The organism is Pantoea sp. GM01 (genome assembly GCF_000282675.1).
GTDB classification, from domain to species: domain Bacteria; phylum Pseudomonadota; class Gammaproteobacteria; order Enterobacterales; family Enterobacteriaceae; genus Pantoea; species Pantoea nemavictus.
Genome location: NZ_AKIU01000005.1, coordinates 115,344 through 155,717, shown reverse-complemented (window position 1 = coordinate 155,717; position 40,374 = coordinate 115,344). Strand labels below are relative to the sequence as shown.

At 50.7% G+C, this 40,374-nt stretch carries 49 protein-coding genes (1 of these 49 cut by a window edge); 35 read left to right on the top strand and 14 right to left on the bottom strand.

Annotation, left to right across the window (positions count from 1 at the left end; translation table 11 throughout):
• Positions 1 to 232: 232 nt before the first annotated feature.
• Positions 233 to 1,096: an SDR family oxidoreductase gene (locus tag PMI17_RS02410; RefSeq protein WP_007885699.1), complete on the bottom strand. Its 864-nt coding sequence runs from the start codon at positions 1,094 to 1,096 to the stop codon at positions 233 to 235.
• Positions 1,097 to 1,203: 107 nt separating this feature from the next.
• Here PMI17_RS02410 and PMI17_RS02405 point away from each other — a divergent pair, with 107 nt between their 5' ends.
• Complete coding sequence (locus PMI17_RS02405) at positions 1,204 to 2,079, top strand: LysR family transcriptional regulator (protein ID WP_036619979.1); 876 nt, start codon at positions 1,204 to 1,206, stop codon at positions 2,077 to 2,079.
• A 353-nt stretch (positions 2,080 to 2,432) separates the two neighbouring features.
• On the opposite strand, the gene PMI17_RS02400 is transcribed toward PMI17_RS02405, so the two are convergent.
• Positions 2,433 to 2,819 carry a nuclear transport factor 2 family protein gene (locus PMI17_RS02400; RefSeq protein WP_036620018.1) on the bottom strand — a complete coding sequence of 129 codons (387 nt, stop codon included), beginning with the start codon at positions 2,817 to 2,819 and terminating at the stop codon, positions 2,433 to 2,435.
• A gap of 27 nt (positions 2,820 to 2,846) precedes the next feature.
• Here PMI17_RS02400 and PMI17_RS25835 point away from each other — a divergent pair, with 27 nt between their 5' ends.
• Positions 2,847 to 3,689: a helix-turn-helix domain-containing protein gene (locus PMI17_RS25835; RefSeq protein ID WP_007885696.1), complete on the top strand. Its 843-nt coding sequence runs from the start codon at positions 2,847 to 2,849 to the stop codon at positions 3,687 to 3,689.
• 115 nt (positions 3,690 to 3,804) lie between these two features.
• Here PMI17_RS25835 and PMI17_RS02390 read toward each other — a convergent pair whose 3' ends face one another.
• Positions 3,805 to 4,152 (bottom strand): gamma-glutamylcyclotransferase family protein, encoded by a 348-nt coding sequence (locus tag PMI17_RS02390; protein WP_007885695.1) that lies wholly within the window; start codon positions 4,150 to 4,152, stop codon positions 3,805 to 3,807.
• A gap of 233 nt (positions 4,153 to 4,385) precedes the next feature.
• Between PMI17_RS02390 and PMI17_RS02385 the strand changes: the two genes are divergently transcribed.
• Entirely contained in the window at positions 4,386 to 4,667 is a 282-nt protein-coding gene (locus tag PMI17_RS02385; protein ID WP_157178858.1) for a hypothetical protein, read from the top strand.
• A 361-nt stretch (positions 4,668 to 5,028) separates the two neighbouring features.
• Here the strand turns inward: PMI17_RS02385 and PMI17_RS02380 are convergent, their stop codons facing one another.
• Positions 5,029 to 6,036, bottom strand: coding sequence for a Swt1 family HEPN domain-containing protein (locus tag PMI17_RS02380; RefSeq protein WP_007885692.1), 1,008 nt, complete (start codon positions 6,034 to 6,036; stop codon positions 5,029 to 5,031).
• Positions 6,037 to 6,378: 342 nt separating this feature from the next.
• Between PMI17_RS02380 and PMI17_RS02375 the strand changes: the two genes are divergently transcribed.
• Positions 6,379 to 6,798: a VOC family protein gene (locus PMI17_RS02375; protein ID WP_007885691.1), complete on the top strand. Its 420-nt coding sequence runs from the start codon at positions 6,379 to 6,381 to the stop codon at positions 6,796 to 6,798.
• A 59-nt stretch (positions 6,799 to 6,857) separates the two neighbouring features.
• On the opposite strand, the gene PMI17_RS02370 is transcribed toward PMI17_RS02375, so the two are convergent.
• Positions 6,858 to 7,217, bottom strand: a complete 360-nt coding sequence (locus tag PMI17_RS02370; protein ID WP_007885689.1) for a hypothetical protein — start codon at positions 7,215 to 7,217, stop codon at positions 6,858 to 6,860.
• 89 nt (positions 7,218 to 7,306) lie between these two features.
• On the opposite strand from PMI17_RS02370, the gene PMI17_RS25775 reads away from it, so the two are divergent.
• Entirely contained in the window at positions 7,307 to 7,633 is a 327-nt protein-coding gene (locus PMI17_RS25775) for a TonB family protein (protein ID WP_007885688.1), read from the top strand.
• Positions 7,634 to 7,875: 242 nt separating this feature from the next.
• Positions 7,876 to 8,610, top strand: coding sequence for a metallophosphoesterase (locus PMI17_RS02360; RefSeq protein WP_007885687.1), 735 nt, complete (start codon positions 7,876 to 7,878; stop codon positions 8,608 to 8,610).
• Positions 8,611 to 8,720: 110 nt separating this feature from the next.
• Here PMI17_RS02360 and PMI17_RS02355 read toward each other — a convergent pair whose 3' ends face one another.
• Both PMI17_RS02355 and PMI17_RS02350 read right to left on the bottom strand, forming a co-directional pair.
• A complete protein-coding gene (locus PMI17_RS02355) occupies positions 8,721 to 9,251 on the bottom strand; it encodes a GNAT family N-acetyltransferase (protein ID WP_007885686.1) in 531 nt (176 codons plus the stop codon).
• A gap of 210 nt (positions 9,252 to 9,461) precedes the next feature.
• The gene (locus PMI17_RS02350; RefSeq protein WP_007885685.1) at positions 9,462 to 10,139 is read right to left on the bottom strand and encodes an NADPH-dependent FMN reductase; all 678 of its coding nucleotides are present in this window, start codon (positions 10,137 to 10,139) and stop codon (positions 9,462 to 9,464) included.
• A gap of 603 nt (positions 10,140 to 10,742) precedes the next feature.
• Here PMI17_RS02350 and PMI17_RS02345 point away from each other — a divergent pair.
• The 4 genes from PMI17_RS02345 to PMI17_RS24640 all read left to right on the top strand — a co-directional run bounded on the left by PMI17_RS02345 (position 10,743) and on the right by PMI17_RS24640 (position 13,707).
• The gene (locus tag PMI17_RS02345; RefSeq protein WP_007885684.1) at positions 10,743 to 11,099 is read left to right on the top strand and encodes a hypothetical protein; all 357 of its coding nucleotides are present in this window, start codon (positions 10,743 to 10,745) and stop codon (positions 11,097 to 11,099) included.
• A 473-nt stretch (positions 11,100 to 11,572) separates the two neighbouring features.
• Positions 11,573 to 11,929 carry a DUF6404 family protein gene (locus PMI17_RS02340; RefSeq protein WP_007885683.1) on the top strand — a complete coding sequence of 119 codons (357 nt, stop codon included), beginning with the start codon at positions 11,573 to 11,575 and terminating at the stop codon, positions 11,927 to 11,929.
• Positions 11,930 to 12,239: 310 nt separating this feature from the next.
• Positions 12,240 to 12,917, top strand: coding sequence for an HAD family hydrolase (locus PMI17_RS02335; RefSeq protein ID WP_007885670.1), 678 nt, complete (start codon positions 12,240 to 12,242; stop codon positions 12,915 to 12,917).
• A gap of 619 nt (positions 12,918 to 13,536) precedes the next feature.
• Entirely contained in the window at positions 13,537 to 13,707 is a 171-nt protein-coding gene (locus PMI17_RS24640) for a general stress protein (protein WP_007885668.1), read from the top strand.
• A 297-nt stretch (positions 13,708 to 14,004) separates the two neighbouring features.
• Here the strand turns inward: PMI17_RS24640 and PMI17_RS02330 are convergent, their stop codons facing one another.
• Positions 14,005 to 14,304, bottom strand: a complete 300-nt coding sequence (locus tag PMI17_RS02330; protein ID WP_157178857.1) for a hypothetical protein — start codon at positions 14,302 to 14,304, stop codon at positions 14,005 to 14,007.
• Positions 14,305 to 14,994: 690 nt separating this feature from the next.
• On the opposite strand from PMI17_RS02330, the gene PMI17_RS02325 reads away from it, so the two are divergent.
• Together PMI17_RS02325 and PMI17_RS02320 are read left to right on the top strand one after the other, a co-directional pair.
• Positions 14,995 to 15,399 (top strand): hypothetical protein, encoded by a 405-nt coding sequence (locus tag PMI17_RS02325; RefSeq protein WP_007885657.1) that lies wholly within the window; start codon positions 14,995 to 14,997, stop codon positions 15,397 to 15,399.
• Between the two features lie 45 nt (positions 15,400 to 15,444).
• The gene (locus tag PMI17_RS02320) at positions 15,445 to 15,909 is read left to right on the top strand and encodes a GNAT family N-acetyltransferase (protein ID WP_007885652.1); all 465 of its coding nucleotides are present in this window, start codon (positions 15,445 to 15,447) and stop codon (positions 15,907 to 15,909) included.
• Positions 15,910 to 16,020: 111 nt separating this feature from the next.
• On the opposite strand, the gene PMI17_RS02315 is transcribed toward PMI17_RS02320, so the two are convergent.
• Positions 16,021 to 16,686: an SOS response-associated peptidase family protein gene (locus PMI17_RS02315; protein ID WP_007885651.1), complete on the bottom strand. Its 666-nt coding sequence runs from the start codon at positions 16,684 to 16,686 to the stop codon at positions 16,021 to 16,023.
• Positions 16,687 to 17,066: 380 nt separating this feature from the next.
• Here PMI17_RS02315 and PMI17_RS02310 point away from each other — a divergent pair, with 380 nt between their 5' ends.
• The 10 genes from PMI17_RS02310 to PMI17_RS02265 are packed head-to-tail and all read left to right on the top strand — an operon-like array spanning position 17,067 to position 25,235.
• Positions 17,067 to 17,402, top strand: a complete 336-nt coding sequence (locus PMI17_RS02310; RefSeq protein WP_007885649.1) for an RAQPRD family integrative conjugative element protein — start codon at positions 17,067 to 17,069, stop codon at positions 17,400 to 17,402.
• Positions 17,402 to 17,644: a TIGR03758 family integrating conjugative element protein gene (locus tag PMI17_RS02305; RefSeq protein WP_007885647.1), complete on the top strand. Its 243-nt coding sequence runs from the start codon at positions 17,402 to 17,404 to the stop codon at positions 17,642 to 17,644. The genes PMI17_RS02310 and PMI17_RS02305 overlap by 1 nt, the downstream gene beginning before the upstream one ends.
• A gap of 31 nt (positions 17,645 to 17,675) precedes the next feature.
• Positions 17,676 to 18,077 carry a TIGR03745 family integrating conjugative element membrane protein gene (locus PMI17_RS02300; RefSeq protein WP_007885645.1) on the top strand — a complete coding sequence of 134 codons (402 nt, stop codon included), beginning with the start codon at positions 17,676 to 17,678 and terminating at the stop codon, positions 18,075 to 18,077.
• Between the two features lie 13 nt (positions 18,078 to 18,090).
• The gene (locus PMI17_RS02295; RefSeq protein WP_007885643.1) at positions 18,091 to 18,456 is read left to right on the top strand and encodes a TIGR03750 family conjugal transfer protein; all 366 of its coding nucleotides are present in this window, start codon (positions 18,091 to 18,093) and stop codon (positions 18,454 to 18,456) included.
• Positions 18,453 to 19,109: a PFL_4703 family integrating conjugative element protein gene (locus PMI17_RS02290; RefSeq protein ID WP_007885641.1), complete on the top strand. Its 657-nt coding sequence runs from the start codon at positions 18,453 to 18,455 to the stop codon at positions 19,107 to 19,109. The genes PMI17_RS02295 and PMI17_RS02290 overlap by 4 nt, the downstream gene beginning before the upstream one ends.
• The gene (locus PMI17_RS02285; protein WP_036619972.1) at positions 19,109 to 20,029 is read left to right on the top strand and encodes a TIGR03749 family integrating conjugative element protein; all 921 of its coding nucleotides are present in this window, start codon (positions 19,109 to 19,111) and stop codon (positions 20,027 to 20,029) included. Before PMI17_RS02290 ends, PMI17_RS02285 begins: the two co-directional genes overlap by 1 nt.
• Positions 20,019 to 21,554, top strand: coding sequence for a TIGR03752 family integrating conjugative element protein (locus PMI17_RS02280; protein ID WP_007885637.1), 1,536 nt, complete (start codon positions 20,019 to 20,021; stop codon positions 21,552 to 21,554). The genes PMI17_RS02285 and PMI17_RS02280 overlap by 11 nt, the downstream gene beginning before the upstream one ends.
• A gap of 11 nt (positions 21,555 to 21,565) precedes the next feature.
• A complete protein-coding gene (locus tag PMI17_RS02275; RefSeq protein ID WP_007885635.1) occupies positions 21,566 to 21,982 on the top strand; it encodes a TIGR03751 family conjugal transfer lipoprotein in 417 nt (138 codons plus the stop codon).
• A complete protein-coding gene (locus tag PMI17_RS02270; protein ID WP_007885633.1) occupies positions 21,982 to 24,843 on the top strand; it encodes a conjugative transfer ATPase in 2,862 nt (953 codons plus the stop codon). Before PMI17_RS02275 ends, PMI17_RS02270 begins: the two co-directional genes overlap by 1 nt.
• Positions 24,840 to 25,235: a hypothetical protein gene (locus tag PMI17_RS02265; RefSeq protein ID WP_007885632.1), complete on the top strand. Its 396-nt coding sequence runs from the start codon at positions 24,840 to 24,842 to the stop codon at positions 25,233 to 25,235. Before PMI17_RS02270 ends, PMI17_RS02265 begins: the two co-directional genes overlap by 4 nt.
• 154 nt (positions 25,236 to 25,389) lie before the next feature.
• Here PMI17_RS02265 and PMI17_RS02260 read toward each other — a convergent pair whose 3' ends face one another.
• Positions 25,390 to 26,277 carry a LysR family transcriptional regulator gene (locus tag PMI17_RS02260; RefSeq protein WP_007885630.1) on the bottom strand — a complete coding sequence of 296 codons (888 nt, stop codon included), beginning with the start codon at positions 26,275 to 26,277 and terminating at the stop codon, positions 25,390 to 25,392.
• 103 nt (positions 26,278 to 26,380) lie between these two features.
• Here PMI17_RS02260 and PMI17_RS02255 point away from each other — a divergent pair, with 103 nt between their 5' ends.
• Complete coding sequence (locus tag PMI17_RS02255) at positions 26,381 to 26,764, top strand: DoxX family protein (protein WP_007885628.1); 384 nt, start codon at positions 26,381 to 26,383, stop codon at positions 26,762 to 26,764.
• The gene (locus PMI17_RS02250; protein WP_202948687.1) at positions 26,761 to 27,795 is read left to right on the top strand and encodes an LLM class flavin-dependent oxidoreductase; all 1,035 of its coding nucleotides are present in this window, start codon (positions 26,761 to 26,763) and stop codon (positions 27,793 to 27,795) included. The genes PMI17_RS02255 and PMI17_RS02250 overlap by 4 nt, the downstream gene beginning before the upstream one ends.
• Before the next feature lie 248 nt (positions 27,796 to 28,043).
• On the opposite strand, the gene PMI17_RS02245 is transcribed toward PMI17_RS02250, so the two are convergent.
• On the bottom strand, positions 28,044 to 28,790 hold the full coding sequence (locus PMI17_RS02245) for an SDR family oxidoreductase (RefSeq protein WP_007885624.1): 747 nt from the start codon (positions 28,788 to 28,790) through the stop codon (positions 28,044 to 28,046).
• 103 nt (positions 28,791 to 28,893) lie between these two features.
• Here PMI17_RS02245 and PMI17_RS02240 point away from each other — a divergent pair, with 103 nt between their 5' ends.
• From PMI17_RS02240 to PMI17_RS02215, 6 genes are all read left to right on the top strand, one after another.
• A complete protein-coding gene (locus PMI17_RS02240; protein WP_036619968.1) occupies positions 28,894 to 29,292 on the top strand; it encodes a helix-turn-helix domain-containing protein in 399 nt (132 codons plus the stop codon).
• Between the two features lie 264 nt (positions 29,293 to 29,556).
• Positions 29,557 to 29,952: a TIGR03757 family integrating conjugative element protein gene (locus PMI17_RS02235; protein ID WP_007885615.1), complete on the top strand. Its 396-nt coding sequence runs from the start codon at positions 29,557 to 29,559 to the stop codon at positions 29,950 to 29,952.
• On the top strand, positions 29,949 to 30,926 hold the full coding sequence (locus tag PMI17_RS02230; protein ID WP_007885614.1) for a TIGR03756 family integrating conjugative element protein: 978 nt from the start codon (positions 29,949 to 29,951) through the stop codon (positions 30,924 to 30,926). Before PMI17_RS02235 ends, PMI17_RS02230 begins: the two co-directional genes overlap by 4 nt.
• Positions 30,927 to 30,934: 8 nt before the next feature.
• Entirely contained in the window at positions 30,935 to 32,389 is a 1,455-nt protein-coding gene (locus PMI17_RS02225) for an integrating conjugative element protein (protein ID WP_007885613.1), read from the top strand.
• Complete coding sequence (locus tag PMI17_RS02220; protein WP_007885612.1) at positions 32,389 to 32,769, top strand: hypothetical protein; 381 nt, start codon at positions 32,389 to 32,391, stop codon at positions 32,767 to 32,769. The genes PMI17_RS02225 and PMI17_RS02220 overlap by 1 nt, the downstream gene beginning before the upstream one ends.
• Positions 32,769 to 34,277, top strand: coding sequence for a conjugal transfer protein TraG N-terminal domain-containing protein (locus PMI17_RS02215; protein ID WP_007885611.1), 1,509 nt, complete (start codon positions 32,769 to 32,771; stop codon positions 34,275 to 34,277). The genes PMI17_RS02220 and PMI17_RS02215 overlap by 1 nt, the downstream gene beginning before the upstream one ends.
• Before the next feature lie 27 nt (positions 34,278 to 34,304).
• Here PMI17_RS02215 and PMI17_RS02210 read toward each other — a convergent pair whose 3' ends face one another.
• Together PMI17_RS02210 and PMI17_RS02200 are read right to left on the bottom strand one after the other, a co-directional pair.
• Entirely contained in the window at positions 34,305 to 34,712 is a 408-nt protein-coding gene (locus PMI17_RS02210; RefSeq protein ID WP_036619964.1) for a hypothetical protein, read from the bottom strand.
• A gap of 796 nt (positions 34,713 to 35,508) precedes the next feature.
• Positions 35,509 to 35,808, bottom strand: a complete 300-nt coding sequence (locus PMI17_RS02200) for a hypothetical protein (protein ID WP_007885607.1) — start codon at positions 35,806 to 35,808, stop codon at positions 35,509 to 35,511.
• 343 nt (positions 35,809 to 36,151) lie between these two features.
• Between PMI17_RS02200 and PMI17_RS02195 the strand changes: the two genes are divergently transcribed.
• Positions 36,152 to 36,799, top strand: a complete 648-nt coding sequence (locus PMI17_RS02195) for an RES family NAD+ phosphorylase (RefSeq protein WP_007885605.1) — start codon at positions 36,152 to 36,154, stop codon at positions 36,797 to 36,799.
• A gap of 33 nt (positions 36,800 to 36,832) precedes the next feature.
• On the opposite strand, the gene PMI17_RS02190 is transcribed toward PMI17_RS02195, so the two are convergent.
• Complete coding sequence (locus PMI17_RS02190) at positions 36,833 to 37,501, bottom strand: hypothetical protein (protein WP_007885602.1); 669 nt, start codon at positions 37,499 to 37,501, stop codon at positions 36,833 to 36,835.
• A gap of 372 nt (positions 37,502 to 37,873) precedes the next feature.
• On the opposite strand from PMI17_RS02190, the gene PMI17_RS02185 reads away from it, so the two are divergent.
• The 4 genes from PMI17_RS02185 to PMI17_RS02170 form a co-directional block, all read left to right on the top strand.
• Entirely contained in the window at positions 37,874 to 38,131 is a 258-nt protein-coding gene (locus PMI17_RS02185; RefSeq protein WP_007885601.1) for a hypothetical protein, read from the top strand.
• Between the two features lie 96 nt (positions 38,132 to 38,227).
• On the top strand, positions 38,228 to 39,208 hold the full coding sequence (locus PMI17_RS02180; RefSeq protein ID WP_007885599.1) for a LacI family DNA-binding transcriptional regulator: 981 nt from the start codon (positions 38,228 to 38,230) through the stop codon (positions 39,206 to 39,208).
• 126 nt (positions 39,209 to 39,334) lie between these two features.
• Positions 39,335 to 40,144 carry an inositol monophosphatase family protein gene (locus PMI17_RS02175; RefSeq protein ID WP_007885598.1) on the top strand — a complete coding sequence of 270 codons (810 nt, stop codon included), beginning with the start codon at positions 39,335 to 39,337 and terminating at the stop codon, positions 40,142 to 40,144.
• 105 nt (positions 40,145 to 40,249) lie between these two features.
• Positions 40,250 to 40,374 carry the beginning of an MFS transporter gene (locus PMI17_RS02170; protein ID WP_036620010.1) on the top strand. Its footprint extends 1,234 nt past the window's final position, so only the first 125 of its 1,359 coding nucleotides appear in the window; its start codon is at positions 40,250 to 40,252; the stop codon falls past the right edge of the window.

The following is a 40,374-nucleotide window of genomic DNA, read 5'->3' as shown; positions in this document are numbered from 1 at the left end:
ATGGAAACTAGATAATCAGTACGTTATGTCCGCTTATGGCACAGAGCGGACCAGCAACAGGGCATGGTCCGCTGTAAGCTATAGTGTCTGGATGAATCAGGAAAAGGGAGAAGGTGAAAGCCAGTTATCTCTGATCATGTCTGGATCATATCTGGGGGCAGCGATAATAAGGAGTGCTGTTTTAAGCCCCCCCTTATGTTTATTCCGGTTCCCTGTTGAACTCAGAACCGTCTCACCCGGCAAGCGCCGAAGCCGTTTCACGGTAGGAGTGCAGGTCGCGGCCGAGCATCCTGACCAGGCGCTCACGGTCGCCATCCTGAGGGATCATGCCGTCGCTGACGTAGCGTTCGGCCATAATACGCATTTCGTACGCCATCCACCCGGGCATGAAACTCCCCATACTGGCTTCAAACCCGCTCGGGTCATCGCCACCATAAACAATGTGGCGGCCCAGGACCTCAGTCCAGATAGCAGCCACATCAGCGCCGGTAAGGGTGTCGGGACCAACGATATTGATTGTCTCAACAGGCAGCTTACCCGGGGCCTGATCCCGGCGAATCAGTTCAATCGCGGCTACTTCTGCGATGTCACGGGCATCGACCATGGCCACGCCTTTTGAACCAATTGGCATCGGGTAAACGCTATAGTTTCTGACCACGTCCGAAATCATCACTTCATTATCAATAAAGTAGGCAGGCCGCAGGATGGTGGCACTGAAGCCGAGGGTTTCAAGCATACGCTCAGCGCCGAACTTCACAGCAAAGTGTGGCACGTTTACGGCCTTATCGGCGTCGAACACTGACAGATACACAACGCGCTCGATGCCGGCTTCGCGGGCCACATTCAGCGTGATTATAGCTTGTGTAAACTCATCGCCGGTCACGGCGTTAAGCAGAAAAAGTGTGTCGACGCCGGTGAAAGCAGCACGTAAAGAATCAATATCGAGCAGGTCGCCCTTAACAACGTCCACGCCGTTGGCAAAGCTGGCTTTGTCAGGATCGCGGGTCAGGACACGGACGTCAGCGCCGCGCGTGGTGAGTTGCTCAACGACATGGCGGCCGACGCGGCCGGTGGCTCCGGTAACAAGGATGGTCATGTTCAGTTTCCTTCAGGTCTGGTTGGTGTAACTGAACTCTATTACGTTCCATTTTTTCTGAGAAGATGGTAAAAACAGGACAGACTGTCTCATTTATGGTACTGAGAATGCATCTTGATGATCTGAACGATTTTCTCTTAGTGGCAAGTCATGGCGGGCTGGGTAAAGCCAGCCGGATGTCCGGTCGTCCGAAGGCAACGCTGTCGCGACGCATCCTGGAACTGGAGGAGGCACTGGGCGTCAGGTTGTTAGAACGCGGTAGCCGGAATATTGAGCTGACCGGGGCAGCTCATTCGCTCCTCGCTCAGACGGCAGGCCCCCTGCAGGAAATAAAAGATGCAATGTCTGCTGCGCGCGATGCCCAGAGCTCTCCAAGTGGCCTGCTCAGGATCGCGGCACCGTTACTTTTTTCACAGCTCGCTCTGGGCCGGATTACTGCTGAATTCAGGCAACAATACCCGGCAATCCGGATTGAAGTGATATCAGAGGATCGCGTAAGTGATCTGATTGGTGAACATTTTGATGTCGCCATACGCGTTAACCCCCGGGATGATGATGGGCTGGTAGGCCGGTGTTTTGCCAGGGATCGGCTGATTCTGGCGGCAAATCCTGCGCTACGGCTTCCGGAACGCAGTAATGATGGCGCAGTGCCTGTTGACGCAGTTGTGATGCAGTCTTTCCGCGAGGGTGACGTGTGGAAAGTAAGTGACGGCAATACTCTTTATAAACCCCACCCCGTACTGAAGCTTTCGTCTTTATTGTCGGTTCGTGATGCGGTCCTGTACGGTGCCGGCGTTGCAATGCTTCCGCAGTCAATTATTACCGGGCATCTGGCGCGTAAAGAACTTGTTTCCTGGGGGATATCCGGAGCCGAAACGCAGTTATGGGTATTACATACTTCCCGCCGGCTGCAGAGCCCGAGGGTAAAATGTTTTGTTGAGTTCATCTGTAGTAAATATACGGCAGGCTGGTTTGTACCATAAAAACCAAGGGTTAAAATCTGATAACGCATTTTTACCCCGAAAGTGGGCCTTTAAGCCCACAGTGCATTCTCCTGTACCACATATGCTCTGGAAAGCCTGCGGTTCCTCAAAGAGTGGTGAGTAAGCAGTTTGCCCCCAGATACCTGTTATCTGCGATCGTGAAGGCAACAGTTGGGAGGATGACTGGCCCTGATATTTTCACCCGGGGCCGCCCCGACCGGCGGCATCTCCTCTGTAAGGAATAAGATACCCTCTTAACCTGCAAGCGGAGATCAGGATTAAAAAGGCCATTTTCGAGGGACAGGGAAAAGTGAAGGTCTGCTTTGAGCGAAAAGCGGACATTAAAATCTTTATTACTTGGCGCTACCTAAGTCACGGTCACTTTCCAGACCTTTAAGCATAAGTGTTGCTTCTTCGATACGAATAAATCGCCCTGAATCATCTGTTTCAGCAAACATGTAAACCTCCATATCTACTTTTTCACCATTGCGCTTATTTAACAGAACACGATGGCGGGTTGCATAGAGATTCCCATCACGTAGTTCGTCTTGCACTTCAATTTTACCGGAAGCAAGGATTTCCCGAAGTTTACTTGCATGGCGGGCAAAGCTATCTAAGCCCTCCCACTCGTTATCAGTGCGCTGCCGATAACCGGGACTAAAATGGCGATTGAGTATCACCTCCAGTGCCATATCCTGTTTGTTGATAATCTCATCCAGTACGGTAGTAATAGAAATCATTGTCATGGTCAGTCCTCAGTGAAAGTTATGAGTACTCTACAATCGACTCAATGGCTTCGGTACGGTATAAAAGACAACAAATACCTCAAGTACGCCAATATGACCGATTCATTGATTCCATTAGACCAGGCTCTTTCTTCAGATGGACCCACTTTGATTGTCGCGGCTCGCCAGTCTGATGCAATTAGGGAAACATCAAGGCACCACCACATTCGCGGACAGTTACTCGGCGCTGAACATGGGCTGCTTACGATCGATGCCGAAAATTATCGCTGGGTCGTACCGGCAACGCATGCCGTATGGATACCTCCAAATGTTCCGCATGGTCTTCTCTCGCACGGCCCCTATTCAGGATGGAGTGTTTATATATCTGCCGCGGCCTGTGGCGAATTACCTGATAAGCCTGCTGTCCTCTCAGTCACAAATCTGCTGCGTGAGGCGATAACTCGAGCAGCCTCATGGAAGAATGCAGAGCTTAATGCGCTTCAGAAACGTTTATGTGGCGTTATCCTCGATGAAATAGGAACTCTTCCTAAGGTTAATCTTGGGCTGCCAATGCCGCAGGATATTCGGCTCCTCAGAGTTGCGCAGGCGCTGTCAGATAACCCAGATGACGGTCGGAGACTGGAGGAATGGGCATACTGGGCGGGAGTGTCATCACGCACACTTACACGTCGATTCAGTGCTGAAACCGGTTTTAGCTTTAATGAATGGCGACAGCGCATACGATTACTCAAGGCTCTTGAACTCTTGGCTACGGGTAAGCAAGTGACGACAGTTGCACTGGAGCTTGGGTATGACAATGTGAGTGCCTTTATTGCGTTGTTTCGCAGAGTGTTTGGCACCACACCTGCGCGTTTTAAAGTTTAAATATCTAAGCCAGTGGTTAATGTCCGCTTCTGGCACAAAGCGGACTGACTTGGACGCAAGGTCCGCTATGAGCGAAGAGAGGACCTTAAACGTATGAGTTTAAGTAGTTAGCCCGCTATTTAACGGGCTTAAAGCCATTATTTTTTAACATGTATATGCAGGAACTGACGGTTTCCCCATCATCCGTAGTAACTATGACGGGCACGCGCTCATATTGACTACCTTCAAATTCGTCAAGTACATCCCAGTGACGCTGCAAATTCTCTGACGTAAAGAGAAATCCTTGCACGCAATTGCCTGAGTTATCCAAAATAATACCGGGATAGCCCATTTCGGCTCCCCATCCCTCATTGATAAGATAGCCTGCGACATGCCCTTCGCGCCATGCACCACCTATCTTTTCGAGAATATACGCGTTGGGACGGCCTGGTCCCAGCGTTCCGTAAACAAACAGACTTTCCATGCATCCTCCTGTTAAAAGCAATAATAAGAATATCTCACTATCAACTTTTTCTTCCAGAGTAGATGCGAGGCAACTTCATCAACGTCAGATAATGGTACAAAGCGCATTGACGTCAGACTTATGTCCGTTTAGGGCGAAAGGCGAACATAACGTAAGTTTATATTCATATAGCTATTAGTTAATTTATACGTTAATTACTAACTTGGATGTATGCGAATTCTAAGAATGTGAAGATGAAGAAAGAACCCAAGTATCTATTCGCAAAAGTGCGGCAACCTTGTGATTATCGTCCAAACGTAACGGCTATCGTGCTCTTTGGGTTAAAGATCATGGGGGATGACGAACCGGTTTATCTTGAGATCCGCTTCATCGATTACGACAGATTGCAGGTTGAAGGTGACCATATGATGTTTTCTCTGGAAGAGGCCCTTAAGTTTGCTCTTATTGATTATGGTATTGAGGCGTTGGATTGGCGCGAGATGAGCCAGCAGGAAATAAATCGGATTGACTGGTAGCCAGGAAGTGTTTATTTAAAACCTTTTACCTATCTTGTCACCCTCGGCTGAGAGGCTGGAGCAAGGTGAATGTAGACACCTGTACAGAGGCGTGCAATGTCATTTATGGCACGAAACTGACTCACGTCAGTCTAATGTCCGCTATGAGCGAGAAGCGGAAGTTGGCAATTTTGATCAGCGGCGAAGTGTGCATCAATAGCACAACCGTGCATTAATAAAAGGAGAGCACGTCACCCCGACAAGATATCGAGGCGTTTTTAGCATTCCATAAATAGATTTAGCGTCGGAAGCAACAAAAAGATAGTTGCCATTGTATCTTCTCAGGCAAACGTGGGATTAAATATCCCACTAATGATTTATTTTAATTTTTCGTGATGTTAAAAAAATCGCATGGCATATCTGGACCAAGATATGTTAAAGGGTTGTCAGGGCCTAACACATGCTCAGGCCAATCTTCAGATATTTTTTGTACTTTACCTCTGGCATCATCTGTCGAGTGGCATAATGTTAATGAGTTTACAGCTATTTCAATCATTCTATCTATTATGCTGCATACCTCATCAGTGCCGATCACTGCAGGAATAGTCACCCGGATTTCTTTTGATAATGAATCCATGCAAACGTGAATCAATTTATCTTTAAATTCATCTAATTCCTTCAGTGCCTTAGGGTAATTAAAAAACCAGTTGTCTCTTAAATTTATAATAACGTCATAGATATGGCCTGGTGTATCCGCTATTTCAGCTGACTTTTCAGACCAGCGTCGCCTAGATGAGTTAACTGATAAAATGTATTTAAGTCCTCGTGGAGCAGTGCCAAGCCTAGCCCACTGGTTATCACTAATCTCTTTATAAGCGAATGGGTCAAGATGAACATATTTATTTGCTACAGCATCTCTCTCTGGTGGTAATATTGGATGAATATCGTTGTAGTCCGTGCAAAAACGCCAGAACCCTTTATCAATATCTTTCATTAACTGCAACAGTCTATCAACATCGTCTCTATGACCATTCCTGAAATGAGCGACTCTGTTCCTGATGTGAATAATTTCATCAATCTTTATCTTCCAAATATTTTGAGGAGGAAGATATTCAGAAAAGAGATCCCAGTCTTTATCAATTAATTTGAGCAAGTCAGGGAATGTGATGAAGCTTAGTGGATTGTTGTTAGTGGTCGGAATATGCGTGAATGCTTTATCTGTTTCATAAGTGTTTTTTATTTTGTTAAGGTTAAACCAGTTTCGGCCTTTCTTAGACTTTAATTCAACATATACCATTTCTCTTAGCCACTTTTCAAATTGCCAGAGGCGAGCATATAAAACGATAGAGCGTTCATCCCTGTCCGAAATTTTTTCTAACTCTGAAAGCATAATGTTAACTCCATTCTGATAACTAGTGCCTGTAGCATTCCCGACTTAGCGATAAAATTTAACCGTAAAAAGTATTGTGGGAGAGTTCGTAGCAGCGTTATTAATAACCTTTTCTGGCTACGTGTTCAACATGACCAGATCCCTGTTGGCTAAAGCAAACCGCTTAGTAACTTCCGCTTCTGGCAAGAAGCGGACGCGGAAGTAAGCTCCGTTATGAGTGAAAAGCGGACGTCAAAATGATAACGGCAGGCAAACTCTGCCAAATTAACATAACTGCCCGGTCAACTCCCCCCGCACAAGCCAGCCGGTGTATGCTACCTCAGTCAAAAAAGGATGAAAAAAATGGATGACACGAACGAACCCTACTGGAACCGCATGGTTCCCGAGCTGACCGTAACAGATCTTCACGCTTCCCTGAGCTTCTATACTGATGTGCTTGGCTTTAGCGTCATGATCAGGCGCATAGAGCCGGAGTTTGCCTATATCAACCTTGGTGAAGCGCAAATGATGCTTGAGCAGTATCATTCAGGAGGATGGAATACGGCAGAACTCACCACACCGCTGGGACGCGGCGTAAATTTCCAGATAGAAGTGGACGACATTGAACAGATATTCGCCCGTGTAAATGCGCATAGCGTAATGCTATATCGGGGGCTCAGCGATAACCATTACAACACTGGCGAAACAACCGCCTGCCAGAGAGAATTTCTAGTGCAGGATCCGGATGGATACCTTCTGCGTTTCAGCCAGTACATTGAGTAGAGTTTCCGCTCTTTCTCACGAGACCCTGCCGGTCAATTGTATTTACCATTCCAGAACTGCTATGAATCGGGATAAGTCAGCTCCGCAAGCCTGCTGAGCGTAGAGCGGGGATCTGCCGAGCAATATTCCATGACGCCTAACCAGACAATTTTTCGTTTGTGGAAACCCTCATAGTAAAACTGATAACGAAGTCCCGGAGCGCAGACGAGAAGTACAGGATCGCGCGATATCAAAACCTCAATATCGGACTCGGTATCGTCAGCAATAACCCTGCAGTCTATGTCGAGCCTATCCAACTCCCGCTGAAGCGACTTGATATACTTTTCAGTTAGCGCGTAAGGGAAATATCCTCTTTGCAGCGGCGATCGTCCCAGCGTGGGGCTGGGGCTGTGAACAACGTAGATAGTTTTTCCTGTCATAACTCTCCCTTTTTAATACTGTATTGAACGTCGCCAAAGGAGTGAAATGTAAGTATAATGATAATCGTTATCAACAAAAGGAGATTGTTATGAATCGGTGTATGCTCATTCTGGCCGTTCTTACAGTAAGTGCATGTTCTACTTCTTCACTTAGTAAAACTGAACAACCAAAACCCCTTCATCAAGACCGACCCGCCTACCCATATTATGCTTTGAAGAACCGGATAGAGGGTATGGTTAAGTTTAACTTTGACGTTGATGCAGAAGGCAGGGTTAGCCAGATGAGAATTATAGAGTCCACGCCAGATCACTTGTTCGATAATGCTGTAATAACAGCCGTATCAAAATGGCGTTTTGAAAAGGGGAAACCAGCTAATAATCTGCCGATGACTGTAAAATTAAAAATGCAAAAATAGATTTATTTTAATACTGTATATCTGGATGTTGATGACCGCAATATTGGAAGTTCTTGTTATTGAATGCCGGTTTTCTAATCATTTAAATAAAATATAGTTGTGCCCGCTCCTGGCACTAGACATACATCCCCGGAGCGGTAAATTGCTCTTATTCTCTAATATCTGTTGAAATTGTAAACCTCTGCTTTGGGTTGCAGGTCGCAGCGACTGGCATATACGTAATACAGTACAGGAACGTCAGCATGAAACTGGCAGTAATATCAGACATCCATGGGAACCTTCCGGCGCTAAACGCCGTTCTGGCAGACATACAGGCTCAGAGTGTCGATCTCATCCTGAACTTAGGCGATATCGTTTCAGGAGGGCTATTTCCGGCAGAAACTGCGGACAGGCTCATGCCTCTCGATATTCCGACTATCAGAGGAAATCACGAACGGCAACTGCTTGAGCAGGATGTTGCAAGCATGAGCCTGTCCGACAGGCATGCATTTGAGCGCCTTCGCGCACCACACTGGCACTGGCTTAAAAACCTGCCGGCAGAGCTGACCATTAATGATGACGTCTTAATGGTGCACGGAGTACCAGGGGACGACCGCATTTATCTTCTCGAAGAAGTTACTGCTACAGGTGTGCGACCGTCGTCTGAAGCGCGTGTTTTATCGCTCGTGGCTGACAGAAGCGCATCATTGATCCTTTGCGGGCACACGCATATTCCCCGGCAGTTGCGCCTGGCTGACGGTCGCCTTATCGTTAACCCCGGCAGCGTGGGGCTTCAGGCATATGATGATGATAAGCCCCGCTCACATGTGATGGAAAGTGGTTCGCCCCATGCGCGTTATGCAATCGTGGAACGTCAAAATGGAGAATGGAATGCGGAGTTTAAAGCAATTGATTATGACTGGGAGTCGGCCGCCTCAGTTGCGTTCGAAAATAATCGGCCCGACTGGGTAAATGCTCTCAGGACAGGTCGAATGTAGAACCTGCGCAGCATTTTCACTGCCATTAAATTCGTCGCTTTATCTACTCAACACCCGGCAGAAAGCCCCCTAAAGTAACAGCGTCCGGTCTGCTTTAAGCAATGATCGGACTACGTGAATTCTTCTCTCAACAACCCAAAAATCCAGTCATCTTGCCAGCGCCCATGCAGGAAATAATTTTTTCTTAGCGTACCCTCCTGTTTAAATCCGCCCTTTAATAATGTCCTGCGTGAGGCCTCATTCCCTGATGTAACTGTGGCTGTTAACTTTCGATAATTGTGGGTATTGAATGCGAAACGAGTGATATCTATCAGAGATTCATAGCCAAACCCCTGCCCCTGAAATTCTGCGCAGAGGATGAAACCCACTTCTGCGATGTCCTCGCTACGCTCGATGAAGCCAGTTACACCAAGAGGTACACCGGTACTCTTTTGACTTATAACAAGGCATAGCCAGTGTTCGCTTCCCTTATGCCAGGTTTGCAAACGTTTCTCGAAAGACTGAATCCTGATTTCATCATCAGTGCGAGGATCGCTAATAAAATGCATTACATGGCGGTTCTGATTTAAGGCCTTAAAGAACTCCCAATCGCTGCGTTCCAGGCTGCGATAATCAAGCCTGACAGAAGATATGTCATGCATAACGATTTCCTTTCCCAGCGTTAATTCCCGTTAAGGCGAGTGGCCTCCTGGGGCTTAATTAATTGATGAATATAAACACGATGATCCACGTGCAACATCCGCATCTGGCACAGGCCAGTCCTTATCGTGGACGGAAAAGGCAGCTAAGAGCAGATAATTGCAGTGCGTGCGCAATCACTGTCAGTATGAGAATAAATGACTCTCCTTATTTTAAACATTAGGTATTCCCATGGTGTTTGTGATTACCAAATCGATGTTTCTCCATAGTTCATTAATTCTTGCGCATATGTCTGCATTTTCAATCAGAGCAAATTCTGTCGCATCAGGAAGTGTGTAAGGCGCATCAAGCGTTGCTCTGGGGCAGCACTCTTCGGTCAGCGCTGCGCCCATAACGTTTAACGTCTCTGAAAGCTGAAAGTGTGCAAGATTGGACCGGACAGACAGGTTAGGCAATGACAGCGGCTTATCCAGTAACTCCCCGCTGCTTACAATCCAGTCAAGCGCATTTTTTATGACGCCGGTGACACCATGGGCATATTCCGGGCTGGCTAATAACACCAGATCTGCGCGGGAAAGCGCGCGTCTCCAGTGGGCAACCGCAGGCCCCGGATTAGGTTCATCATCAACATTAAAAAGCGGGATATTGTCCAGGGAGTTGTATATCTCAAATGTGATTCCCACAGGACAAAGTAAAGACATAGCCCGTAAAAAGACGGTGTTCAGCGAAGCAGCCCGAAGACTGCCGGATACGCCCAGTACATGTTTTACCCTAATCATCCTAATGCGTCCTGAATTTTTATATTGTCTGACCCGGCCAGTTTGATGACCGGGGGTTTTCTGTCTCTTCCAGAGACTAAGCTCTGAGCTGATAATATGAAACCATGACATGTTCACGGAAACCCTCTGAACAGGATGGATTAATGCCAGTGGTAATTATGCGACTTCCAGCATGCTACCCATAACTGGTAGACATTTCATATCCATTATTATCAGTTAGATTACTTAAGACGGCCCCCTTATGTCATCTGTTTCACCCCGTAACAATTCCATCTTTTTAAATTCCGTTTCTGACACAGAGTTGACTGAAAGTCAGGCTAATGTCCGTTGGAGGCTTTTAGTTAAAGGGGATAATAATCAGCACAGTTTTGTCATCAAATGGAGCAATATATCAGAGCGCCCAGGCTTCCTTTGTTAACTGGTAATTATCCGGGTTGATGAAGTCAAATATTTATGGTTAGGATATGAAATTATTGCTTTCACTATTTTTAGAGGGACCTAAAAAATAGTCATCAGTCTTTTTTTACGGCACCTCTTATGTTTATCATTCAGGCAGCCAGGAAAGAGCTTACAATTAGATATTTTATTATGAGATTTTTTGTCAGGAAACCTACGAATAATAGCAGGTTGCGATTTTAATTACAGGTTAGTAGTATATTCACGCTTTCTAATTATTAATATACGTATTATTTGAGTTAAAATTTAAGGAAAAAAATGACGTCGGGTTATTATTATGTTTGTAATAATTCATTCCTGGGGATGGTAGTCCATCAAAAAGGTTGCAAAAATCTCCGGGAAAATGAAAAAACATTTCTTGGGACGTTTTACGGTTATTCCCAGGCTTTGGCCATAGCCAAACAGCGTTACCCTGAAGTTGACCAGTGCCAGGAGTGTCTGGAATTGAAGGATAATACCCGTGAATCACCAGCAGAGGAGAACTCGGAGAAATTTTTTAGTTCCAGTAAGAGGCCTGAAGCCAGCCCCGCTAGAGTGCATGTTTCTGAATTAAAGTCTAAAAGTACAGGTCATATTAAACGCGTCCCGAGAAAGCACTCATCGCCTGTTTTCTGATTCAGAAAAACATGCCATCCTCCGTGTAAATATCAGAGAGCATGGCTTCATCTCGTTTCAGAAAAAGTACCATATATTGGTAGAGATAAGTGCCTGCCCGAGGCGAAGTATCTACGCCATGTTACAGGATTTAAACTTCAATCCATCTGAACATCACACTTTTATTCAGAGATGAAATGATATCATCCAGGGATGATGTAACGATTATTAGCTAATTATTTAAACGCATTCCGCCCGCAATGCGGTATTCACTCTGAGCTGCGTGGCGCAGTACGACGCAAGCCTGAGTCTGCTGTAACTGATGAGCCGCTGTGGTTTTATCAGCCTGCAGCGGGTCATACAAACCAGATCGGAGCTGAGGCTGTTAATTATTCTTGTTCAGGCAAAAGGCTGACTAAGCAAAGGGTTGCCTCATTGGTGTCAATCCTTATGCTTAGAACTTCTGCTATAGGGTTAATAGGGAGGTTTATTGAATGAAAGATGCAGAGTTTAAGCGAAAAACGGAGAAAGCCTTTGCGCTGTTAAGGGAAAGGGGTTTGCGTAAAAAAAATCATATACCTTTAACTTACCGGCTGCTGTGGTCGGTGGGCGTAAAGAAACGTCCCGCACTCTTTGACAGCTTCGGCCGTAATGCGTGCTTTCTCGGGGTTTATTTTGCATTGATGTATGGAGGTATTATGTGGTTTGTTAGCTGGCGCCCACAGGGAATGAACCCAATTACCAGCCTGATATCTTCGCTGTTAGCTGGCCTGTTCTATGGACTTTGCATGGCGGCTTTATTCAGATCGCGTCGTAAATCACAGGACCTCCCGGACTGGGAAAAGTTGTAATTATCCGCGCTGAACCTGCAATAAAAGGCCTGGCGCTCTGCGGCTAGGCGGTTTCTGATGGTCAACGCACCTCACTGCCGCCGATACTGAGAGAGCCCAGCTTTTATATAACTGCACTGGAAATAAATTAAAAACGCGTGTCGTTAACTCAGTGCTGGACGGAGGCTGCTGAAACGTGTTTTCGGCTACCTTTTCCGTTATTCGCGTTTCTAATTGCGAATAAATTAGTATAAGTAGCCGAATATCAGGCATATGTTAATAATCCTATTTAAGCCACTGACTAATATTTTTGTCATGATGGAACGAGTTGATGAATAAAGCAGATGCAGGGATTGTAATATTTGATATTGATGGCACGCTGACCGACAGCGTTGCGCAACATCAGCGTGCATTCGAAATCGCCCTACGCACCTTTTCTTTCCCAAACCTCAGAACAAACTGGGGCGACTATACACACCATACAGATAGCGGTATTTTCGAAGAAGCCTGGGAAGAGGCGAATTATGAAGGTCACCCTGATTTATCCGAGCTGGAGTACCAGTATCACTGCGCGCTTGAGCATGAAATTGAATCGAGACCTTTCACTGAAATCTCCGGTGCCGCTTTTTTCCTGCAGTGGTTAAATGATCATTCATGGAGCGTTGTTTTCGCCACTGGCAGCCTGCGGTTTGGTGCCGTAAAAAAACTTGCGGCAGTAGGCGTGGACGCTGAAGAGGTTGTTTTGGTTACCGCATCAGAGTTCAGGACTCGCGAAGAGATCGTGCGGGAAGCTATTCATCAGGGCAGTAAAAAATTAACAGCTGCACATAAGCATTCGTTGGTTTCAATAGGCGATGGATTATGGGACTTAAAAACTGCATGCAATCTCAACCTGCCATTTATAGGCATTGGTCGCGGCGTTAAGGCTAAAGTGCTGACGGATTCAGGTGCTCCCGTGTTTGAAGATTTTATCCACCTGATGAACAATGGAATTGGCTTATTCAGATAGAAGAAAGTCCTGTACGCGTGACAAGGCCAGCTATGAACGAAAATTGGAAGCTGGCGAATTAATACCAATAATTTTTCGGCCTGCTTTTTACGAGCTTTTCACTAATTAGTGAAGTTGCATAAAGACATTCAATAGGATATAAGTCAGCATACAACGCCGGGTGGAACACGCTGAAATCCAAAATCATGCGCACCCCGTTATTTTGGCGGCCAACAGCAGTCTTCGGATTGTTGTTGGTTTCTGAATGCCTCTGCTTTATTTTATTCTTAAATCCAAAATAGAATATGATTATCTATTGCTACGCTTATGTAAGCCATAGGTTGTAACCTTTTAAATTAGATAAGGAGTAAGGAACTTAGTTAAGATGCTAATGTCACAAATGATACAGGTTTTCCCACCTGTAACGTTTTTCACCCGCCTCTGCGGGTTTTTTTTGCCTGAAACTCAGCGACGACGCTTTATCCAAGCCTGGATTTTCGCTACTTGAAGTAAGGTCTGCCTTGGCGCTCCGGTTATTGCCCGATGTTTGATGCATTACAGCTAAATGTTCACCGCTTCGCTACAAAAATAGAAAATGACGTCTAAGGTTTATTGTAACTTAACCCAAACCGGAGGCTACATGAGTGAAAGACGTGGTGGTGCCGGCAACTTTGCCGAAAACGTTGAGCGGGCCAGAGAAGCCGGACGTAAGGGCGGTCAGGCCAGCGGTGGTAACTTTCGCAATGATCCTGAACGTGCTGTTGAAGCCGGTCGTAAAGGCGGAAAGATAAGCCGAAGAACTAAGCACTAAGGTGAGCAAGTGATTTAACGTTACCTAAGGGGAGGATTCGTCAGTGTTTACGCTGCGTTTTTTTCATGCCCTTAAGGGATATGTATGAATACTGAAGTCACAAATTTTATGTATTCAGCGTTAACGATGAAGATGGATAAAGCTTACTTCATCGGGCCGATTGCCCCATGTTGCCTGACCTGAATCATCGGATTTTCCTGGGATCCTTTTGCACTTCGTCGCATACCAGGCAGTATTTTCGTGTCCATAACTCTTGACGCGCGGCATTCTGTCTTTTTTGTCCGAAAAATACCTGAGCTATTTCTTGTCTATCAACTCTTTGGTCTGATCACACGGCGCATTTTCATCTAACCACTCCATACCCATTTCGGTCATTTTTACGCTGTAATATCGCCCTGGCGTGACAGGTTCAGATTCGAATGCTACTAAGCCGGATCGCTCCAGTGGGATCAGACTAAGGGCAGTGCTGTCATCTCTCTGTTTAGTAACAGGATTATATTTGATCTGGCAACCATGGCTTCTGTCACCTCTTAACAGAAACTTAGTGCCATCGCGCATCGCAAGAAGAATTGATAAAGATGTTGCTGAAAAAGGCATTGATACCCCGCTGAATTACATGTTTACGTAATTAAGCATAGCAGGGTACAAGCTACCTCCTGTTATGGCACTTTTGACAAAGTGATTACATTCTGAGGTCCGAGCGCGTTTCTGTGTCTATAATAATTGCAGGTCCGACAATAAAAGTCCGTATAAATTGTCAGCGCAATTCACTCTCTGAGGTGGCTATGGACAAACCATTTTATTGTTATTTAGTTCAAAGCAAAAACGGTGAGATGACTTTACATATAAAAGACTGTTTGCACCGGAATGACGGCATTCGCCGGATTTTTCTGGGTTCAATTTATACTCAATTTCAGGCAATGAATCTGGCCAAAAAGCACAGTTCCGATATATCACTGTGTCAATATTGCATGGGAGAACAGCAAAGTTAAAGGTGAACTTGCCGAACCTGTAGATGAATGAATACCGCAATTTATGCGGTTAGCTTATCTCAATAAACTGGCAGCTATTATCTAATAATTCAATGATACTTTTTTATAATGGGCTGGAACGTTAATGTCCGCTTTTGGCACCAGGCTGACTGTGCTCAAGAGCCGATGTAGGCGGAAAGAGATGCCTTGCGTCTGCTGTAGTGAATATGTCATTTTAGCGTTTGAAGGATGTCTGAGAAACGTCAATGGTTACTCGTAAATAAAGTCAAAGAGAGCGTGATAAGAAGGATATGCTATGCCGGGTGTAACTCTGACCCTTTCCGGGTCAAAAAATGAAAGGTTAACCAAAGAGTGTGTGCTTTTAGCAACGCAAATTACATGCGATATATTGAAGAAAAACAGCTTCGAAACCATGGTTATCGTGAAGTACATCGATAGGGAAGACTGGTTTATTGATGGTAAAAATTTGGTGGAGTGGGGGAAAAATTCTTTCAGGCTTGAAGTGACTGTCGTTGATGAAACCTGTAGCAAAGATCAAAAGGCGGCATATCAAAAGGCAATTTATACTGCCATGGATCAGGTGATTGAAAATTTACACCCTCAGTCAAATGTGCATGTCATTGATTGTAAGGCTGCATCATACGGATATACCGGTATAACGCAAGAGTACAGATATCAGCATAAAGATGAGTTTTACTGAATCAGTGCCATAACATGACCGTTTCGCATCTGGAGGGTAAGTAAAGTGAGTATTTCTGAATGGAATGAATGGCAGCAAAATAATTACCTGGTCAGTACCGATAGTAAAAAGCTAGATTTACAGGCTATTCATCATTACCTGACGAGATCAAGCTGGGCTAAAGGTATTTCACCAGACACTGTTGCGTTATCAATACGAAATAGCCTTAGCTTTGGAGTGTATCATTCTGATGTTCAGATAGGCTTTGCTCGTCTTATAACAGATTATGCTACCTTTGCTTATCTCAGTGATGTCTATATTCTGGAAGATTATCAGGGCAAGGGGCTGGGCAGATGGGTGATGGAATGCATACATCAACATCCCATCTTTGAACAGCTTCGTAGAGTCATGTTGGTAACCACAACCGCACCCTGGCTTTATGAGAAATTAGGGTATGAGCCAGTAAACCAAAAAAACTTTGCGTGGACAATTGCACGTCCAGATATTTATAGCCAGGTAAAAGCTGATTGAGCAACTTTCACCTTAAGCTCCCCGTAGTGTTTTACTTACCTCTGTGTAAGGTCCGCTTCTGGCACGAAGCGGACGCGGTTGAAAGGTTCGCTATGAGTGAAAACTGCTGAGCTATATCTTTTCAATCAGCTCTTCGCCCTGATGACGTGGCATATTCACCTTCGTCGATACGGGGTGCCATTTGAATGTGCTCTCCGGTAAGGCTGCATCATGCGCGATTTCTTCTGCGCGTTCGGGTGTGGTATCACCACTTAGCCACTCCCTCACTGCTGACGCCTTCAGCACCAGCGGCCTGCGGTCATGAATGTCCACCATGCCCTTGTTACTGGCTGAGGTGACGATCAGAAAACCTTCATGCCCGTGCGGATCGTTATAGGGCGCTTTGCCGATGGCGGCAAAAAACAGCGGCTCATGCGTTTTGTGATAGATGAAATAGGGCTGTTTCCTTTCTTCTTCCTTCACCCACTCAAACCATCCATCGGCAAACACCACGGCGCGGCCGTGGTTCCATAGCGGTTTAAACATACGGCTCGATGCGGCGGTTTCTCCGCGCGCATTGATGAGCGGCTGCTTGTCCCACCATTCGGGTCCGTAACCCCAGTACACCGGATCTATTTTCAGTTCCTCGTCGCGCTCGCTCAGCAATAGCACGTTGGTTCCGGGCGCTACGTTATAACGGCCGATGGGTTCTGGATCGTGCACGTAATTGCTGTCGGCTACGCCAAGGGCGTCAAGGTAAACGTCCCGGCTCTGATACTGCGCAAACCTTCCGCACATAATTTTTCCCCTCCCTTTCTGCACGATATCTGTTAAGGCGCGCTGTGCCTGATTTTACTCATCATTCAATATTAGTCGGCGAAACCGCAGATTAAATTCTGCGTTCGGGGAATTAATTTAATGTCTTACGCTTGTTTCCCCATATCAGAGCTGGACGGAGGCACCTGAAACTTGTTTTCAGATGACGGCCGTCAGCAGGCAAGGCGCATAGCGCCGCGTCAGAGTACCTATTTAGTTACAACAAACACTAAGATCTGAATCAACTTCCTCCGGCATTCGCGCTGCTTTCTAAATTTTTATTTTCCCAAAAAGAGTTAACGGCTGAACCCGGCAGCCAGATTTCGCATGCTTACCACACTCAACAACCACTGGAGGTGCATATGAAATCTCTTCGTCCGGCAACACAACTTCTGTTATGCGGCGGTGTGCTGGGCCTGACCTTTCTCGCGTCCTTTCCGGCGTCTGCATCTGAGAAAGACGAGCTGGCATCCGCTCAGCGAATGATCGTCCAGGTTCAGGCTTCGCTGGAAAGGGCGCGGGTTGCCGCAGCACAGGCTGATCCGTCGGAGCGTGGCCGCTACTTCTTCGACTACCAGCGGGCAAACGGCGATTTGAAGACCATCAGCGCCGGTATTGACCGCTATCTGGAACCCACGCGTGCCCAGCCCCGCGATTTGTCTGGCGTGGCTGGAAATTATCGCCGGGAGCGTCCCTGATGGCGATGACCGCTGCACAGGAAGCTGCCTTTAAGGCGGGTTCCGGAAATGTGGAACCCAATCTGCTGCACCTGCTCTGTCTCGGGCTGCTGATCGGCTTCCTCTTCTTCTGGGCAGCATGGGCAATCGTGGATGTCTACTCAGGCTGGACAAATCAGCGTCTGAAGGAGGCCGCGATGGGCAGAGCCGTAGTCCGCTCAGTCTTATTGTTAGTCGTAAGTATCTGGATGTTTTGCAGTTAACCCTAAACCAACTCTTATTGAAGGTGAAATCATGTCTAAATTCGTATCTGCAGTAACACGCGTGGCCGCTCAAGCTCAGACTAAAGCTAAATCAGCCTGGGCCCGTATCCTGACGGCTGGCCTGCTGAGTGCTCTGGCTGCTAAGCCAGCTCTTGCCGATCTGCCTACGGTTGAAGGTCCTTCGTCCAGCGGAACGGGGACCGGCCTGATGGGAACACTCAGCGGGCATTTACAGGATGGTCTGGTTCTCGGCGGCCTGGTCGTGTGTGGGTTTGCATTCTTCAAAGTCGCAGAAGCCAGCCTGGTAACGTTTGGTGAAGTCCGCAACGATCGCGCCACCTGGACAAAGTTCGGCTCCATCGTTGTTGTTGGTGTGGTCATGCTGGTAGCGGTTATCTGGCTTCTGGGTAAATCAGCAGAAATCATCGCATAAGGAAAACATTCCGATGGCGACCATCAGATTTTTACCGGATCGCCTGAACGCTGAGCCCGTTGTATTCCGGGGGTTTAACACCCCCGAGTTAGGGCTGGCGGCGCTGATTGGCTCTGTATCCGGTTTCGTGCTTTCGCTGCCCTTCGCATTACTTTTTGGCTGGCTTGCCATCCCTACCGGGACTCTGCTTTTCCCTCTTGTATTGATTGCGTTCGGCGGCAAATGGCTTGCCAGCAAAAAACGCGGAAAACCGGAGACATTCCTCTGGCAGCAGTTTGATTTAAAAAAGCGCCGCATGGGGCTGGGCGATCCCAGATTAATCATTGACTCGCAGGGCTGGTCCCTGCGACGCAGCAAAACCCTCAGGAGTACCAGATGAGTCGTTTTCGCCACGCGGTTAAGGGCCGCGATCAGCATATTTTCACCCTGCGGGCGGCCTGTGTCGTATTGCTGCTGTTACTGATTACCGCTATGGGGGGCTGGATGCGGGCACCTGAAAAGCTGACCATCCATAACCCGCCTGATTTGCGTAAGGGCAGCACGCGCCCGTGGTGGGAAATCCCGCCTCCGACCGTGTACGGCTTTACGTATTACATTTTCCAGCAGCTAAACGCCTGGCCCAAAAACGGCAAAGTGGACTATCCCGCACGCATTCAGTCGCTTTCAGCTTACCTGACGCCACAGTGCAAGGCGTTTCTTGAGGAGGATTCAAAGGTTCGCGGTGAAAAAAACGAGTTAACCGACCGTGTGCGCGTCGTTTACGAAATTCCCGGACGCGGTTATTCAGGTGACAGCGTGAAGGTCATCGATCGCGACAACTGGGTGGTGAAACTCGATCTTGTTGCCGACGAATACTACCTCACCGAGCCGGTTAAGCGCGCGATGGTGCGCTATCCGCTAAAAGTCGTGCGCTGGGACGGCGACTCTGAATCTAATCCGTTTGGCATGGCGCTGGACTGCTATGAAGGCATCCCGCAGCGTCTTTCCGCCGCGCCTGAACAGCCGAAACCAGTAAGAAAGGGGATGTTCTGATGTTGAATCCATCTTTTACCTCAGGATCGCGTGCATGCCTTATGGCGCTGTCACTGTCCCTGCTGCCGGTGGCAGCGATGCTTTCCGCGCCGGCGCATGCGGACGAGCTGATGAAATGGGAGCGCGTGCCGCTGCAAATTCCCCTCAAAACGGGTCAGGAACGCGTGATTTTCGTTGATAAAAACGTGCGCGTGGGTTTCCCGCCGGCACTAAATGGAAAATTGCGCGTACAGAGCACCGGCGGCGCGGTCTATCTCAAAGCCAACAGTGATTTTCCTCAGACTCGCCTGCAGCTGCAGGACATGGAAAGCGGTGAGGTTATTCTGCTGGACGTCCGTACGACGGCCACCGCGTCAGCCGAACCGGTTAAAATCGTTTACAGCGGTGACGTCAGCACCCTCAGCCGTGCAGCCGCCGGCACCGGAGAGAAAGCCGCCAGCGACAGCAGCAGCACGCAGGCGAAGCGTAAAAAAGTCAGCTATAAGGCTCCCGTTCCGGTACTGCTGACGCGCTACGCAGCCCAGAATCTGTATGCACCGGTGCGCACCGTTGAAGCCGTGCCGGGCATTCATCCCGTTAATCCGCACCTGCCATCACGCATTACGACGTTGTACCCCTCGGCTCCCGTGACCGTGTCACCGGTAGCCGGCTGGGGCGTGGCCGGTCGCACCGTCATCGCGCTGAGGATACGCAACAGCTCATCACAGAAGGTTGTGCTCGATCCGCGTGAACTGCAGGGCCAGTTTGTCACGGCCACCTTTCAGCACCGCTGGGTGGGTGCCGCCGGCACGCCGGAGGACACCACCACGCTGTACCTGGTCACCGCCGGTCGTCCTGATGACGCTTTTGTACGTGAGCCATCCGTAACCCATAAGGCTGCTACCCGCCCGGCCCAGAAGGTGATCCGCTATGAAAATTAAGTCAAACGGACTGGTTAAAGTGCTGGTTCCGGCCATTCTGGTTGGCGGCGGATTCATTGCGGTGAAAAGTTATAACAGTAAGCCGCAGGAGCCCGCCACGCAGGCTGCACATGCACAGACAGACGACGCGCTGAAAAACCTGTCTCCACAGGAGCTCAAAGCGCTCGGCATCGAGGGCGACACGCCGCAGGATACGCTGAAAACCATCGTGGGCTCGCTAAACGCCGTTCGTCAGCAGCAGGATTCTCTTAACAAGCAGAATGCCAGACTGCTGGATGAAAATGAAAAGTTACGTGAGCGCAATACCAACGTTTCCGGCCAGGTTAATGAAGCGGTTCAGGGCGTGGAGAAAAGCTATCACGAGCGTGAAAGCCAGATGCGCCAGCAGCAGAACGTCCTGACGTCAAAAATCAACGAGCTGACGAATAAACTGCAGAATGCCGGTAAGGGTATTGCAGACAAGGCAAAAGGCACTGACAGCGATATCCCGCTGGGTCTGGGTCTCGACGGCATGGGTGCCGGCGGTGGTAATGCCCCGGCCTCCGGCAGCGATGGCCTGATGTGGGTCACGCCGCAGGACAGCCCCTCGACGTCCCCGGCGCAGAAAAATGGCGCGTCAAACAGCAGCGCCGGCGGTTCACAGTTCCCGACGTCGTTTCTCAGTGAAAACGCGCTGACGAAGCAAAAAGGCAGCTATGAACAGCAGGTAAAGGGCTCAACCGCTGAAAAAGGCGCGGAAGAGGAGGCCGAACCGGTGTATACGCTGCCGGAGAACTCCACGCTGATTGGCAGCCGCGCCATGACGGCACTGCTCGGCCGCGTGCCGATCAACGGCACCGTAACCGACCCCTATCCCTTTAAGGTACTCATTGGTAAGGACAACCTGACGGCCAACGGCATCGAGCTGCCGGACGTCGAGGGTGCGATCGTCTCCGGCACCGCCTCAGGCGACTGGACCCTGTCCTGCGTGCGTGGTCAGGTCAACAGCGTCACCTTTGTGTTCACTGACGGCACCGTACGGACTCTGCCGAAGCCGGACCGCAGCGGCAAAGGCGGCAATAACAGCAACCAGAACGGCGGTAAAGAGACCGGCACCAGTGGCGGCATCGGATGGATTTCTGATGAAAACGGGATCCCCTGCATCTCCGGCACGCGCAAGTCTAATGCCTCAAGCTATCTGCCAACGATCGGACTGCTGGGTGCAGCCGGCGCGGCGGGAGACGCCATCGGCCAGAACCAGACGACAAGCCAGACCAACGCCTATGGCGGCGTGACCTCCACGCTTACCGGCGACGCCGGGCAGGCCGTTCTGGGCAAGGCGATTTCAGGCAGTTCTGACGAAATCACCGAGTGGGTCAAACAGCGTTACGGACAGACTTTTGACGCTATCTACGTACAGCCGGGTGCAAAACTTGCCGTACACATCACCCGCGAGCTGGCGATCGATTACGAAGATAAGGGCCGCCGTGTGCGTTACGACTTTACCCTGCCAGGCGAAGACGGCAGCACCGGCGGACTGGACTGAGGAGAATGACCATGAGTATTACTGCAAAATTCGGGGTTTTCATGATTATTGCAGCCAGCACGCTTGCCGGCTGCTCAACAAACAAAGATGAAATGCTGCCGCCGGGCAACAGCAACATGCTGGAGCTGTGGAAAGGCACCGACGGTGAATCAGGCGTTTCGCGCGGCAGTGAAGCCCGCAGCACGCTGCGCCGTGGCCTTTCTGACAGTGAGCAACAGGCCGCACTGAGCGATGATCGCAGCTACAGCCGCACGCAGGAATCCGAAATCAGCCAGCAGTTCCCGCGACTGCCTAATCCTGACATGGTGATGTACGTGTTCCCTCATCTCGTCCAGGGAAACACCCCCGTGCCCGGTTACAGCACCGTTTTCCCCTTCTATGACCAGACGCAGTACGCCATGCCTGGCGAACGTACGGAGGCGCTGTAATGTTCGGACTCTTTAAAGGGAAATCTCCAGAAAAAAACCGCCACTTATCTGACGTTTCTGAGCAGGCCGGCCCGGAGCCCATTGTCCGTCCCGGTAAAATGTCACAGGCCGATGAAAAACGCGTTTACTCGCATAATCCGTCCATCGTTGATTATCTGCCGTGGGCAGAGTTTCTGGATGAGGAGCAGTGCCTGCTGCTTGATGATGGTATCTCAGTGGGTGCCGTCTATGAAGTGACGCCGGCGGCGACCGAAGGCCGACCTGACGAGCGACTGGAGCAGATCCGCGACGTAGTGGAAGATGCGCTGCAGGACAGCTTTGACGACCTGGCGAGCAATCCGTGGATCGTTCAGTTCTACTGTCAGGATGAAAATAACGTCGATGCCTACCTTGACCGCCTGCGCGGCTACGTCAGGCCGCACGCGCAGGGCAGCGAGTTTACCGAGGCGTGGCTTAAGGAAACCGAACAGCATATGCGCGGGATTGCGCGTCCTGAAGGTCTGTTTGAAGACAAGCTGATCACCGGCCAGCCATGGCGCGGGCAGCAGCGACGCACGCGCATGGTTATCTACCGCTGGGCGACAAAAAACAGCGTTGATTTGATGTCACCCATCGGCATGCTGAATCAGGCGTGTGAGCGCCTCTGCAGCGCCTTTTCCAGCGTCAACATCTACTGCACGCGCCAGAATGGCCTGCAGGTTCACGCCTGGCTGCTGCGGATGTTCAATCCTGCGCCCGAGGGCATGAATAAAGAAGCGTTTTACCGCGCAGCGGCCTATGAAGACAGCCGGGACACGCCTGCAGGCATGATACCCGTAGAGAATGATTTCGCCGAAACCCTGCTGTTCACGCCGCCACGTTCTGACGTTGAAAACGGCGTGTGGTGGCTGGATAACGTTGCCCATTCAGCCATTTCCGTGGAGCGCCTGCGTAAACCCCCTGAGCCCGGCACGCTCACCGGCGAAAAGAGCCGGGGTGAAAAGAAAATTAACGCGCTGATGGACACGTTCCCCGAAGGCACCATGCTATGCATGACGGTTGTCGCAGAGCCGCAGGACACGCTGGAAGAGAAGTTTAACCGCCTGGCGAAAAACGCCATCGGCGAGAATACCGAGTCGGGTCGCGTCCGTCAGGACGTCGCGGCGGTCAAGGAGCTGCTGGGAAACCGCCACAAACTTTATCGCGCCGCCATCACCTTTGTGCTCCGGGCAAAAGACATGCCCGAAATGAACCGTAAGCGCATCGAGCTCAGCACCGTACTCCTGAACGAAGGGCTGCAGCCGGTGCGCGCTGAACATGAAACCGGCCCGCTTAACACCTGGCTGCGAGCGCTGCCTATGTGCTTTAACCCGCAGCACGACAAAAAAAACTGGTATACCCGCCTGACGTGGGTTCAGCACCTTGCCGGGCTGCTGCCCGTCACCGGCCGCGAAACCGGGACCGGTAACGCCGGATTCAGCTTTTTTAACCGTGGCGGCGATGTGCTGGATTTTGATCCCCTGAACAAGGATGACCGCTCTCAGAACGCGCACATGCTGCTGTTCGGACCGACCGGCGCAGGTAAATCCGCCACGCTCTGCTCGATGCTCTGTCAGCTGATGGCTGTTCACCGTCCGCGTCTGTTCATCGCAGAGGCCGGTAACAGTTTCGGGCTGACCGCTGACTACTTTGAAAGTCTGGGCCTTACGGTTAACAAGGTCAGCGTCAAACCCGGCAGCGGCGTATCGCTGCCCCCCTTCGCTGATGCGCATAAGCTGTTTGACGGCGACGCGCCCGCCCCGGCAATTGATGAGAGTGAACTGCCGGACATTGAAGACGACCCGGATGATGATGAGAACGGTAAGCGCGACATTCTGGGCGAGATGGAAATTTCTGCCCGAATGATGATCACCGGCGGCGACCCGAAAGAAGACGCCGCGCTGAAACGTGCCGACCGCGCCATGATCCGCGAAGCGCTGATTATGGCCGCGCGTAAAACTCTGGATGAAGGCCGCCAGATGCTGCCGGGTGACCTGCAGAATGCGCTAAACGCCATTTCACTGGAGACTGAAAGCGGCAACGGGCAGGTGCGTAACGAAACCCGCCGGGCGAAAGCGGCTGAAATGGCGGAATCCCTGGGCATGTTTACGCAGCAGGGGAGCTTTGAGGCTGAGCTCTTTAATCAGGAAGGTTCTCTGTGGCCGGAGGCTGACGTTACGCTGATTGACCTGGCGCACCTTGCCCGTGAGGGGTACGAGGCGCAGATGGCGCTAACGATGGTGTCGCTGACCAACACCATCAACAACATTGCCGAACGGGACCAGTACCTTGAGCGCGATATTGTTTTTACCGTGGATGAAGCCCACGTTGTAACGGTTAACCCACTTCTCGCCCCCTATATGACCAAAGTGGTTAAAATGTGGCGTAAGCTTGGCGCATGGCTATGGCTTGCCACGCAGAACCTTGAGGATTACCCGAACGCCGCTGGCAAGATGCTGAATATGGCGGAATGGTGGATCTGCCTGACGATGCCGAAAAAAGAGGTGGAGGATATTGCCCGCTTCCGGACGCTTTCAGAAGAGCAAAAAGCCGTGCTGCTTTCCGCCAGTAAGCTGTCGCGGTGCTATACCGAAGGCGTGGTGCTCTCGAAGAAAATTGAAGCGCTGTTTCGCGCTGTTCCGCCCAGCCTTTACCTCGCGCTCGGGATGACGGAGAAAGAAGAGAAGGCCGAGCGTAAAGCACTGATGCGTAAACATAACTGTTCTGAGCTGGATGCTGCTATTCTCGTAGCGAAAAAACTGGATCGTCTGCGTGGATTGATGACGGAATATGTGGCCGGGATGCCCGAACACAATGATAAGAGAGAGATGCTGACCGCATGATTAAGCTCAAGTATGCGCAACCTCTGACCCATCGCCCTGCGCCGGACGAAACGCCAACCCCAGCTATGTTTAGCCTGCATCCGCAGGGGGAGCCCGCGATGACGGCAACGACCGCAGAGCGACTGACCGCAATGGAGAACGCGCTGAGGTCAAGGCTGCAACCGCCGGTAACGATCACCTGTAACCCGCATCGTATCGGTAAGAGCAGCTGCGTGTCGGTTCATCTTGAGGACAGCAGAGGCAAGCGTGCGGACGTTCTGCTGACACAGGAAGGCCGCGCCGGACTCCCGCTGGATAACGAATTTGACTCGCCGCGCTGGCACGTTAACGTACCTGACGCAGCTGATATGGTTTTCCTGACGCTTTGGATCAACAATATTTTTCCTGACTGAGATCAAAGTCAGCATTTAACCGGCCCTATGGCCGGTTTTTTTACGCTTAATGACCGAGAAATCGTCTGTAACAATGTCCGCCATGAGCGATCAGCGGACATCAAACCCAGCTGATGCGAATTCAATCTGTAAAAAATTTGAACGGTTCATAATTTTAACTACACAATTTTTCGAGAAGCCAGCGAGCAGCTTTTCCTGGAGGTCGCGCAGGGTGCCATACCACGAACATTGGCATCACTGCCCAGTCCAGACTGACATTACTAATGTTTAGCTCTACCAGATCACCACTCGCCACGTCATTTTCAACATACTCAAGGGGCATAGCTCCCCATCCCAGCCCCTCTTTCAGAAGAATGCGCTTTGCATTCAGATCCGACACATTCCAGGTCATTGACGAAATAACGCCGAAGTCTCGTCCATGTGAGATGGTTGAGCGCTCGGAAAGCACGATTTGGCGATGCTCGGCCAATTGTTCCAGCGTGAGATTGGACGCCAGTGCGGCCAGCGGATGAGATGGAGATACGCAAGCCGCCATCGGTATCCCTGCAAAGGCTTCTGAAACCAGTTCCGGATATTCCTTTGATAATGGCCCGGTGATGGCAAAGACAGCGCTACCTGCAATAACCGGATGAAGTGCTGCCCCAAGTGTTTCGATAGATAACGATAAGCGCGTATCTGGGTAAATTTTCTCAAATTCCCGCAAGGCTCCAGTTACGGACTGCAGTGGTACCATCACATCTAGCACCACAACAATTTCCGCTTCCACGCCCTGCGACATACTTTTTGCCCTGCCTTTAAAAATATCGACCTCCGCCAGAATATTTTTTGCAGGGCTCAGCAGCGCGAGCCCTGCTGAAGTGATGACGGGATAACGTCCTGTGCGGTCAAACAGCCTTACACCCAGTCGCATTTCCATCGTGGCAAGCGTATGGCTTACCACGGACTGTGCACGCCCAAGTTGTCGCCCGGCTGCCGAAAAACTTCTGTTTTCGGCAGCGGCCACAAACGTACGTATTTGATCGAGACTAAGGCCATCAAGCATTTCATATATCTGTTTAATTGGTACATCACATCAAGTTATATCGTCTTCTCAGCTGGCTGCAAGCGAGGAATAATCCTAAGCAACTTTTGATGAGGAGCAAAATATGGATTTCACAACGTCTGCAACACGCTTAAGCGCCAGAAAAGTTTTCCGATGGACGCTGCAAATTCTGGTTGGCCTAGCCTTTATCGCGGCAGCTGCAGCTAAGATTTTTTCTGCGCCACCGATGGTTGAAGTGTTCGACCGTATTGGCTTTGGACAGTGGTTTCGTTATGTGGTCGCGGTGATTGAACTGACGGGAGGGATATTACTGATACTGCCCCGACGGGCGCTTTTTGGCGCGCTTATCCTGTCTATCACTATGTTGGGCGCATTGCTCACGCACGCACTGATTATTGGAGGACAATGGCAACCCGCTGCGGGGCTTTTCGTGCTGAGCCTTCTGCTGGTCTGGCTTAATGCCCTAAAGCAGGAAGGTGAAAAGTGAGCGCGGTCATGGAGCTTGGTATCGATAGTTTCGCTTCGGTAATTGCAGGTTCACGACCTGCAGTTCCCGCAGTCCAGCGTGTCGCACATCTGCTTGAGGAGTCGGAGGTAGCCGACCGGGCGGGACTGGATGTGTTTGGGTTGGGGGAGCATCACCGGCAGGAGTTTATTGAGTCCGCCCCCGCCGTTTTGTTAGGGGCCATTGCAGCAAGAACCCGATCTATTCGCCTGCAGAGTTCAGTAACGGTGCTGGGTGCAGCCGATCCCGTCCGGGTTTTTCAGGACTATGCAACCATTGACCTAATCGCAGATGGCCGCGCAGAGATTGTTGCCGGGCGCGGATCTTCAACTGAAGCCTATCCGCTGTTTGGCTACGACATCGCAGACCGGGATGGGTTATTTTATGAGAAATTAAATTTGCTTTTAAAGCTTCGTGAAGAGAGTCATCCTCACTGGCAGGGGCGATTCCGCGCACCTCTTCACGGATATGGTATTTATCCTCGCCCGGTCCAGCCCTCATTACCTGTGTGGCTCGGCGTTGGCGGAACCCCCGCATCATTTGCACGCGCCGGTCATCTAGGTATCCCATTAATGGTCGCCATTATCGGCGGTCCGTTTGCACGATTCCGCACCCTGGTTGACCTTTATAGGGCTGAATCCACGATATCAGGCGTTCCGGCTGGAGAGCAAAAGGTTGGCGTACATGCGATAGGTTTTGTGGCCGACACGGACAAGGCTGCTCGCGACGCTTTTTATCCCGGATGGAGCGATTTATGGAGCCAGCTCGGGCCGGAACGTGGCTGGTCGGCTCCATCCAGAGAGAAATTTGATGCACTGTGTGATGGCGATGGACCTTACATCATTGGCAATCCACATACTGTCGCGAGCAAACTATGCAGGCTGTCGGCTGCTCTCGGAGGGGTTAATCGCGTAAATTTTCAGATGAGTTCAGCAGCAGGTGATCACGAAGCAATGCTTAATTCCATCGCTTTACTGGGTGAAAAGGTTAAACCGCTGCTACGCGTCTCATGAATTATAAAGAGTGAAGATCTGGCTCGCGTTTTTCTTTGAATTATATATTCCCACTGAATCACTTAGAAGTGTAACTCTCAGGGCTCGAATGACTATATCTGGCACACAGCGGACACTAAAATGCAAGTTAGTCCGCTGGTGCTAAACACAGACGTAATCTCTTCGCTGCCGCGTAGCGTTGTTATAAAGTTAAACCTAATGGAAAGGCAATATGCCATTCGCTCAAGATAGGCTTTTGACTTTAATGATTAAGCATTGATAGTGGCGAAGGTAGAGGCGAAACGATCTTCTTTTTCCGCATTGCGTTGAAAGCTGACACGCTGGACCAGGATTTCATCCGGCACTTCATCCTGGGACAGAATCGCGATGACTTCTTTAGTGAATGCCTCAAGCGACAGCGCATTTTCCCAAGTCGATTGACCCGGCGTCAATTCTGTTGCGACCAGCGGTGGGGCTATCTCATGCACCGCTACCGATGTGCCACGTAACTGATGACGTAACGACTGAGACCAGGAATGAATAGCCGCTTTTGTAGCGGAATAAACCGGGTTTTCTGCCCGTGGGACAAAAGCCAGACCTGATGACACTGTCACCAGGGCGGATTCAGGTCGACCCCGCAAATGGGGCAGCAGAGCGGCAGCCAGATGTATGGGGGCGATGAGATTGGTGGCAATGGTACGGTCAGCAACATCAGTATCGACAGCCTGAGCAGTGTAGTTCTCTGGTTCCATAATTCCGGCATTCAGGATCACCGCGTCCAGGTCGGGGTGCTCGGCCAGTAATGTTTCTGAAAAGGTGGCCACCGCACCGCTTTGCGTCACGTCCAGCACATAGCCTTCCATTTCAGGATTGTCACTCAGGACCTGAGAAAGCGTCGCTTCCTTGCGACCCGTAATAATCACTTTATTACCTTTCTCCTTAAGCGCTTCTGCCAGTGCCCGTCCAATACCAGAATTGCCGCCGGTAATAAGAATTTTTTTATTAACGAATATCATTGAAAACTCCTGATGTGATAGTGAGATTCAAGCATACTTAGGCTGGTTTCTGACAGAAAGTAGGCACCTGAAATATCTATACTTACTAAAAAGAGAGTGACTCGTGACACCAGATAATTTTCGTGATGCAAAAATCCATCCAGAATCGTCTCCTGAACTGGATCGGCTGGTGATGCAACTTATTGGTCGTATCGCAGATAAGTGGACCATGTTAGTGATAGAAATACTTACAGAAAAAGGAGAATTACGATTTGGTCAGCTTTCCCGCGCCTGCGATGGGATTAGCCAGAAAATGCTGACACAAACTTTGCGCGCGCTGGAAAGAGACGGCCTTGTCACCCGTATCGTTTATCCTGTAATCCCGCCAAAGGTTATTTATTCATTGACAGAATTGGGGCTGGGACTCAGTGAAGCATTTTGTGGCGTATGGATATGGGCGCAGGCGAACCATGAAAAGATCAATAATGCCAGAGCCGCCTATGATGCCAGTAATATGGGCTGAACAGATCAGTGCCTGCTAAATTGATGGACATGCAGTGTTTATTAATTTTTTCCAGCAACAAGGAAAAACGGGGGGCTTCCGCTTCTGGCACAAAGCTGCCCTTGTTGTTTAACTCCGTGATTGCGGTGGTGACAGGTTCAGCCACCGCTAACTGCAGCACTAACCCCTGCCTCAGTAATTTTCAACTTCGGAAAAAGAGTTTACTGCTGAAAGCCTGACCACGCGCTGCCACTCTGACGGCCTGTTACCGTAACGGAGACCGCTATGCAACTCAGGCTATTAGACTCACTTTTCCTGTTTATACCGTTTCAGCTTATGGCCGGCACCGTTGTGTATACCGATGCCGAACATCCCCCTCAGAATCTGACCGAAGAAAGCACTGTTGTATGGCTTGATGGCCCCGACCGCCTGCAGGACTCAATTTTCGGCCAGCTGGCTGCGGATCCACAGATCGCCGCTCAGCAGGCCCGCGAAATCATTCAGTCGCCGCAATGGCCCGGACAGCAGGAGCAGATTGCTCAGGCATACCGGCAGGTTGTGCATGCCTGGGAGATCGGTCTGCATAAGTTCCCCGCCGTCGTTTTCGATGATAGGGATGTGATTTATGGCACGGCCGACGTTGCCCGGGCTACCACGCTTCGCAGTCAGGGGGGTAAATGATACGTTTCTCCCCCGGAACACACTTCAGCGCCGCCGGTGTTGCCACCGTGCTGGTAGCAGCTGCGGCTCCGACCACGGTTTCTGCCATTGATACTGCCAGCATTATTGCCAGCGCCATCACCCAGGACTGCATCAGCTGGCGCGTCAGCGGCATCTGTTACTGGCTGATGTGCACGCCCTTTGGCTGTTCGGTGAAAACCTCCGTTAAGGTGACGCACTTCATTCCTGAAGTGGTGGTGTCCACCTACACCGGCCCGGGCGGGAATCCCTGGACAGAAATGGCGTTTATGAGCGGTGCGTCCGGTACGATCGACAACGCGCTGACCAGCGGTGCGCCAGTCGGCGGCGGTAACGCCGCCGATATCAAGACTCCTGGGCTGCGCAAGTCGAACATCAAATTCAAGTACGCCGATGCGATAGGCCACCCTGCCACCTCCGTCATTGGCGGCAGCATTGCCGGTTACTCGTGCGATACCGCCGCCACGCCATTTAATCCCTACTTTCTGAGCACGCTGGATTCACTTGTCTGGCGATCGGGATTGCCTGAATCGCTGTATCCCGAGGCGCTGGTTCCCGGCCAGCGCGAATTGGGCAGCCAGGTCAGCGCCAACATGTGGGGCAATATTTATCCCCGCTCCGGCTTCGTCAGCCAGACAGACGATGACAAAGCCTCCGCCGTGGTCGCGCAGCGGGTCGCCGACATTATCACCCGCTCCGGGCAGCCTCACGTTTATCAGGTACTGAAGGGCACGCACAAAGCCGGCTACTGGCCGCCCGGAGAGGTGAACGAAAACACGGGCACGGCGAATCATAAATGGCAGCGCCTGTCGCCCACGCTTTCCGCTTCCTGCGCCGTCTTCCCGGACGGCGCGTATCCCATTGCTCAGGACGGCAACGAAGCGTACGCGCTCTGGCAGCCCTACAGCTGCTGCAAGCGACGCGGCCAGACCTTCCTCTACTCAACTGACTTCTGAGAGGCACAATGTCACCAGTTAATTTCAAATCGGCTGCGCTTGCGCTGTGCATTGCGTCCGCGGCGGCATCTGTCCAGGCGGCAGACGATAATCAGTCCGGCGCATTCGGCATTTCACTTCCTTCCGTGAACAACAGCGCCATAGGCTACGGCAAGGACGTCAGCGGCGCGGTCTCTGACAAGCTTTACTATACGCTCGGCGGCGGCTCTGTCATTTCCCAGCCGGCAACGCGCAGCAGCATGCGTAAAATCGGTATGAGCGCAGGCTGGAGCAGCGATCTGATGTGCGGCAACTTCGATCTGAAAACAACCGTCGGTAATCAGCTCAACGGGGTAACAAACGGCTTTAAAAACCTCATGGGCGACGTGGTGCAGAACGCCACCGGTGCCGTCGCCAGCCTGCCGGCGATGATTATTCAGCGTGCCAATCCCGGCCTGTACGACATGCTCACAAACGGCGTGCTGCAGGCAAACGTCTCTTTTGATAAAGCACAGCTCAACTGCCAGAACATGTCAAAACGCATGATGGATTTTGCCGGTAACAACAAATGGACGCAGGGCGCGGTTATGGATGAGTACCGATCGCTTGTTAACAGCGGAGACGCTGATGCTGTACGCGTAAATAACTCAGCTGACAAGCTGCAGGGTAACTCAGGTCAGAACTGGATTGGCGGACAGAAACGGGGTGGTCAGGGGCAGCAGGCCATCCGGCCAACCCATGACTTAACGGCTGCAGGGTTCAACATGATGAACAGCCTGCCGGTGCTGAGCTCTGACTCAGTCAGCAGCAACAGTTGCAACGGGGGGGCCTGCGGAAAATATGCCAGCGCTGAAGAAGCGGCCAAAGCAGTGGTTCAGGTCGTTGGAGACAGCTCCCTGCGCACCTGCAGCGACGCATCTCAATGTACCAGCGGTGATGACGAACAGCAGCCGGGTGCCACTCAGGCCGGCACCGGCTTTGCGCCCATTCTGGAAGAGACCACCAAAGAGAATACTGAGCAGCTGGCCAAACTCGTCAATGGCACCGAACAGCCTAACGCGACGAACCTGGCAAAACTCAAAACCGGCAGTTTACCCATCACGGCAGGCGTCATCAGAGCACTGCAGAGAGATCCCGATAACGCGGCACTGACCGCCCGCCTCGCCGGCGAACTGGCGATGGCTGATACGGTTGAAACCGCGCTGATTATGCGCCGCATGATTGTGACCGGCATGTCTGAGCCTAACGCTGCCGCGCAGAATGCGGCCATCGAGGAAGGCGATCGTCGCGTTGCGGCCATCGACCGCGAGCTCACCGCATTACGCAACGAAATGGAGCTCAAGCGCGAGCTGTCCCGCAATTCCGTGCTCACCATTATCGATCGGGAAAACGGGCGCGTTAACAGTAATCCGCAGACGCAGAGCGATGACAGCACAGATAACCGTATTAACCGTCTGGCCGTGCCTGAAACGGAAAACAACTGATGAGAGCGCATCCTGTGAAAACTGATAACGGGGCGCAACGCGCCTCATTCTTCCGCCGGCATCCCGCGCTGTTTCGCGTGCTGTCTACTGCCGGCGCTCTGCTGGCATTCCTGCTGGCCGGGCTCATTGTCGCGGACCAGGCTATCAAAGATCTTGCTCAGGCCGCTGCATTTCATGACTGGATGGAGCATGCCCGCTATGGCTGGCTAGTATGGCGCCTGGCAGTTTATGGTGCGCTGGCGTGGGGATTTTTGAAAGTTTTCCGTGCACCGGGCTTCGGCCCGCAACACCGCCAGCCGCTTATTCGTATTGCGGCTGTCAGCGTCATTTTTGCCGTTGTCTGTGAACTGGTGCTGCTTGGCGGCACGGGAGCGTCCTGATGCTGACTAACAGCTACCTGGAATATTTCCTTACCCTGCTCGGCTGGGTGGTTAACAACGGACTCTGGAATATTCTCATCACAACCGGCCTGTTTGCCGCGCCTGTCGCTTTCCGGCTTATCGGCATCTGGCTGAAAGTACGTGAAGAAGGTGAAGATGAGGGTAATAAAGGTGCCCTGTCCATACCCCGCATGGAACATGCGATTTACAGCTCTTTTCTGGTGATGATTGCCTGTTGTATGCCGCTGATGAACGTCGATATGAGCACGATAAAATATGACACGTCGCGTGCGCAGAGCTGCGGGACGTGGACGCCAAAAGCGCCTGATGACACAGGATATTCACCGGTCATATCGAGCATTAACGATCAGACGGCTGCCGCGCCGGTCTGGTGGTATCTGATTCACAAGCTGGCAAAGGGCATTACGCAGGCGTCTGTTGCCACAATCCCCTGCCGTCCGGACATGCGTCAGCTCCGCTTTGAGGTTCAGCACACGCGGATTAACAACAAATCACTTGCCGAAGAGCTGCAGGACTTTACCAACGACTGCTATTCGCTCGCGCTGTATATGTGGAAGCGTCAGGATCAGGGGCAGACAAAAGACAAGGCCACGCTGCGTGATATTGAGTGGATAGGCAGCAAAACCTTCCTCAGTAATTATTACAGCAGCCTGCAATCGAAAACGCCCCGGGCTGAATTTGCATGGAGTGAAAGCCGCGACAGCGGAAGGCCGGATACGGGGCGGGGGGGCTACCCAACCTGCAGCGAGTGGTGGAATAAAGCTGATACCGGCCTGCAGTCGCGCGTCGTCGATCAGGCTGACCCGGGATTATGGACCCGTCTGTCGGCCGCTATGACCATGATTGGTGGCAATGCGGCTGACTATAAGGAGGCCATTATCCGTCGTCTTGTCAGCCCAGAGAGCCTGACCGTATCACAGGGGGGACACGTCTATGCCGGCTACGGAGGCAACGCCGATTTTACGCTTGATAACTCCGTTTCCCGTGTGGCCGCGATCGGCGGTACCGCGCTAGGCAGTCTGGCGGCGTTTCCTGCATTCGATGCCATGCGCCAGGCACTGCCAATGGTGCAGGCTGTATTGCTCATGGCTGTTGTAGTGATTCTGCCGCTTATTCTGGCGTTTTCAGCCTATGAAATTAAGACCGTCATTACGCTCACGTTCGTGCTCTTTGCGCTGAACTTTCTGACGTTCTGGTGGGAGCTGGCACGTTGGCTGGATAGCTGGCTAATGACGGCGCTATATAGCTCTGACACGCACAGCAGCTTTAACATGGCGGGCTTTCAGAACAGTTCCGATGACCTGATTATGAACTTTGTTATGGCGACGATGTTTCTTGTACTGCCTGCCGTATGGATGGGGGCACTGTCATGGGCGGGTATTAGAATAGGCAGCACATTAGACGGAGCATTTAAAAGCGGAACCTCTCAGGTACAAAAGAGTGGGGGAGAGGCAGTTGAGAAGGCTAAAGGGGCAATGAAAATCTAGTTAAAACGACGGTTAGCTTAGCATCGGCTAATCGTCGTCATCTCTATCTAACCTCGAAGCAGTAACCGTAATGTCGTCAGGACCGCTATAGAAACCATCTCCGTCATTTCCACTTCTGAATTGCCCGCCTTCAGCACAGGAACTATTAGATGATGTAGCTTCCATATCATCTAATGCATTTAGCTGAATGTGGCGAACCATATAAACAAAAGCAGCAGCAATGATGATTATGGTGCCGAGTGCAAATCCAGCAACTATAACCAGCGTCAGAAGCACGAGAACAAAAAAGGGCACAACTGATTTCCCTAATGATGCCGGTATCTTTTTCCTGGCTGCCCAGGCAGCAAAGCGATTATCAGCATCATGGTAGACACGAGATAAACGCTTCCAGACAGATGCAGCTTTCGTTCCGCGAGCATATGCGGTTGAATTCATACGCACCTCAATTGAATTTGCCTTAATCTGACAATACCGAAAGTTAATCAGAATTGCACATTGAGTACAAATACCAGCTTGTAGTTACAACACACATAATTACTTCTATTAATACCCACACCGAGCCGAACCTGAAACCCCGCGTCCCTCTCCACCAGGACTCGCGCTGTACCTGAACCCCGGTTGCCCCCACTGACTAGCCGCCGCCGCCCGGCCCGAAGGGCCGGATCAGTGGAGGCTGATAAATGGATGCTGTAACTACTTAGTTCTTCGTTGCTGTGAGAATTGCCGCGGGGTGTTTCTTCCGTCTGCGACCGTCTGACTTCCGTGCGCCTGAAAGGCCGCTGCTTAAACGGCAGTCGGGCAGGAGTATGTTCTGACAAACTGAGAATGTGTGCCAGATAATGCCTGTAAGCACGGTCCGCTTCTATTTTAAGAGAAGTGACCTCTGAACCGGTGGCACCTGCGCATCATGTAAGACCTTTCAGTTCAGTTTCTTGCCCTGCAAAGCTGTTTGCCGGTTTCATTGCATTACAACACAACCATGACTTCAGATCTTGGAACCGTAAGTGACAGCATAGGCGAGAGACACAAGCGCCATTACCTGGTTGTAGGAATAGTATTTAACCTCTGCATCCAATAGGCCTTTGTAAAAAAAGAACCGCTCGTCGAGTACATCAGCAAATGCGGGATTGCCATCAGGGAAATAGCGGAATTCGATATGTCTTTCCTGCATGGCGGGCTGATGATTATAGATACGTCTCTGCTGCTCCTGTTCAGGCCTGCCCAGCTTCGCTCAGCGCAGGAAATCTTTGAACGGCTGTATACTTTCTTGCAGGTTGCTTTTATCGAAATGAGGTGTGCCTGCAATGATGATAAAGTGATCGGACTCATCTGTAATGAGACCATAGGTGCCGTTGAGATTTTTAGTCAGGATGACCTGTTTAGTGGATTTAGTCAGCTCATGTTTTGTGTCGTCATAAATCGCAGCCTTTACGCCAGAGTCGTAAAATTTGCTGCCTATAAGCGTACTGCAACCCGACAATGCCAGGGCTGCAAGTCCCAGAGAAAGTGTTTTCAGACTTGCGATGTTCATCTTGATACCAGCCAATTAAAATGCTGTCATCGATACCCTTTTAGGAACCTTTAGTTTTTTGAGTGAAAATAATGCTGCTCTCAGCCTTCTATAGCCAGCAAGATATTTAATTACGCAAAGGCTCTTTTTTCATGTTCCTGCAGTGGTAATCATTTAAAGAAGTGTTGATTTGAGTCCAATGGAAAGTGCTGAAAACTATCTTGCATAGCCAGGTATTTGCGATCCTCATAATGAGTGGAGCACCGCTTTTAGCCCTACGGCATAACAGGCTCCTGCCCCCCCTTTAAGTGCATGAAGCGTGATACAATAGCTATCAGAGCTAAACCCAACCAGCGACTTGATTATGTTTTCTATTCAGGAAGATACATCGCACCTGTCTCTGCAGGATTCAGAAGCGCTTAGAAAAATCGACGCGCTTTCAGATTTAACGATCGCTTCCTGCAGCATTTTCCTGCCAGCCGGCACGCGTATGGTACGTCTGCAGGAAGGTGCACACGGTGGAAGCAGTGTCTTTTTTAACCATGACGGACGTGATACCCGCTACGGTCTTGTCGACGGTAAAAATGGCACGATGTACACTGCGCCCTCGCCAAAAACAGCGATGAAAGAAGTGTTCCAGAAACGTAAGGGCATGACGGAGTCGGATCTCGAACGGTATTTCATTGCTGATATAGTCATGCTGACAGGGGTACAGCTCCTACAAACGTCCCAGTTAGTAATAAAGACAAGCATAACGGTTCACGATCTTACAACCGGGTCACGGCTGGTGACTCAGTTGCTTGCCAGGAGGGCCTGTGATGCAGGCCTGAACGGCATAGAGTTTATGTCTAATGTTGCTCAGCAGACTTGCTATGCACTGTGGCACAGTGATCCTGCAGGCAAAGAAATGGCCATCACGCAGGACCAGATTCGCCTTAGCGATTTTATTTATGAAGGTACAGAAGCAGCCGACATACTCACATTCGAGCTGGGTATACCGGTAGAAGAGTAAGGTGGGTTAGGGGGAAACATCCCCCTTTTGTTATCAGGCAGCGTCCTGCTTTCCGTACAAACGAGCTAGTCGGTAGATCTCCGCCATCAGATCGGCGTCCGGTTTTTCATTCAGCAGTCCGGCAATCGTGTAGGTTCGTCCCGCAGGTTTCAGGCCATTAAGCGGTGTGTTACGTTCTTCCATAAAGAATGAGTACTGCATCCTGTCACTGACATCCTGTAGCAGTGCCAGCAGCTGTGGTAACTCTCTGAGCACGCCGTCTTCAGAGTTATCCGCGTCGCCGGTGAACTGGAAAACCGGATAGCAGAATTCGCCATCGATATTTAGCGCCAGCAGCTTGTGAGCATCTTTCTTCGCTTTAATCGTAACCTTGGAAAATCCCAATAATTTTGCAGTTTCAGCAGAGGTATATAACCCGCCATCCTGCTCAACAGTAGACAGGAACATCGCCTTACTGACCTGACGTCGTAACAATTTTTTCTTCTCAGGCGTCATCGCTTTCAGTGCGCGATGGTGCAGAGATTGGACGATCGCCTCAATGGCAAAGAGGGAATCAGTCATTCCCATACTCTGCTGGCTAACCGGGGTTACCCCGGAACTCATATCTTCCGCGAGCTCTTCTGCGAAGTTTTTCAGGCGAAGCGCTGCAGCCTGATTATTCGGGTATTTCTGTACGTGGCGTTTTTCCTGAACGTTGTTCATGAGAAACCTCCTTAACGATTTAACTGACCTTATAATAGATTAAATCGTTAATCTGAGCAAGATTCGTGCACCTGTCTGACTGTGAACAGCTAAAAACGGATTATGTATTCTCAGGCCCCGGTAATACTGGCGCGTCCGTAACCTAGAGGAGCAGAACACACTGCTATTCAAATCGGTATCCGATCGCCTCAATCTCAACTTGTCAGGCTCTTAAAAATATGTTGAGGGAGGGCACGAATGTTCCTATTCACTAATCAGTGTTTCATAGTGCAATCAACATGGTGCACCAGCGTGGCTGATTGATTTATGGAAGAATCGGTTTTTTTATGATTACGCTTTCTGCTTCAGATAAATGGAAATTTTAGGTGGTTTATGGTTCGTAGAAAAGTAATTAACGCTCTGAACGCTTCCGATTCACGAATCGAATTGCTGAAGTGCTACCTGCGCGAGTCAGAAATTATTCTGCGTGCGCTGGAAGAACAGAAAACCACGGCAAGGGAAACGTTGCTGCACGAGAAGCGACTGAGCGAGGCCCGGAGAGAGCACCTGCAGCTGCAGGATGAACTTAGTCTGGCCACTGAAAAACATAACATACTCATCCGTCAGAAAAAGGTCATGCAGCCTGCCTGACCAGGTGCACCGCCAGCATTTCTGAAAAAAGTTGTAGCCCTGAGGTGAGTTTTCCCTGTGTAATCAGTGCAGGCGAATCGGCAGGGTGGACAACGGATGACAGAAAAAGGGAAAAGCTGGGTAAAGGCAGAAGACGTGGCGCGGCTTGCGGGAGTTTCTCGTTCTGCCGTGTCCAGGACCTTCACGCCCGGAGCATCTGTTGCGGAGAAAACCCGCGCTAAAGTAATTCGTGCCGCCGAACAACTGGGCTACCAGGTCAATATCATTGCCCGTACCATGAATACCGGCAGCAGCAACTTTATTGGCATCGTGACCGCCGGGTTTGATAACCCATTTCGCAGCAAGCTGCTTTCCCCTCTGGTCCACCAGCTCGCTTTGCACGGCTTTATGCCGCTGTTGATGAATGCCGACGATCCCGAACAGCTTGCACCTTCACTGAGGCAACTTCTCAGCTATCACGTTGCGGGCGTCATCATCACTTCTGGAGCACCACCACTTTCACTAGCTGAAGAGTATCTGGCGCGCAAAATCCCGGTTACGCTGATTAACCGCCACGCTGAACTGCCAGGCTGCGATCGTGTGGCCAGTGACAATGCCCAGGGCATGCAGCTTATGGCCGATTATTGTCGACAACTAGGCTGGAAAAAAATCGGCTTCATCGGTGAACATATTACCAATTTCAGCACAGAGCAACGCTACAAGGCACTGATGGCCTCTGCTCCAGACCTTACCGTCGAATCACGTTTTATTCCCGGGGGCGGCTATGATGCAGGCCGGGCAGCGGCACAGGAACTTAATGGGTGTCAGGTGCTGCTGTGTGCCACAGACATGCTGGCATTAGGCGCAATGGACGGACTGCGTTCGTTAAATTCCGGGGCCTCTTTACCCGCGGTCATAGGGTTTGATGATATTCCACAGGCCAGCTGGGACCCATACCACCTCACCACCGTGCAGCAGGATACGGATGCTCTGGCGCGGCAAGCGGTTGATTTGCTGGTTACTCGTATAGCGCAATTTGATCTCCCCTCTCGCCAGCGCGCCGTGCCGGTGAAATTAATCGTTCGTCGTAGCGCATAATGGAAGATTAATTTTATGTGGATTTGCTCACAGATTAATCTTCACAATCAAGCCAGACTTCTTTCTGCCCTTCGGGGCTAATTTTTTGCCACAAAATGCACACGTGTGCATTATCGAGGAGAAGTTATGGCTACCCATGAAGTTGATTCGCTTTTGGCGCGTTATCGTTTTGCCTGCAGTCTTGCGGAGTCCGGGGGAAAGCTGGCCTATGAATTTTATCAGCAGCGCGACAGCCTGCTCACCGAACACAAGGGGGATGACCTGCAGGACGTGGTCAGCCGCGCCGACTGTGAGGTGGAGTCTTACGTTAAATCACGCATTGCAGAAGCCTTCCCGGGTGATGGATTTCTCGGTGAAGAGAGCGGCACCGTGGATGCGCAGCAGCGCGTGCTGTGGGTCGTGGACCCGATCGACGGCACCAGCTGTTTTCTCAACGGGCTGCACACATGGTGTCTGTCGTTGGCGATCGTAGTGGACGGAGAGCCGGTGATTGGGGTGGTGTACGATCCTAACCACCACGAACTTTTCCATGCTTTACAGGGGCAGGGCGCATGGCTGAATGACCGGAGGATCACCCCGCATGTGGCCACCACAGTGGCGGGCGGCGTGATGGGTGTGGGCACCTCGCACCGAGTTTCCTCGGCGGATTTCCTGCCGTTTCTTGATGAATTGCTGCAGCACGGCGGCATGTTTGTACGTAACGGCTCGGGAGCACTGATGAGTGCCTGGGCCGCTGCCGGGCGACTAATTGGTTACTACGAACCGCATATGAATCCGTGGGACGGCCTGCCCGGCATTGTGCTGATGCGCGAGGCCGGTGGCTCCACAAACGATTACCTGGCTAACGATGGCATCGCGCGCGGCAACCCGGTACTGCTGGCAAGTAAAACGCTCTACCCACAATTAAAACAATGGGTTAAACAACCCTTACGCTAACCTGCATGGGCAGGGCTTCTGATTCTGTACTCTACACAAAATGGATCCGGCCGTCAGGGATGATGCACAGCAATCAGTAACGCCTCCGCCTTCGGAGACAATATGATGTCAGGATTATTCAGCTATTTCCGCGCCAGCCCGGAGAAACACGCCGGCGCCTTCAATGAACAGCGCTTCCGCTTCGTACGGTGGCAGACGTTTCTGGCGATGACACTGGCGTACGTGACGTT

Coding starts and splice junctions, on each gene's coding strand:
- PMI17_RS02410 (WP_007885699.1), bottom strand. CDS start 1,096: ATGACCATCCTTGTTACCGGAGCCACCGGCCGCGTCGGCCGCCATGTC.
- PMI17_RS02405 (WP_036619979.1), top strand. CDS start 1,204: ATGCATCTTGATGATCTGAACGATTTTCTCTTAGTGGCAAGTCATGGC.
- PMI17_RS02400 (WP_036620018.1), bottom strand. CDS start 2,819: ATGATTTCTATTACTACCGTACTGGATGAGATTATCAACAAACAGGAT.
- PMI17_RS25835 (WP_007885696.1), top strand. CDS start 2,847: ATGAGTACTCTACAATCGACTCAATGGCTTCGGTACGGTATAAAAGAC.
- PMI17_RS02390 (WP_007885695.1), bottom strand. CDS start 4,152: ATGGAAAGTCTGTTTGTTTACGGAACGCTGGGACCAGGCCGTCCCAAC.
- PMI17_RS02385 (WP_157178858.1), top strand. CDS start 4,386: ATGAAGAAAGAACCCAAGTATCTATTCGCAAAAGTGCGGCAACCTTGT.
- PMI17_RS02380 (WP_007885692.1), bottom strand. CDS start 6,036: ATGCTTTCAGAGTTAGAAAAAATTTCGGACAGGGATGAACGCTCTATC.
- PMI17_RS02375 (WP_007885691.1), top strand. CDS start 6,379: ATGGATGACACGAACGAACCCTACTGGAACCGCATGGTTCCCGAGCTG.
- PMI17_RS02370 (WP_007885689.1), bottom strand. CDS start 7,217: ATGACAGGAAAAACTATCTACGTTGTTCACAGCCCCAGCCCCACGCTG.
- PMI17_RS25775 (WP_007885688.1), top strand. CDS start 7,307: ATGAATCGGTGTATGCTCATTCTGGCCGTTCTTACAGTAAGTGCATGT.
- PMI17_RS02360 (WP_007885687.1), top strand. CDS start 7,876: ATGAAACTGGCAGTAATATCAGACATCCATGGGAACCTTCCGGCGCTA.
- PMI17_RS02355 (WP_007885686.1), bottom strand. CDS start 9,251: ATGCATGACATATCTTCTGTCAGGCTTGATTATCGCAGCCTGGAACGC.
- PMI17_RS02350 (WP_007885685.1), bottom strand. CDS start 10,139: ATGTCATGGTTTCATATTATCAGCTCAGAGCTTAGTCTCTGGAAGAGA.
- PMI17_RS02345 (WP_007885684.1), top strand. CDS start 10,743: ATGACGTCGGGTTATTATTATGTTTGTAATAATTCATTCCTGGGGATG.
- PMI17_RS02340 (WP_007885683.1), top strand. CDS start 11,573: ATGAAAGATGCAGAGTTTAAGCGAAAAACGGAGAAAGCCTTTGCGCTG.
- PMI17_RS02335 (WP_007885670.1), top strand. CDS start 12,240: ATGAATAAAGCAGATGCAGGGATTGTAATATTTGATATTGATGGCACG.
- PMI17_RS24640 (WP_007885668.1), top strand. CDS start 13,537: ATGAGTGAAAGACGTGGTGGTGCCGGCAACTTTGCCGAAAACGTTGAG.
- PMI17_RS02330 (WP_157178857.1), bottom strand. CDS start 14,304: ATGCCTTTTTCAGCAACATCTTTATCAATTCTTCTTGCGATGCGCGAT.
- PMI17_RS02325 (WP_007885657.1), top strand. CDS start 14,995: ATGCCGGGTGTAACTCTGACCCTTTCCGGGTCAAAAAATGAAAGGTTA.
- PMI17_RS02315 (WP_007885651.1), bottom strand. CDS start 16,686: ATGTGCGGAAGGTTTGCGCAGTATCAGAGCCGGGACGTTTACCTTGAC.
- PMI17_RS02310 (WP_007885649.1), top strand. CDS start 17,067: ATGAAATCTCTTCGTCCGGCAACACAACTTCTGTTATGCGGCGGTGTG.
- PMI17_RS02305 (WP_007885647.1), top strand. CDS start 17,402: ATGGCGATGACCGCTGCACAGGAAGCTGCCTTTAAGGCGGGTTCCGGA.
- PMI17_RS02300 (WP_007885645.1), top strand. CDS start 17,676: ATGTCTAAATTCGTATCTGCAGTAACACGCGTGGCCGCTCAAGCTCAG.
- PMI17_RS02295 (WP_007885643.1), top strand. CDS start 18,091: ATGGCGACCATCAGATTTTTACCGGATCGCCTGAACGCTGAGCCCGTT.
- PMI17_RS02290 (WP_007885641.1), top strand. CDS start 18,453: ATGAGTCGTTTTCGCCACGCGGTTAAGGGCCGCGATCAGCATATTTTC.
- PMI17_RS02285 (WP_036619972.1), top strand. CDS start 19,109: ATGTTGAATCCATCTTTTACCTCAGGATCGCGTGCATGCCTTATGGCG.
- PMI17_RS02280 (WP_007885637.1), top strand. CDS start 20,019: ATGAAAATTAAGTCAAACGGACTGGTTAAAGTGCTGGTTCCGGCCATT.
- PMI17_RS02275 (WP_007885635.1), top strand. CDS start 21,566: ATGAGTATTACTGCAAAATTCGGGGTTTTCATGATTATTGCAGCCAGC.
- PMI17_RS02270 (WP_007885633.1), top strand. CDS start 21,982: ATGTTCGGACTCTTTAAAGGGAAATCTCCAGAAAAAAACCGCCACTTA.
- PMI17_RS02265 (WP_007885632.1), top strand. CDS start 24,840: ATGATTAAGCTCAAGTATGCGCAACCTCTGACCCATCGCCCTGCGCCG.
- PMI17_RS02260 (WP_007885630.1), bottom strand. CDS start 26,277: ATGCTTGATGGCCTTAGTCTCGATCAAATACGTACGTTTGTGGCCGCT.
- PMI17_RS02255 (WP_007885628.1), top strand. CDS start 26,381: ATGGATTTCACAACGTCTGCAACACGCTTAAGCGCCAGAAAAGTTTTC.
- PMI17_RS02245 (WP_007885624.1), bottom strand. CDS start 28,790: ATGATATTCGTTAATAAAAAAATTCTTATTACCGGCGGCAATTCTGGT.
- PMI17_RS02235 (WP_007885615.1), top strand. CDS start 29,557: ATGCAACTCAGGCTATTAGACTCACTTTTCCTGTTTATACCGTTTCAG.
- PMI17_RS02230 (WP_007885614.1), top strand. CDS start 29,949: ATGATACGTTTCTCCCCCGGAACACACTTCAGCGCCGCCGGTGTTGCC.
- PMI17_RS02225 (WP_007885613.1), top strand. CDS start 30,935: ATGTCACCAGTTAATTTCAAATCGGCTGCGCTTGCGCTGTGCATTGCG.
- PMI17_RS02220 (WP_007885612.1), top strand. CDS start 32,389: ATGAGAGCGCATCCTGTGAAAACTGATAACGGGGCGCAACGCGCCTCA.
- PMI17_RS02215 (WP_007885611.1), top strand. CDS start 32,769: ATGCTGACTAACAGCTACCTGGAATATTTCCTTACCCTGCTCGGCTGG.
- PMI17_RS02210 (WP_036619964.1), bottom strand. CDS start 34,712: ATGAATTCAACCGCATATGCTCGCGGAACGAAAGCTGCATCTGTCTGG.
- PMI17_RS02200 (WP_007885607.1), bottom strand. CDS start 35,808: ATGAACATCGCAAGTCTGAAAACACTTTCTCTGGGACTTGCAGCCCTG.
- PMI17_RS02195 (WP_007885605.1), top strand. CDS start 36,152: ATGTTTTCTATTCAGGAAGATACATCGCACCTGTCTCTGCAGGATTCA.
- PMI17_RS02190 (WP_007885602.1), bottom strand. CDS start 37,501: ATGAACAACGTTCAGGAAAAACGCCACGTACAGAAATACCCGAATAAT.
- PMI17_RS02185 (WP_007885601.1), top strand. CDS start 37,874: ATGGTTCGTAGAAAAGTAATTAACGCTCTGAACGCTTCCGATTCACGA.
- PMI17_RS02180 (WP_007885599.1), top strand. CDS start 38,228: ATGACAGAAAAAGGGAAAAGCTGGGTAAAGGCAGAAGACGTGGCGCGG.
- PMI17_RS02175 (WP_007885598.1), top strand. CDS start 39,335: ATGGCTACCCATGAAGTTGATTCGCTTTTGGCGCGTTATCGTTTTGCC.